The sequence below is a fragment of the Treponema sp. TIM-1 genome, assembly GCF_046533115.1.
In the GTDB taxonomy this organism is placed as follows: Bacteria; Spirochaetota; Spirochaetia; order Treponematales; family Breznakiellaceae; genus JAIRMO01.
Genome location: NZ_JAJQRC010000025.1, coordinates 1 through 41,436, shown reverse-complemented (window position 1 = coordinate 41,436; position 41,436 = coordinate 1). Strand labels below are relative to the sequence as shown.

Below are 41,436 nucleotides of genomic sequence, written 5' to 3'. Positions count from 1 at the left end.
AGAATAAAATGCAGGGCATTTTATTCTAATTGCTTACGCAATAAAGAAACAATATGACCATTCGGTCATGTTGTTTCTGCGCGGGTCCTTACGGGGTCTGCGGGATGCCCGCAAACCCCGATGAAGGGGGAACCCCCTTCATGCGATGCGCTGTTACCGCAGCTTTGCCGCTTCGGCGTCGGTGTAGAATCCCGCGTCCAGGGGCACCTGCCAGTTGTTCCGGGTGATGATCACCGGATCGAGCAGGTAGGCTTTTACCACCTTCCGGCCGGTATCGCCGATCTTGGCAAGATCCCCGGAGGCAAGGACCGCGCCCGGAATATTGGGGGTCTGTCCCCGGACGACGGCGTCCGCCAGGATAACCGCCGCTTCGGCCAGTTTATTGGTGTCCTTGAAGACCGTCATGTACTGCTCGCCGTTCTTGATGGACACCACCGAATCGGCTTCGGCGTCCTGTCCGCTGATCACAGGGAGTTTGGTCCGGTATTTGGCATCGGCCTTGCAGGCTTCGATGATGGCCCGGCCCAGGGTATCATTGGGGGCCAGGACCGCGTCGAGTACCACATCCCGGGCGTCGCCGGAGAGGAGGTTTTCCATCCGGGTCTTGGCGATGGGGCCCTGCCAGTTTTCCGTGGCGATCCGCTGGAAATTGGCGGTGTCCGCCGAAGTCTTGGGATAGGGTCCTACTACCTTCAACACCCCTTTCTCGATATAGGGGTTGAGGATGCTCATGGCGCCGTCATAGAAGAAGAAGGCGTTCCCGTCGGTGGGGGAACCGGCGAAGAGGGTGATGTACTTGGGAGCCTGGGCCGTGGCGGCCTTCAAATTGAGCCCCTCTTCAATACCCTGACCCTGAAGCTGGCCGACCTTGAAGTTGTTAAAGGTGATGTAATAATCGTAATCCGCGGAATTGGGGATGATCCGGTCATAGGCGATGACCGCGACCTTGTCCCGGGCGGCTTCCGCGACCACCGAAGCGACCCCGTCATTCACGCAGCTGATGATGAGGACCTTGGCTCCCTGGGTGAGGAAGCTCTGGAGCTGCTGGTTCTGCTGGGTCTGATCGGCATTCCCGAACTGGACCTCCGCCCGCATCCCCCTGGCCTCCGCAAACCGCTTTAAGGAAGCGCCGTCTTTTACCCAGCGCTCCACATGGGTCTCGGGCATGGCAATACCAACCAAGGAAGCGGCAGTGGAACCACTGGCTCCACCATCGGCTCTGGCGCCGGCAAAGGATGCCGCCGCGGCCGTTAAAAGGACCAATAAAACGATAAGTAATTTTTTCATGTTCTTTCCTCCTGGAAATTGAAATAAAATCTACATCCTATATTACCATCAATCCGTCTTTTTCGGAACCGTAATAATATGACAAAAAGGGAGAATATCTTGGAGTATCCTCCCTATTACCGGCGGAAGCAAGGAATATTTTGATGTCAAAATATTCCTGTCTGGGGTTTATCCCGGGTCTCAGGGCCCGCTGATGTCCAGCACCGTACGGTATATGTCCTCGTAGGTATGAAACCCGTCTCTGATCACCACCTCCATATTCTCTTTGTATACCGCAATGGGTTTTTCGATATAGGAGGGAATGGAAACGCCGCTGCGGTTATCCGACAACAGATCCGGGGACAGGGTTCTTTTCTCCGCGATGGCCATGGCGAGCCTGGCCGCCCGGACCGCCAGGCGGCCGATGGGCTTGTAAACCGTCATAAGCTGCAACCCCTCTATAATATGCTGACAGCTGATCAGTTCCGCGTCCTGGCCCACCACCGCCACTTTTCCCGCCAGCCGCCGTTCCGCGAGGAGCTGTACCGCGGCGCTGGCGATCTGGTCGTTTCCGCAGGAGATGGCATCGATCCGGAAAGCGGCATCCGCATCAAGGGTTTCCTCAAAGACAACGCCGATCTTATCCAGGGCCTCGTCGAAACTCCACTCCTCAAGCCATATCTCCCGGACCAGGCTGATCTCCCCCCGGCTGATGGCGGGATCGATCATTTCGTGGAGCCCCGTGTTTATCTCATAGCTGTTGGAGTCATTGACCGAGCCGTTTACCACGAGGTAGTTTCCCCGGGGCACCGCTTTGAGCAGGGCCGAACCAAATATACGGCCCACTTCCCGGCTGTCAAAGGAGATGTAGGCGTCCAGGGGAGTCCCCATGATCAGCCGGTCGTAGGCGATCACCGGGATCCCCGCATCCCGCACCTGCTTAACCGCCCCGGCCAGGACCTCCGTGTCGTGGGCTATCACCACGAGGATATCAATATGCTGGTTCACCAGGTAATTTATCTGGGCTATCTGTTCCCGGCTGCCGCCGGCGGAAAGCTGTACGATGACCGCCGCCCCCAATTCCTGGGCCGCGGCGGAAAAAACCTTCATATCCTTGTTCCACCGCTCGATGATGAAGGTGTCGGTGGCGATGGAAAAGCCGATGGTAACGCCCTTTTCCCCACCGCCCCGGTCCGCTCCACCCGTTGCCGGAAACTCCCCGGCCTGCTCCTCCCCGGTTCCCGGAACCCTGCCGGGAACTTCCCGGGACGCTTTTCCGGAACAGGATACAACCAGGACCAGGACCAGGACCAGGGCCGCGAGTATGGTTCCCCGTTGGTTTTTCATGCTTCCCATAACTCCTCCTCCGGGGGATACTCCTGGCCGCGCCGAAACTCCGCGGCGTATTGGGTAGGGGGCATTCCCAGCACCTTCTTGAAGATCTTGCTGAAATAATTGGGGTCCTGATAACCCACGGCAAAGGCTATTTCCTTCATATTCATCCCGGATTCCCGGATGAGTTTTTCCGCCCTTTCGATCCGCCGCTCCGTTATATAGTCGATAAAATTGATCTTGAAGTGTTCCGAAAAAAGACGGCTCAAATAGGCCGGCGAAACCCGGGCGGCGGAGGCGGCGTCGATAAGCTGAATCCCCTCGGTACTGTGTTCGTCGATATACTTCACCGCCTTATCCAGGGGCAGGGGCACGGGAACGGGGTTTGACCGACCCTGGGCGGCCCGGCGGATCAGCCGGTCAAAGGCTTCGGCGGACCAGATCTCCCAGGCCCGGAGGTCTTCCAGGGCCATGATTTCCTCCGCCGCGGCAAAGGGGGGAGGCTCCCCGGAGTTGCTGCGGTAGGAACCGCAGCAATCGTCAATGAGCAGCGTAAAGAGGGAAACCAGCTTCGCCTTGGCCAGGGTAAAATCCTGGAGGGCGCATATATCCTCCCAGAGGGTGGTAAAGGCCTTTTTCAGCGCTTCGGGATCAACGGTACCCATCCCGCGGCGGAGGGCGATGATCCGCTGCTGTTCCCGCTCCCGCAGTTCCCGGGGGCTCCGCTGGTTCCGCAGTTCCTCCAGGGCCTCGCCGGAGGAACGGTACAAATCCGGCCCCCGGTAGCACCCCCCGATACCGTACCAGGAGCGGCCTAAACCCAGGGCCCCGGCAAGGAGGGTTTCCGCTTCCTCCCGGCACAGATCCCCGGAAATAAAGAAAAGCCCCCGGCCCAGGTGCATCCTGAAAAGGCAGCGGTACCGGTGGGAAAGCTGTTCCCCAATCCTTTGGTAGGCTGTCCCGTCTTCTAGTTCCAGGAGGCATACCACCCCCGTATCCGAGGGCAGGGAAAGGCGCTGCCGGTATTGGGCCCAGGCCCCTTCCCCCAGGGCCTTCCAGATCGCCGTCCCCAGAAACCGGCCCTCCGTATCCCCATCGGTCTCCCCCTCCAGGGTTCGGGCCTCCAGGTGTTCCCGTACCCGGTCCAGGGAAGAGAGGAAGGTTTTCTTGGAAATGGGCTTGACGAGGTAGGCGAAGACCCCCAGGGGTATGGCCCGTTGGGCCAGATCAAAGCGTTCATAGGCCGTGGAAAGGATGAAGATCATGCCGGGAAACTTCCGGTGAACCTCGGCGATGACCTCAAGCCCGTCCAGGCCGGGGATGTTGATGTCCATAAAGACCAGATCCGGCCGCTGTTCGTGGATCAGGGCCAGGGCTTCGTAGCCCGAACGGGCCTTGCCCATCAAGGTAAAGTCCGCGGCGCCCTGCAGCATAAAGGCGTAGCTGTCCAAGACCGGCTCCTCGTCGTCCACGATCAGAACTCGATACATGGCTTCCTCCCGGTATCGATACCGATAAAAATGGCTGTGCCCTTTCCCGGTTCCGTCTCGATCCTCACCACCTCCGGATCATCGGGGTAGAAGAAGTAGAGCCGCTGGATCACGTTTTCCAGGCCCATCACCCGGGAGAGGGAGGATTCGTCGAGGCTCTGGGGGTGGAGCAGCCGGTCCACGGTTTCCTGCGGCATTCCGCAGCCGTTGTCCCGGACCGAGAGGACCAGCCGTGGGCCGGTTTTCTCCACCCGGACCATGATCCGGGACTTTTCCGCGTCCCCCGACCCCTCGTCCCCAGAAACAAGGGCGTTCTGAGCGGGGCCGTTCTTAAAGGCATGGACCACGCAGTTTTCCACCAGGGGCTGGAGCAGGGAGACCGGCACCATCACCTGGTCCTGGAGGGCCCCGTCGTACTCCAGAACCAGGTCGAGGCTCTTGGGAAACCGGATCTGCAATATATTGAAATAGTAGTTGAGCCCCTCCAGCTCGTGGCGCAGGGGTACGATGATCTCCCGGTTGCGGATATTATGCCGGAATAATTGGGCCATGAACTCGATATATTCGCCGGTCCGGTCCGCTCCCTCCACGATGGCAAGCTGCATCCCCGTATTCAGGGTATTAAAGAGAAAGTGGGGATTCATCTGGGCCTGGAGGGTGTAAATTTCCATGCGCCGCACCAAGCCCTCCATCTTCAGGTTCCGCAGCCGTTCCCGCATATATTCCTGCTTAATATTTTCCTGCCAGCGGATTTCTTCTATAAAATTACGGATCTCATGCTTCATCCGGTTGAAGGCCTCCACCACCTGATCCATCTCCCGGACCGAGGCGATTTTAAGGTCGTCGATATCGAAATGTCCCGTGGAAAGCTCGGCGGCCATGCCGGACAGACGGACCAGGGGAGTGGTAATCCGCTCCACCGAGAGGAGCAGGAGGAGGATGGCAAAGATCGCAACAAAGATGATGAAGAGGAGGTTCCAAAATTGAATGGTCCCGAAATCGGCCATGAAGATCCCGTAGGCATCCAGTTGACCGCGAAAATACTCGGTGCTGATGGCCTCGATCTCCCGGTTGATATAGGCCAGGAGGCCCTCCATTTCATCGTAGATGGCGGTATAGGCGGCGATGTACCGGCCCCGCTTTTCTTCCATGGCCTGATCCGCCAGGTTAAGGTAGGCATAGATGAGGCGGTAGAGTTCCCGTTCCCGGAGTTCCGCCTTGTTGGCGCTGATGGGGAAATAGACCGGGAGTTTACCCCGCAGAACCTGGGAATTGATGAGGATCCGGGAGAGGGCATTGGAAGAACGGGTGGAGAGGTACTCCAACAGGGGCTCCTGGTAGGCCGCCAGATCCTCCCGGATGGTCGTCATAAACCGTTCCCGCTCAAAACTGCGGTCGGAAATGTCCTGCAGCTTCCGGGCGGAAAAAAGGATATAGGCGGTGGAAAGGACCAGGATGATAAACACCCCGAAGATGCTGACGAGCATCTGAACCCGGAAGGAGCGGAAGAAGGCCGGGGCAAAATTCCTGAGCCGGGGGACACTGCCCAGCGGCAAGGGTAACCACGGCGGCTTTATCGAAGGATTTTTCATTGCAGATCATCCTTGCCGATGATCTCTATCCCCGTATCGATGGAGGTAGGGGTATAGCCGGTTCGCCGCAGGGCTGCCAGGGATTGGACCGCCTCATAGCCGATCCGGTCCGCATTGAACACGATGCTGCAGGCAATGACCTCCTTGCGGATCCCGTCCTGAATCCCCGGATCCGCCCCGAAGCCGATGATCCGTACCCGGCCCACCAGGTTCATATCGATCAGGGTTTGGGCCGCGGCGATGGTGTCGTTGGGATCGGTAAAGACCACGATATTAATATCCGGGTGGGTACGGAAGAGACGGTAGAGGAGATCCTCCGCATCCAGGGGGTTGAGCTTTGTCTTGAATCCCCGGATCGGCACGGCCAGACGGTCCCCCAGAGCGGTGGTGATCCCCATTTCCATCAGCTCCCGCTCCCCGTAGATCCCCGGGGCCTTATCACTGTACACCAGGGCCAGGCTGAGGGGCTCCGGGGTAAGGCTCCCCGCGATTATCCCAATCCGGCGGCCCACGTCGAAGTTATTGGTCCCGATAAAGGGCCAGGGCTGGTCATTGGGCACATTGTGGTTGATGATCACCACGGGGATCTTCTGCGTCCCCAGCCGGTCCAACTGCCGCCGGGCCAGGGCATCATCCAGATAGGGGCATACGATGGCCCCGTCGACCCCGGTATAGGGGGCCATTTCCAGCTCGTTTTTTACGGGATCAATGGAATGGATGGAAATAGCCGCATTCAGCTCCGCCGCGGCCCGTTCCGCCCCCCGGATAATCCCGGTGAAAAAGGAATTCCGGTTATCCGGCAGGTACAGGGAAAAATGATAGTTCAGGGGTGCGGCGGCATTACCGGAGGACCCGATATACAGGCGCCGTACCAGATTAAAGGAAACCAGAAAAGCCCCCAGGGAGAGGAGGCCAAAACAGAGGATCCCCATCCGCAGCAACAATTTCACCCGATCAGTATATCCGCGGCAGGCCAAGTCGGCAAGGGCACGGCTTTAAACGCCCTCCGTCGGATCCATTTGGCGCTTGACTAGGTTACCCCGGATATGTTTAATTCAGGGAGGGTCGCTTACTGGTGTCTACCTAATGGTGTAAAGTCCACATATATGGAGGACAATTCAGATGAAATCGCCGATGGTTCCCTCAGACAAGACCATGACTGCTTTCCGGATGCCCGTGCCGCTCGGTGCGGTATTTCTGTTGGCTGCGGCGCTGTCCCTGACTGTTTGCAGCCGTTTGGACCGGGGCGGGACGGAAACGGGGGCTGCCGCCCAGGAAGGCGGGCAAGCCCAACAAAGCGCCGCGCCAGGAGCGGCCGATACCGTCCAGCAGAAATACGCCCTGGTAATCGGCAATGGGGCCTACACGAATGTGACCAAGCTCAACAACCCGGTGAACGACGCCCGGGACATGAAGACGGCCCTGGAAAGCCTGGGCTTTACCGTAGACCTGGTGGTCAACGGCGCCCTGGATCAGATGGAAAGCGCGGCCACGCGCCTGCGAAGCCGTCTCTCCGCCGCGCAAAACTCCTACGGCTTTTTCTTTTACGCGGGCCACGCGGTGCAGTCCGGGGGCGAAAACTATTTAATCCCCGTGGACGCGAATATCCAGAGCGAGAATTTTCTGCGCCAGAGGGCGGTCTCCATGCAGGCCGTGCTGGGTGAACTGAACGACGCGGGAAACGTCCTCAACATCGTGGTGCTGGATGCCTGCCGGGACAACCCCTTTAGCTGGAACCGGAGCGGCAGCCGGGGCCTGCAGGTGGTCAGTGACCAGCCCGCGGACAGCATCATCGTGTACGCCACCGGCGCCGGAAACACCGCAGACGACAACCCTTCGGGCAGGAACGGCCTCTTTACAAGCCATCTCCTTGCCAACCTGAAAACCCCCGGCCTCTCGGTCCGGGACCTCTTTGACAAAACCGGCGCCGATGTGCGCCGGGTCAGCGGCGGCAAACAGGTACCGGCGATTTATTCACAGTTTTTTGAAACCGCCTACCTGGGCAACAGTCCCGCCGTCGTGGTACAGCCAACTCCCGCGCCTTCCCCAACACCGGTCCCAACTCCCGCCCCGGTGCAGCCCGCGCCTGCCCCGACACCGGTCCCAACTCCCGATCCCGCGCCAAAGCCGACCCCCGCGCCAGTACAGCCCGTGGCCCCGCCGGTGCAGCCTGCGCCTGCCCCAACTCCCGCCCCGGTACAGCCCGCGCCAAAGCCGACCCCCGCCCCGGCGCAAAACGCCAAAAGCTACTTTGACAGCGGTGAAACATTTCGTTCCCGGGGCGACTATGTAACGGCCATAGAGGAGTACACCCAGGCTATCAGGCTCGACCCCAATTATAAGAGTGCGTATCACAGCCGCGGCTTGGCGTATTACTCAAAAAAAGACTATGACCGGGCCATCGCGGACTACACCCAGGCTATCAGACTCGACCCGAATATGGCGGTGGCGTATCACAACCGCGGCTTGACGTATTCTAACGGGAAAAGAGACTATGAGCGGGCCATCGCAGACTACACCCAGGCTATCAGGCTCGACCCCAATTATAAGAGTGCATATTACGGCCGCGGCATTGCGTATCGCAATAAAGACGACTATGACCGGGCCATCGCGGACTACACCCAGGCTATCAGGCTCGACCCTAATTATAAGAGTGCATATTACGGCCGCGGCATTGCGTATCGCAATAAAAACGACTATGACCGGGCCATCGCGGACTACACCCAGGCTATCAGACTCGACCCTAATTATGCGGCGGCGTATCACAGCCGCGGCATTGCGTATCGCAATAAAGACGACTATGACCGGGCTATCGCAGACTACACCCAGGCTATCAGGCTCAACCCGAATGATGCGTCGGCGTATTACGGCCGCGGCAGTACCTATTACGGCAAAAAAGACTATAACCGGGCCATCGCGGACTATGAAGCGGCGCTGCGGATAGAGCCAAACCATACCAACGCCAGAACCTGGCTTGCAAATGCCCGGAAGGCGCGGGGGTATTAGCCGCAAACAAGCCGCCCCCTATGGGGAGTGGAATTCATGAAACTTGAGCGTGGAGACTTCATGGTATGCTGAAAAAAATACTGCTGCCCCTGCTTATCTGCCTGCTTGCCCTGCCCGCCGTTGCCCAACAGTACGGCCGGGGCGCGGATCTCGACCCGGAAATATACAACCGCCTGCCCCAAAAGGCGGTCCAGCTCAGCCGAGGGTATACCGGCCTGCCCGCCTCGTTTTCGCTCAAAAACTATGCGCCCTTCCCCGGCAACCAGGGCAGGTACAGCAGCTGCACCGCCTGGGCCGCGGCCTTTACCGCCAGAACCATGTCGGAATCCCTGGCCATTAACCGCTATGACCGGACCCAGACCAGCGGCAGCGTGTTCTCCCCGGCCTTTGTGTATAAGTCCATTTCCGACGACCCCCTGTGTATGCGGGGAACCGTAATCTCCCACGCCCTTGACCTGATGCAAAACGAGGGAGTCCCCCGGATGGCGGACTTTGAACGGAACGCGGATTTTATCCGGGTATCCCCTGCCATGTACCGGGACAGCAGGAAATACACCATCGGCGGCTATAGTACCCTGTTCAGGTTCTATCGGACCGAAAGCTCCGGCCCCGACGGGGTAACGGCGGTAAAGAAAAGCCTTTCCGAGGGAAAGCCGGTGATCATCGGCATGAACACGCCGGATTCCTTTATGAAACTCAGGGGGAAAAACCTCTGGAAGCCCCTTGAAAACCCGGCGGTGAACTGGGGCGGACACGCCATGTGCGTGGTGGGCTATGACGACCACTTTGCGGGCGGGGCCTTTGAACTGCAAAACAGTTGGGGGACCGATTGGGGGGACCGGGGCTACGGCTGGGTTAGTTACGCTGATTTCGGCCGCTTTGTAAACGAAGCCTACGAGCTGATTGAAAATTTTGACGAATTTACAGACCGGGTTGAATACTCCGGTTATGTGGACATAGAACTCCGCAATTCAGGGGAAGGTATGCCCGTGCGGTTTGACACGGCGGGATTTTACCGCACCACCCGGGCATACCCCTCCGGGACCCGGTTCCGGTACATCATGGGCAACAACAGTCCCGCATATGTATACGCCTTTGCCTCCGACTCGGCTGCCGGCGCAACTACCCGGATTTTCCCCCGGGAGGGCATATCGCCGGTGCTCGATTACCGTGAAAATGCCGTGGCTTTTCCGGGGGAATATTCCTGGATAGAACTGGACAACGTAAGCGGCGTCGATTACCTGGTGGTGTTATTCGCCAAGCGGGAACTTGACATCGACGCCCTGCGGGTTCGGTTTGAGCGGGAACGGGGCAGCTTTCCCGAGCGGGTGGCGCGGGCAATAGGACCCGACTATATACCGCCGGCCACCGCCCGCTACGATAGTAACCGGCTCGCTTTCAGCGCGGTTATGCCCAACAACCGGGCAGTGCTGGGCTTGCTCCTGGCCATTGAACACTCTGCGCGATAACGCGCGGGTCCTAACCAATTCGTCCGGCCTGAACCATTACTACCGTGGAACTTGAACTATGGGATCAGGAAGCCGCCGCCGCTCCGGTCCCGAAGGGGAAGGGTCATCCCGGGGGGGCTCCCGGTATCGCTTCTTTTATGCCGTGTTCTATTTTAAACAAAAGCCCTGACCGCCATAGGGTAGTGCAATTTCGCCCCTGTCCTTTGGAATGATAGAGGGCTTCGTCCGCCCGGTTGATGATGTCTTCGACGCTTACATTGGAGTCTTTGTTAAACACGTAGATTCCGGTACTTATGGTCACCGGGGGCAGGGGCGGGTCCCAGGTTACCTTGATATTCGCCACCGAAGTCCGCAGCCGTTCCGCCACCCGCCAGGCGATATTTTTATCCGCATCGGGCAGGAGGATGGTAAATTCCTCCCCCCCAAACCGGGAAGGGATATCTTCGGCCCTGACGTTTTGTCTAATCACCAGGGCGATGTTTTCCAGAACCCGGTCGCCGGCGAGATGCCCGTACTGATCGTTAAAATCCTTAAATTTATCCACGTCAATGACAATGATGGAGGAGGTGTAATTGATCCGTTTTGACCGGGATATTTCCTCATTCAAACGGGTAATAAAAAAACCATGGTTAAAAAGACCGGTTTTAAAATCCCGTACCGAACGTTCATAGTGAAGGTGGTTTTGTATGGCATTGGAAACAAAGGACATAAGGTGCTGCAAAAAGTCCTGTTCATCCGAGGTATAATTATCGGTCAGTATCTTACGGCCCACCAGGATAAGCCCGTATAAGCCGGAAGGTCCCTGGATGGGAGCAATCAACTCAGGCTGAACCTCGTCCAGGGCCTGGGATACGCAGCTATTTCCCAACTGTTCCGAGAAAAGTTTATAGGCTATAGGTTGGGGATGCTGCTGAAAAAATTCCTCAAAGGGGGTAATCGTATTGATCTTGATGGGCAGATTCACTTCTTTATAATTCCGGTACCCCTTGATAGTGACATCCTCTTTGTTCTGAAGGGGCCTCCAGAGGAAAGCAATAAAAGAAGGCATAAAATGGTCCGAAATCTGCCAAACCGCGGCATCGATAATATCGCCGATAGAAGTCCGGTTAAAAATATCCACCGCCCCGGAAAGCAGGCCCTTATAGGCCTGGATCTCCTTGCCGAGCTGATCGATATATTGAAATACGCCGATATCCTCAAGTAAGGCGTAATTTTCTATAACCTGGGGGTTTGATAAAAAAGCATGGGGAGAATCTAGTTTATTCATCATGTTATGGAATAATGATCCGCAATGGTTTTCCGCCATTCGGCTCTATTTTCTTTATCCTCCCATTCAAGGATCTTTTTGATAGTAAAATTTTGGGAATTGGGGGAATGATTAAAACAGACCACCCCAAAACGGCCGCCCCCGATATAGGCGATGGTCTCCCCCTTTTCCAGGGATTCATGTTCCCCTATTTTGGCGATAACGCAGTCAAAGTGGATCGGTACGCCGGAAGTTTTATCCGTCAAGGCGGTGGACATATCTTTAATAGGTTTCCCGCAATAGGGACAATCCGGGGTCAGAATTGGTTCGGTGGACATCTTGGGAGGCGTCCACTTAAGGCGTTCATAGATGACGCCCCGGTTTGCATCATAACGGGGGGCATCCGCCTTTTTTTTGCCGTCTTTGGACCAGTCGTTATCCCGATCCCGGTTTCTAAAGGGCTTTTTCCGGTTATTTCCGCCCCTTCCGTTGCCGCTCATACCATACTCCTCTCTCTGGGACATCTAACAGTTCATTACTCAAAACTTGGGCTATCCGTTGTATCCCTTCGGACAGATAGTCCTTATTATCTATTTTTTTTCGCAAGATATCAATTCTTGAGGACCTTTGTTGACTTTCTTGCTGAAGGGTTATCATTCCTGCTCCATAAAAGCTGAGATAAGATGCGTTACGGTTTCCGGACCAATAAACACAACATCAAATCGAACGGCCATACAATTATATTCTCGATGGGCGGCGAGGAAAAACTTAGCGGTTTCTATGATCCGGCGCTGCTTTTTTTTGTCAATCCCGAACCGCAGCTCCTCAAACCCATAAGCGGTCCATGATTTTACCTCAACAAATACCATTTTATCTCCATCCAGGGCCACCAGATCGATTTCGCCGGTTTTAAACCGGACATTCCGGGCAATGATCGACATGCCGGATTTTTCGAGGGCAGCGGCGGCTTTTTCCTCCCCCTCCCGGCCCGCACCGGACCTATTCACGGGCTTTCGTCAAATCCTTGGGATCCAGAGCCCGGGTAATAAAGAGCGTTTTTTCGGTCAGCAAATCAATGGTTTCCCCCTCGTTTGGCGGATAAACCTTGCCGGATTTATTGATCAACAGGTTAATCTTGGGCCGCAGGGGTGTCTCGTTCCGGACCTCGGTGACCCTGGCAATGGCGCCGTTGTTAAGAAGCACGATGGAGCCGATGGGATAGATCCCCATGGTTTTGATGAATGCCTTAAGCACATTAGGATCAAAGCGGCGGGAATTATCGGCAAGCAGATTTTTCATGGCCTGATAACCTATCATGGAGTTGCGGTACGGTTTTTGACTGACCATGGCCTCAAAGGCATCCGCCACGGATATGATCCGGGCCCCCGAATCAATCTGGGTACCTGCCAGCTGCCGGGGGTAGCCCGTACCATCCCAGTATTCATGGTGCTGCGACACCATCAGCCCCACCGCTTCGGGGTACAGCAGCTCCTTGCAGGCGATTCGATAGGACATAAGGGGATGGGTTTGTACGCACTGACGTTCAGGCCCGGAAAGCCCCCCCCTTTTATCCAGGATTTCCCGAGGAAGACGGAGCATCCCCACATCGTGGAGCAGCGCCGCCGTGACAATCTGAAGCAGCTTATGGTTGGGCACTTTGAATTCCATGGTGATAAGGCACGAGAGAATCGCGGTATTTATGGACGATTTGGCGAGATCGTGGTGTTTTACCTCTCCTGCCAGGATATAACCAATGATAAGTTCCCGTTTTTCCCGGATTACCTGGAGCAGGCGGCTGATTATCACGTCGATGGCATGGACCTCCACCGAACTTCCAATGGCAATATCCTTGAAAATTCCCTTGAGCTTTTCAATAAGATCCGTATAGGTGCGGTAGGTTCCCTGGTTTCCCGGCGCTTCCGCCAGGGAAGGCAGGACGGGGAGTTTCGCGGCATTCCCTACCCCGCCGCCCGGCCCGACCTGATCCGGCTTCGTGCCGGGAGGGAGCATTTCCCCTTCGGTCCGTACCGTGTCTATTCCCCAGGAGACGAGACGCTCCACATCTTTTTTTCGTATGGCTATCCCCGCGGGTACCAGGAGGTTGTTGTCTTCAACGTACACCGGTTTGGTATACATGGAGCCTACCTGTAACAATTGAACCGGAATCTGCTTCATCCACCTTCCTTTACCCGTACAAACGCCAATATTTTTGCCACGGCTTCCCAACACCAGGGGGGTATATACTCCCCGATGCCGGTCCCGGCATCCAAAAGCGCCGCCAAGGCAGGATCCTCCACAATCTCGATCCCCGCCTCCCGGGCAATGGCCAAGATCCTCAATGCCTCCTCGTTTTTACCGGACGCGATAACCCTCGGCGCAGGGTCTTCCGGGGTATACGAAAGAGCAGTAGCGGTCTTTTCTTTTATTTTATACCTCCTCATTTACAGAAAGCAAGGTCTCATCCCGACTATCTGCAAAAAAAGGCATTTTTTCCGATATTTTGACGGATATATTCCCCCAAATGTCGCCCAGGATCTCCGTAAGTTCCCTTTCCAAGACCAAGGGGCTTTTCCCTTCCGGAAGCGGGGTAACATAGACATCAAGGCGGGGGGCCGTTTCCTGCGATCTATCCAGCACGAAAAGCCAGCGCCGGGGGTCGAGGCTTATATCCAGGGCAAAACGCTCCGCCTCGTATCCGTAGCTCCCGCGGCTTTTCAGTAATATTCTCAGGGAAACCTTGCATGCAACCCCGCCGGATAAAAAGTTGAAGGGAAGCACCACCCATCGTTCCCGGTTTTTGCCGGGCAGACGGTTTACTATCCTGAGCAGGGGGGAAGCGGCCTCCGATTCTTCGGCGGCCTTTTTTATGTCCTCCGGTTCCGGGGGATTATCCTGCCGGCGCTCCCCGCTGTTTTGGCCGCCGCCGGGATCCCCCTCAGGCGGCTCCCGATAGCCGGGGTCCAGGGCGGCGGCATAGGCCTCCAGGGCTTCACCGGTAAGGCTCAGGCCCTTGGCGGCAGCGGCGGCGGCGGCCAAGGCCAGGGCTTCCCCGCCGGCTTTGGGGGAGGGGTGCAGGGCCTCCCGCCGCAGGCGGTGGAACAGGCCCGGTTCCAGGGGCAGGGAAAAATACCGGACAAACCCCAGCAGGGCCGTGGAAAGATCCTCCCGGGGCAGCCCTAAACTCAGGGCCAGACGGGCCAGGACCTCCTCCGGGGGGAGGGGCGGCCCCTCCGTCCCCGTACCGGGCATACCGACATTGGCGCCGGCCGTATGACCGAGGGTACCGGGGATGTGTCCGGGCATACCGCTATTGGGTCCGACCGTACCGGAGGGATTCCCCGGCAGGGGAACGCCGGGAGTCCGGCTTACCTGGTCCGGAGATTTAGCCGGATTTACTATGCCGGTTTTGGGCGGAGAAAGGGGACGGGGAGAATTTTCCTGTGGAGGCGTCAGCCTCACGGGGGCCTAGGATGAAGCTTCCGGGGCCGCGGCTGCTACTTCGGCCTTGGGCCGGGGGCTTTTTTTCACGATAAGTTCCTTAATTTTGGCGGCCTTACCGATCTTATCCCGAATATAGTAGAGCTTGGCCCGGCGGACTTTACCGGGCCGCATCAACTCAACCCGGGCAATCCGGGGAGAATGGAGGGGAAATACCCGTTCCACCCCGACCCCATAGGAATTTTTCCGTACCGTAAAGGTTTTACCAATCCGGGAATTTTTAATCGCAATAACCAGGCCCTCATAGACCTGGATCCGTTCATTTTTACCTTCCACGATCTTAAAATGGACCTTTACCGTATCGCCGATATGGAATACATCCAATTCGGTTTTCATTTGGGAGGCTTCAATCGCCCGTATCTCGTTCATTTTTCCCCCTGCGCTTCCTGTATAAGTTTACGGGTTTCCGCGTCAAACAAACCCAATGCTTCCCCCCGGCGGATCAGATCCGGCCGCAGGGCAAGGGTTTTTTCCACCCGTTTTTTAAGACGCCAACGCCGTATATTTTCATGGTGTCCCGAAAGCAAAACCTCCGGAACCCGTAGTATACCATATATTTCGGGGCGTGTATACTGGGGATACTCCAGCAGGCCCCCGGAAAAACTCTCCTCCGCCAGGGACTCGGGGGTAATCACCTGATCCAGCAGCCGGTAGGTGGCGTCGATCACCACCAGGGCGGCGGCTTCCCCGGAGGAAAGCACATAATCCCCCACGGAAATTTCATCGTCCACATAGGCGTCGATGATCCGCTGATCTATCCCCTCATAACGGCCGCAGAGGAGGATCAGTTCCTTTTCCGCCGCCAGCTCCCCGGCATAGGCCTGGGTAAAGGGCCGGCCCGATGGGGAAAGGTAAATAATCCGGGGGCCTTTCTCCCGGGGGAGCTCCCCGGATTCGGTCAGCCGGTTCCGGACGCCCACGGCCTCCAGGGCCCTGCCCAGGGGTTCGGGAAGCATCAGCATCCCCGCCCCGCCGCCGTAGGGGGCGTCATCACAGGTTTTGTGTTTATCCAACGCAAAATCCCGGATATTTACGGAACAATATTCCACCATGCCCCGTTCCACCGCCCGGGCTATGATGGAAGCGGCGAAAAAAGCATCCGTAATCTCCGGAAAAAGGGAGAGTACCGTATACTTCATTCCAGGATCCACCTTGCCAAAAGCAGGACCCGCTGTTTTTCGGGATCCACCTCCCCAAAAAATTCGTTTCTAAAGGGGATAAGCCGCAGTTCCCCCGCGGGAAGCCGTACTTCCACGAGGAATCCGCCCCCCCCTTCCAGCACATCGGTAATTTCCCCCACGGTCTCCCCGGTTTGCAGGGTCACCGGTATTCCCCGGAGGTCCTCAATATAAAATTCCCCCTCCTTAAGGGGGGCCGCGTGAACCCGATCTGTCACCAACTCGGCGCCGGTCAGGGCCTTAGCGGCCTCGGGGGTATCAATACCCCGGAATTTCATCATCAAAACGGCGCCGGACCCGGCGGTTTCCTCCACCTCATAGGTCTGTTCGCTCAAGCCCTTCCGTAAGAGGACCGAACCCAAGCGCCGGATGTGGGCGCTTTCACCTGAAAGGGGACGTACTTTGACGAATCCCTTTAATCCAAAGGGAATTCCCACCAGGCCCACCACAAATTGTCCGGTCACATCCCTACCCTTAATCTACATCCCTTGCCGCGCCGCCGCGTAAACCTAGTACCATATAACCACTAGTCCAGGATCTCCAGGGTGATCCGTTTCCCACTTTTCGCGGTAGCGGCCTGCAGAACCGTCCGTATGGCCTTGGCGATACGGCCGTGTTTACCGATAACCTTACCGATATCCTCGGAGGCTACCCGAAGTTCTAAAATAGTTGACTTTTCACCTTCCACCACATTGATGATAACCGACGAAGGGTCGTCCACCAGTGATTTTGCTATATATTCCACCAGGTCTTTTTCCATGTTATAACTCCTTAATTTAAAAATATCCTGCCCATCCGATGCCCATATCCTGAAAAAAACCAAATATATCGGCTTCACCACCCGCGTTTTTTGAAACCGGCTCCCCGGAAACGGCCCCAAGGCCCGCTTTTGCGTTGAAATCCAGGGCCGTAACGTCAAAACGCCGGTTTTGGAAAGCCGCTATAGGGAAAAACTTTTCTTGTTCAGGATCCGGCGGACCGTATCGCTCACCGTGGCGCCGTTTTGCAGCCAGGTTTTGACCTTATCCGCATTAAAAACGATCTGCTTGTCTTCGGTTTCTATGGGATGATACAATCCTACTTCGTCAAGGGTTTTTCCGTCCCGGGGGGCATGTTTATCCATAACCACAATACGATAATAGGGACGTTTTTTTGTTCCGAATTTCTTGAGCCTGATTCTGGCGCTCATAATGATCCTCCTCTGCTTTTTCCGGAAAAATCCTCCGGGACTGTATCCGGAGTCCGGGACGTATTATTATCACCGGTAAAGGCCCGGACAAACCCTTTACCCTGCCGCGATTAACCAATAGCGCGTGAAAAATTAGTATACCGAAACCGTTTATTTTCGTCTACCCCAAAATAATCCTGGATCAGGGCCGGCGCATAGAAATATACTTTTTGAAGAAAATTAACCACGAACCACACCAACGAACACGAACAAAAGGGAAATTCGGGTATAGTTCCGGTTATCAAATGAAAAGTTCCTATGTGTTTATCCTGCGCCTTCCTTTCAACAACACGAATCATGGTGTAGTTACTTTTACCGGAATCCACCCTGCATCCGGGACATCATTGCCTGGGCTGCCTGGGGATTTCTGTTGAATTTGGACATTTTTTTCATCATGGTTTTCATTTTTTCGAATTTTTTGAGGAGCCGGGCCACCTCGGCCACGGAGGTACCGGAACCCCGGGCAATGCGGGTACGCCGGGAAGGGCCGATGATGAGATGATTGGCCCGTTCTTTCCGGGTCATGGAGGATAGGATGGCCTCCTGGCCTTTGAGTTCCTCCCGGTTGATATCATCTTCGCTCACCTGGCCCGCCATGCCCGGGACCATTTCCAGGAGAGCCTGGAGGGAGCCCATTTTTTTTACCGCCCGGATCTGTTCAAGCCAGTCCTCCAGGGTAAAGGTTTCCTTTTCCATCTTTTTTTGCAGGGCCAGGGCTTCCTTTTGGTCGATCACCTCCTGGGCTTTTTCCACCAAGCTGACCACATCCCCCATGCCCAGGATGCGGCCGGCAATACGGTCGGGGTAGAAGGGCTCCAGGTCTTCGGGTTTTTCCCCCATCCCCACAAATTTGAGGGGTTTGCCCGTAATGGTTTTCAGGGACAAGGCGGCCCCGCCCCGGGTATCGGAGTCGAATTTGGTAAGGATTACCCCGGTAAGGCCGATTTTTTCGTCAAAGGTCTTGGCGATGTCCACCGCGGACTGGCCGGTCATGGAATCCGCCACCAGGAGGAGTTCATCCGGGGCGGCGGCTTTTTTGAGCCGGGAGAGTTCCTCCATCATGGGCTCGTCTATCTGGAGCCGGCCGGTGGTATCGATGATCAGGGTGTCGATCAGGTTTTTTTGCGCCCAGTTGACCCCTCCCCGGTACACCGCCACCGGATCCCGGGCCCCCTCCTCCTTATAGACGGGAACCCCAATCTGGCCGCCCAAGATGGCAAGCTGCTCCACCGCCGCGGGGCGGATAAGGTCGCAGGCCACCAGGAGCGGCTTGCGGCCCTCCTTTTTCAGCCGCAGGGCCAGTTTGGCGGAACTGGTGGTTTTCCCCGAACCCTGGAGCCCCAGCATGAGGATACAGGAGAGGGCATCGGGCCCCTTAAGCCGGAGATCCTGCCGGGTATCCCCCAAAAAAGAGACCAATTTATCGTGGACAATCTTGACAAACTGCTGGCCCGGGTCCACGGACCGGAGTACCTTCTCACCCTGGGCCTCTTCCATGGTGGCATTGACAAAACGGCGGACCACCCGGAGGTTTACGTCCGCCTCCAGGAGGGCCATTTTGATGGCGTCCACCGCGTCGCCTATGTTTTTTTCGCTAATCGCCGACTTGCCGGAGATAAAACGGAGGGCATCGGATACTTTTTGGGTAAGCTTATCTAACATTTAGTACACCCCTTGGAGAGAGATTTTTAAGTCCCGGCGGCCCGGATGCTTCCGGAACTAAGGACCCGCGCAAGAATAAAATGCAGGGCATTTTATTCTAATTGCTTACGCAATAAAGAAACGATATGACCATTCGGTCATGTTGTTTCTGCGCGGGTCCTAAGCCAAATCATGTAAAAATTCCTTTAAAAATTCATCGGGTTCGGTTTCCCGGTTTAATATGTGATAAAGTCCCAGGGAGATGGGCATCTTGAGCTTATGTTTTTCCGAAAGAATTTTAACGTACTTTGCCGCGGCCACCCCTTCGGGCAAATACCCGATTTCGCCGATCCGTGCCAGAAGCTCGTCCAGGCAGGAGAAGGGTTTCAGGATATTTTTTTCGATGATTTCCCTGCCGAACCGGCGGTTCCGGCCGAACACGGAACGGCAGGTAACGTCCAGATCCCCGACCCCGGAGATGGAAGTGAAGGTTTCCGGGTGGGTGGCCCCCATGGCCCGGCCCAGGGTCTGGATCTCATTGAGCCCCGCGGCGAGGAGCAGGGACTCGGTTCCGTCCCCGAACATAGTCCCCAGGGGATGGGCGCTCTCCGGGGGGGCGGTTTTCAGGGCGTCCAGCATGCCGAAGGCTATGGCAATGACGTTTTTTGCCGCCGCCGCCACCTGCACCCCCCGGACATCAAAGGAGGAGAACACCAAAAGCCGGCCGGACCTGAGGAGGTCCCGGAACCGGATGGAATTCTTGGGGTTCTCGCTGGCCGCAATCAGTCCCGTGATCTTACCCCGGGCAACCTCCTCGGCATGGCTCGGGCCGGCGATATATACCAGGGACTGGCGGTAAAAACCGGGCAGGTAATCCTCCAGGGTCTCCAGGATGAGCCGGGGTCCCTTGGGGCTGGGGAGGAATCCCTTGGTAATAACCGCGATGGCGGTTTCTCCCTCCCGGATGGAATGAACCGGCAGGATCTTCTTTACCGTGTCCAGGAGGTAGAGGGAGGGGGAAGCCAGAATGAGGAATTCCGCCCCCTCCGCGGCTTTGACCACATCCGTTACCCCCCGCAGATGGGGGGGGAGTTCCACCCCGGGTAAAAACCGGGTGTTCCGGTGTTGGGTGTTGATCTCGGCCGCGGCGGCTTCTTCCAGGCACCAGAGGACAACCTCTTTTTCCTTTTCCGCCAGGACCTTGGCCATGGCCGTTCCCCAGGCCCCGGAACCGATGATCGTAATTTTACCGCCCATGGTTTCCCTCTCCGTTTTTTTCAAAATTTGCTAGTTCCGGGGACATCGGGCAGACAGCCCCTGCCAAAAGCCGGATGGTCAGGGGAAAAGCACTGAGAAGTCCCCTTTTTCCACTAAAACCAGGGGGCATTTTCATCCTTCCAGGTAACGATATCCTGGGGCGTAAAAAAAAGGGCAATTTCCCGCTCCGCATTGGCCGGGGAATCAGAGGCGTGGACGATATTGAGCCTGGTCCGGTAGGCATAATCCCCCCGGATGGTTCCCGGCGGGGCTTCCCGAACATCGGTGGGCCCCACCAGCCGCCGTACCATAAAAACAGCGTCTTCCCCCTCCAGAATCAGGAGGATCACCGGACCGGAAAGGGTATATTCCAGGAGTTTTTCGTAAAACTCCTTCCCCGCATGTTCCCGGTAGTGGGCTTCTACCACGGCCCGATCCAACACCAGGAGGCGGAGGGCAGCGATTTTAAGCCCCTTCCGTTCAAAACGGCTCAATACCTCCCCGACGATACGGCGCTGGAGGACCCCGGGCTTTAACATAACCAAGGTTCTTTCCATACCATTAAGCCGCCGGGGGGGGGTTCCCGGCTTCCTCTTCTTTCTTTGCCTCCGCCCGGTCTTTGATATCCGCTATACCGATAAAAATTGAAACTAAGCCTATAAATATGGCCAAGACCGGCAATGCCCCCCGTAAAAACGACAGAACATCCTCCCGCCAATCCAGACCCACAGGTAAAATCGCCAGTACCGCGGCGGCTAGGATCAGGATGCCAAAAACAAGCGCCTTCATATACTCCTCCAAAATAATACCATCCGGGGCCGCTTCAAAAAACGTAAATTTTGCGGCAGCCCTATCGCCGGCTCAACTTCCGGACGACCATGACCATAAACGCAATAATAAAAAAAATAATCGACAGATTGGGGAGGATCAACAACACCAGGGGCATGGAACCTATGGTTATTCCCGATTCCTCGGCGATGCCAAAGAGGTTCAGGATTGAATATACGATTTCCACATAGAGGGCAATGGTTCCAATAACCATGAGCATCCAGGCCGCATCCCTGGTTTTTGACCAGAGTACAATCGCAAAAAAGGCGGCCAACGCTCCAAAAAAAAGCCGGCTAGAAGCATAGATAACTTCCCCGATATCCATAAGCCTAAGTATGACTTTTTAGGGGGATAATATCAAGGGGAAGGGGTAAAGGACAGGCGCTGGAGGAGGCCGCCGGATTCTATATCGAAGACAATGGAACCATTGGGTTGGGTCTGCTTCTTACAGCTCACCTCTTTGCCGGATAGAAATTCCTTGACCACGGCATCCACATCGGTGGTTTCAAGCTCCTGGATATCCACGTCCCGCATCCGGCTGTTATCGCAGGAATTAAAGATCTCCCGGATCATCTCGTATTTCATGGAGGGGCCTCACGGGTTGTCCCGTCTTTGGGACAGATAACGATGGTGTTTTTCACCAGATCCACGCTCTGCAGGGTACCGGTCACCTGAAGCCGCTTCCCCATAAGGTCGGTCATGGTGATAGTATCCCCGGCAACCGTGACATTACTGGTGTATTCGCACAGGAGCCGCTTGGCCCCGGCCGTACCCAGTTCGTATACCGTGGAAAGGCACATCAGGGCTCCTCCCCTTCGATAAGACCCAGGGCTGCTACGAGTTTTTCATTGCCCCGGTTAAAGTCCTTAACCCCGGCATCAAGGATATCCGCAGCCCCGTCCCGGCCGGCGTGCCGGAGCTCATGGGCCAGGGAACCCAGCTCCCCGGCGTGTTCCCGGTTGTGCTCCAGCATATAGGCCAACAAGGTCTTTATGCGGGCCATATCCAGCGGCCCCTCGTGGGAATGAGGATGGGAATGGGAATGGTGGGGGTGAGCATGGCTATGGTGTTCATGCTCGTGGGAACCCTGATCCGCTTCGTGTTCATGACAATGATCTTCATGCATAACCTTTGCTCCTTGGGGTCTATGTTATCAAAAAGCGCCATTAGGGGCTTTTCCGAAACCAGCCGGTTTTGGAAAAATCCCATTATCCCTGAATTTTACACCCTCTTGGCGGAAAGATCAACAATTTTTTTGATCGTTCCGCCTAATACCGGAACAACAAGCCCAGGTCCATCGCATAGGTACTCAGCCCGCCGGGCTCATTACTCAACTCTTTGCCGTAAAAGGCTGCATCCAGCTTAAAGATCACCAGATCAAAGCCCACACCCACCGAGGGAAGCATGTCATTCATCCCCGCCCGCAGGGCAAGGCGCTTAAACAGGGTTAATTCGGTACCCAAACTCAAGTTAAGCCACCCGTTTCTGACCGTATAGTCTTGCTGCCAGAAAAGACCGGCAAAATCCCGGTAATCCGCCATCACCGCCCAAGAGAGCAGGGGGTTGTCAAAAATTTTGTAGGAAACCCCCAGGTTGACCGTCGGTTCTACATAGCCAAAATAGCCGGCAGGCGGGGAATCTGAGTGGGAGTAGAGGTTCAGATCCTGAAACGTAACATAAGCCAGGGAAAAGAGGTCGTTAACGGTCAAGCCCACGGTAAAATTATCTATCAGCCGGTATTGGAGCCCCATATCCATCCCGGTCCCAACGGTAAAGGGGGCAAAATTGAACCCGGCCATAAGGGCGTTATCGTTGAAAAGAAGCTCGGTGAGCGGAATTTGCCCCGAATTTATTTCCAGCCGGTTGAATAGCTTCGCCACTATCCCTACATCTATGGTATGGACCCCTACGTCCATCACCCGCATAGAATATCCCAGATTAAACATGAAATCCGCTTTACTCCAGGCTCGTATGCTTTTACCGGTTACCTGGGTCCCGCCGTAAAAACGATCAAAAACACCCCATCCCCATCCGTTTTTTATACTGCCAATGGCAATGGGACCCCGCAGATCAAAGCCCAGGGGGATATTTCCGTTGGATCTCGTTATAAAGTGGGAAAAGGTGTCGGCCAGTTTATTGGCATCGTTGATATTTTTCATAATATCCATGAGCCCCAGGGAATCTCCGTATATGCCCAGGCTGAGCTCCGCCGCACTTAACTGTTTGACGGTTCCAAATACCGCGGGATTGATGAACAAGCTGTTTATATCCTCCGTATAGGCCACATGGGGACCTCCCAGGGCAAGGTTCCTGGTGGAAGGTATAAAAAACGGAGAGATTTCGCGGGTTTCGTTAACCCCCGACGCAAACAGGGGGGTTCCGCTAAGATATACGGCCAAGAGGGCGGCGATGTAAGAGAGCTGTTTCACGATGATTCCTTAGAGCAAATGGAGGCGTTCCAGCATATCGGTAAAGGGACCGGGGTTTTTCGCCGCGGCTTCCGCAAGAATAAGGGCTTTTTTTTGCTTATCCGTCAAATTCTGGGAGTCCTGTTTCTTTTGACCAAAATCCTTTAAATAATCTTCCTGATCAGCGGGATTTGTTTTCCCCATGGACTGGGCATCGGCAAGGAGGAGGGTAACCGCCGACAAAACCAACTCATCCTGAGCGGATCCCGCCAAATCAGCGGGCTTTTTTACCTTCCCGGCATCAAGCAGGCCGGAAATAAGGCCGGCGTTCGTCTGAACATCCCCGGCGGTCTGGATTTTATCGAGGATCCTATCCACGGTCACCTGGGGATCTTTAAAAACATTGATATTACCCATCATGACCATGACAAGATCCGAAGCATTATTGGCGGCGATTAAGCCCGCCTCCAGCAACACCTTCTGGTCCGCGGGATTATCCGTCTTTGCCAGGGCATCCTGAATTTTTTCCGCCACCAGTTTGGCCTTTTTTTTATCCCCGGCGCTCTCATTGGCAAGCTCCAGGGCATTCCCGGCGTTGATTTTGGGGAGGAGTTTCTCCGGATCCCGTTTAAGCCCCGAACCCCAGGATGAGGAAAAGAACCCGCTCACCGAATCGCAAGAAACCAGGATCGCCATCAAAAAGACTATCTCGAACAAAACACCACCTTTTCCACTCAAACTCAAGCAGTGGTTCCACCACCCGAATGGGAACAAGGGCTTTTTAGTAATCCTCATTGTAATATCCTTCCTACAAGTACCGAGCCAAATTTACCATTTGGCCACTTGAACTCTCCTTATTTTGAGTATACTAAGAACCATGGCAAGAAAACAAATAATTTGAGGAGGCGAAAATGAAAACCGTATTTTATGGAGTTTTACTGGGCGTCACCGCCGTATCGGGATTTGCCGCGGATGAGGGGATCTTCTCCTACCGGGTGGGCCGGTTTGAGATTTTTATGCTGGTGGAGAATCAGGGCCAGGGGCGAAGTTCCCTGCTCATCGGGGCCGATGCCCGGGATATTGAACGGTATGTGCCGGGGGGAACCTATCAATCCGCCACCAATACCTTCCTCATCCGCACCGGGGAGAAAAATATCCTGGTGGATACCGGCTTTGGGGGGGCCGTGTTTAACCACCTCAAGACCCTGGGGGTGGAAGCGGCCCAGATTGACGCGGTCCTCCTCACCCACCTGCACGGGGACCACATCGGCGGGCTTCAAAAAGGGGGGAAACCCCTCTTTCCCCGGGCCACGGTCTATCTTGCCCAGGAGGAACGGGAGTTTTGGGCCGGTTCCGCCAATGCTGCTGCCGCCCTGGCCCCCTACGGCGACAAGGTGGTGACCTTCCGGCCCGGAGCATTGGGCGCCGATATACCGGAACTTCTTCCGGGGATTACGGCCATTGCCGCCTTTGGGCATACCCCAGGGCATACCCTGTATTTGGTTCAATCCGGGGGAGAGGGGCTCCTCATTTGGGGGGACCTGATCCATGTCCAGGGTATCCAGTTCCCCCTTCCCGGGGTATCCGTTACCTATGACACGGACCCGGCTGCCGCGGCAGCGATCCGTACCAAGGTCCTGGAATACGCCGCCGGAAACCATATTCCCATTGGAGGGATGCACCTGGTCTACCCGGCCATCGGGACCGTCAGCCCCCAGGGGAACGGTTACCGGCTTACCCCCGCGGGCCGGTAGCTCAGGACTGGTTTCCGGGCCGCGGCGGTTTCATCCAGCCGTCCGACGGGGGTATCGTGGGGCGCCCCGGAGAGGAGTTCCGGCTGGGTCTCCGCCTCTTCGGCAATGGCCCCCAGGGCTTTGATAAAGGCGTCCAGGGTTTCCTTGGATTCGGTTTCCGTGGGTTCCACCATCAGGGCATCCTTGACAATCAGGGGAAAATAGATGGTGGGGGGATGGAAACCGTAATCGATGAGCCGTTTGGCGATATCCAGGGTGGAAAGGTGGTTCTCCAGCCTGGGGGAGGCCACAAATTCGTGCATACAGGGCCGTTCCGCCCCAAAGGGAAGGGGATAGCGGTCCTGGATCTGGACCTTTATATAATTCGCGTTGAGTACCGCCTGCTCCCCTACCCGGCGGATCCCTTCCCGGCCCAGGAGCCGGATATAGGCATAGGCCCGGACCAGGACGCCGAAGTTGCCGTAAAAGGCCTTGAGCCTGCCGATGGAGCGGGGGGGCGTTACCGGACCGTAGGTCTCCCCGGTTTTGGCTGCCAGGGGGCCGGGGAGGTAATCCGCGAGGAGGGGACCCGCCCCCACTGCCCCGGCTCCGGGACCGCCCCCACCGTGGGGGGTGGAAAAGGTCTTGTGCAGATTGAGGTGCATCACGTCAAAACCCAGATCCGCGGGTTTGAGGACCCCTAAAAGGGCGTTCATGTTGGCCCCGTCGCCATAGACCAGGCCCCCGGCATCGTGGATCAGGGCGATGATCTCCCGGATCCGGGGTTCAAAAAGGCCCAGGGTATTGGGGTTGGTGATCATGAGCCCCGCCAGGGTAGGGGCATTTTCCCCGGTACAGGCGTTTTTCAGGGCCCCCAGATCCAGTCCCCCCGAGGGGGTCGAGGGAATGGTTTCGGCGGTAAAGCCCGCCATGGTACAGGTGGCGGGGTTGGTACCGTGGGCGGAGTCGGGGATCAGGATCCGCCGCCGCCCCCGGTCCCCCCGGCTTTGGTGATAGGCCCGGATCATGAGGACCCCCGCCAATTCACCCTGGGCCCCCGCGGCGGGCTGGAGGGAAAAGGCGCTAAACCCCGTGATTTTTTTAAGGCTTTCCTGGAGTTTCCAGATAAGGGCCAGGGCCCCCTGGTTTTCCGTTGCCCCCAGCAGGGGATGGGCCCGCCGGAACCCCCGGAGCCCCGCGGCATCCTCGTTCATCCGGGGATTGTACTTCATGGTACAGGACCCCAGGGGATAATACTGGCCGTCAATGGAAAAATTCTGCCGGGAGAGCCGGGTAAAATGGCGGACTACCGTCAGTTCGTCTGTTTCGGGGAGGGCCAAGTCGTCCCGGAGCAGTTCCGCCGGCAGGGGGCTTAGGGGGACGTCGGGTTTGGGCAGGGTAACCCCCCGGCGGCCGGCGACGCTTTCTTCATAGATCAGGGGAACCGGGGGTTCTTTCATAGGTAGAGTTCCTTTAACGCATGGACCAGGGTTTCAATGTCTTCCCGGGAATTTTTTTCCGTTACGCAGACCAGCAGGTCCTTTTCCCGCTCCGGGAAATACCGGGAAAGGGGGAGACCGGCCACGATCTTTTTTTCCCGGAGTTTTTCCGCCGCGGTTTCGGCGTTTCCCGGCAAGGTAACGAGGAATTCCTTAAAGAACGGGCCGGGGCCCAGGGAAAATCCCGGGAGGGCGGCAAAAAGCCCCGCGGCGTAATGGCTTTTATGCCAGCAGAGCTCGGCGACGCCCCGGAGCCCCTGCTTTCCCAGCAGGGCGAGGTATATACAGGCGCGGAGGGCACAGAGGCCCTGGTTGGAACAGATATTGGACAGGGCCTTTTCCCGGCGGATGTGCTGTTCCCGGGCCGCCAGGGTAAGGACAAAACCCCGCCGCCCCTGGGAATCCCGGGCCTCCCCCACGATGCGGCCGGGGATACGCCGCATCAGGGCCGCCGAGACCGCCATGATTCCCAGGAAGGGCCCCCCGTAGTTGAGGTCGTTCCCCAGGCTTTGGCCCTCGGCGGTAACGATATCCGCGCCGTATGCGCCGGGGCTCTTGAGGAGTCCCAGCATGATGGGGTCGGCGTGGACGATAAACAGCCCGCCCCGGTCATGAACGGCTCCGGCGGCCCCCTCCAGGGAGGGGATGCGGCCGAAAAAGTCGGGGTAGGCGGCCACGAGGCAGGCGGGGTCCTCCCCCTGGGCGGCATTGGCGGGATCCCCCGAATAGGTTTCGATCCGGGCATCAAAGGGGCTGAGGTAGGTGTCCAGCACCCCCCGGTATTCCGGGTGCAGCCCCGTGGGGAGCAGTACCCGGCGGCGGCCCTCGGGATTCCGCAGGGCCAGCAGGACCCCCTCGGCCAGGGCGGTGGCGCCGTCGTAGTGGCCGGCGTTCACCACCTCCATGCCCGTAAGGGCGGCGATCATGCTCTGGTATTCAAAGATCGCCTGGAGGGTCCCCTGGCTCACCTCGCTCTGGTAGGGGGTATAGGCGGTAAGGAATTCCCCCCGAGAGGCCAGGGCCCCCACCGCGGCGGGGATAAAGTGATCGTAGGCCCCGGCCCCTAAAAACCAGCGGTAATCATCGGCGGCGGCGTTGGTATGCGCCAGGGCGCTCAGTTCCGCCATCACCTCCAGTTCACTTAACCCCCCTTCAAGATCCAGGGAGGGGAACCGCAGATCCTCAGGGATTTCGGAAAATAGGGCCTCCAGGGAGGGAACACCGATCCGCTCCAGCATCTCCTTCCGCTGGGCCTCGGTAACCGGGATATAGGGCACGGTTATGCTTCCTCCTCCGCCTGGACGGTTTTTTCATACTCCTCCGGGGAGAGGAGGGTATCCCATTCCCCGGGATTGTCCGGCAGGACCCGGACCAGCCATCCTTCCCCGTAACAGTCCCGGTTGATAAGGTCGGGCTCCTCCGCGAGCCGGTCGTTCACGCCGGTGATCCTGCCCGATACGGGGAGGTAGACGTCACTGGCGGCCTTGACCGATTCCACCACCCCAAAGGGGGCATGGGCGGCAAAGGCTGTTCCCGCTTTGGGGAGATCCACGTAGACAATATCCCCCAGGCTATACTGGGCGTGATCGGAAATTCCCACGATGATTTCATCCCCCGCTTTCCGGGCCCATTCATGGGTCGGGGCAAACCGGGCTTGGGCATCGGTTTTCATGTTGCTCTCCTATAAACCGGTATATAGAGGGGCCGTTTTACCACCACCCCTTCCTTGGGTTTTTCCCGAATCAAAACCGTTAAGCGCCCGCCTATTCCCGCATATTCCGGCGGGACCAGGGCATTGGCCGAATAGGTTCCCGTGGAGGGGCAGAACATACCCGATACACAGCGGCCTATCTCCCTCCCCTCCCCGCTTACTATGGGATAACCTTCCCGGGGAACCCCCCCGGTAATGTTAATGGTCACGAGTCTGCGGTTAAGCCCCGCCGCCTTTTGGGCGAGGAGGGCTGTTTTCCCCACAAAATCCTTTTCAAAATCGCAGGCCCAGGATAGTCCCCCTTCCAGGGGGCTTATGGTGGGGGAAATTTCATGGCCGTGGAGGGGCATCCCCGCCTCAAACCGGAGGGAGTCCCGGGCGGCAAGCCCCACGGGCCCCGCCTCGATCCCCGCCTCAGCTGCCTGGGCCAGAAGATATTCCCAGAACTCCCGGGCCCGGGCCGCATCGTAAAAAAGTTCCACCCCGTCTTCGCCGGTGTACCCGGTTCTGCCTATGCGCAGGGGGATCCCCCGGATCTCCCCCCGGCTCATGCTGAACCGGGGCATGGCCGATACCCGGCCCCCGCTGAGGCGATCCATCAATTCCACCGCCCGTTTCCCCTGGAGGGAGATCATATAGGTCTCTTCCGAAATATCCCGGAGCCCTACCCCGGGGGGCAGCCGGGCCCGGAGGTGTTCGATATCGGTTTCCCGGTTACCCGCGTTGACCACCACAAACCAGGTGTCTCCATCTTCCTCGCGGTAGATAAAGAGGTCGTCGATGACCCCCCCGGCTTCGTTGAGGAGCAGGGCGTACCGGGCCTCCTGGGGCTTCATATCCAAAATACGGCTTGAAACCAGGCCGGAGAGGGCCTCCCCTGCCCCGTTCCCGGAGATAATAAGCTGCCCCATGTGGTCGATGTCGAAAAAACCCAGGGAACGGCGGGTCAGCCGGTGTTCTTCCACCGCCCCCAGGGGGTACTGGATGGGCATATCAAATCCCGCAAAGGCCGCAAACCGGGCCCCCGCCGCCTCATGCCAGGGATGTAGTAAGGTTGTCTTCACCGCAGCTCCTCAAGATCACCGGATATTCATAAACAGGGAGATTTTTGCATAAATATACAATAATGTCCACCCAGGTACCCGGTAACATGTAAAAATTTACCGGTTAAAATAAAACTAATGGAATTTAACCACGAAGGCGAAGAAGGGGAGAGAAGATTTAAGAGAGGAGGGAGGAGAGGAATGAGGAAGAATGCCCACTCTTCACTTTTCATTCTTAATGTTCCAACGATGACTGACACCCGTAAGAAACAGGAAAAATAGGATTAACCACGAACGACACGAACATCACGAACTTTTGCTTCGATATTTTGGAATTTATACCTGAATTTTTTTCTTTGTTTGTGGGAAAGCAGGAAAGAACTATCGGTAAAAACGCCAATTTGTCTTTGTTTCTGTTCGTGTGGTTCGTGCGGTTCGTGGTTAAAATCTCTCCTTGCGCCTTTGTGGTGAATTTCAATTCTGTATATGTATATTTAGGCTTTACCAGGTACTAGTTAAACCGAATGTTTACCGGTATGCTGGAAAGAATTATGGGGTTGTTTCAAAAAATCTGAAACCGGCGCTTACCACCGGGAGGTTTTACGTACCGGGGAGTGAGGGTGGTTCAGGTTATCCGGATAGGTTTGTTCCGGAATCTTTTATCAATAGGAATAGCGGATGCTAAAAAAGACCTTTTTTGCCATACTTATGGTGACCTTTGCATTTTTTTCCTGCGGCGCCGGGGGGAATGCCTCCGGCGAGAATAGTGAACCGGACACAACCGTAGAGGAGTCTACGGCGGAGGCGGCGGATACCGATACCAGTTATGCCTTTGGGCTCGTATTGGGTTCGGACCTTAAACAATTCGGCATGCAGTTTGATTACGAGGCCATGGTTCAGGGGATTCAGGAGGCGGTTGAGGGGAAAGAATCCCGGCTCTCCATGGATGATGCCATCGGATTGGTACAAACCGCCTATATGGCCACTGTTACCCGGCAGGCGGAGGAGTCCCGCAAAAAAAATGACCGGTTCCTGGCGGAAAACAGTAAAAAGGAAGGGGTGGTTATCACCGCCAGCGGGCTGCAATTCGAGGTCATTACCGAGGGCCAGGGGAGGAAACCTTCCGCCACCGATGTGGTAACCGTCAACTATGAGGGGACCTTAATCGACGGCACGGTATTTGACAGTTCCTATAGCCGGGGGGAGCCCGCGGAATTTCCCCTGGATCAGGTTATCCCCGGCTGGGCCGAGGGGATACAACTGATGAATGTGGGGAGTGTCTACCGCTTGTATATTCCCTCGTCCCTGGCCTATGGGGAACAGGGCGCCGGTAACATGATCCCCCCCAACTCGGCCCTGATTTTTCAGGTGGAGTTACTTTCTATCGAATAGGGCAGGGTCAGCGCCGGAGGGAGAGATAGGATTTGATGATCCCCTCCAGGGAATTTTCATTTATCCGCACTATCTTCATTTCCCGCTCCACGCTTTCCCGGGAATCCGAGGCGTGGGCGGTGTTGACCATGACATTGCTGCCGAATTCCCGGCGTATGGTGCCGCCCGGCGCTTTAAGGGGATCCGTGGGGCCCAGGACTTCCCGGATTTTTTTGACCGCGTTTTCCCCTTCATAGATGATGATCATACATTTGACGCTGCCCGGGTTGTTTACGTCCTCCGGGGGGCACTTTTCCGGCCTGGTTCCGGACATAAATTCGATGATCTGGGCAAATTGATCCCGGGCGCAGGCTATACCAAAACTATCGGTGAGGCTTTTTTCCGTTTCCCCGCTAAGGGTTACTTCGAATTCTTTTTCCAGAAGTTCCCGGGCCTTTTTGCCGAAGCGGGGGGAGAGTTTTTCTTTTAAAGCCTTCTCCACGGGGCCGTAAAACTCCAGGGCCTCCGCCAGGGAAAAACGGTGGACCTTGATCCCCACGATCCGCAGTCCGGTTCGGGAAAACATATCGATGATGGTTCCCGGCTTTGAGGAGGCGTATTGCCAGTTGTCGGGTTTGATAATCACCAGGGTCTGTTCTATTTTGGAAGGGTCCGGATATTGGATGTTTTTTATGATGTTTTCTTTATCCGGTAAAAAACGGGCAAACAAGGCCAGATCCTTATCGGCCCACTCCTGGGTCCGGGGGGTCATCACCGCCGGTTCAAAATAGGTAACCGTCTGGGGATGCTCCGGGGATACGATAAGATCCGCATAGGTATCCCGAATGGTTTCCCCGCTCAGGGAATCGTCATTTTGATGTTCCGGATAGATATGCCCGCAGATGGCGGTGAGTTTGCTGCAGGGATTCTCCCCCCGAAAGAGGAGGAGCAAGGTGCGGTGTCTTCTTCCCCCCGAGGGGGCCAGATGCTGCTCCACATAATCCGCCAGGAGGCTGACCGTATTGGTGGTGTTCTCTTTCCGTAGGGAGGCGGCATAATCTTTTATAAAGGTCTCGTCGGGGGCGATCATTTGGGCGCCCACCAGTTCCAGATCCAGCTGGGATAATAACCGGGCGAGTACCCCCCCGGTTCTGCTTTTGGCAACGGTATAGGGGGTTACCATAACATAAGAAAGGGCTTGTTCCATAGGGTCTCCATATTGAACCGGCTTTAGAAAAACCTGCGTTTGAAGCCGGTTCAATAATTTTACCCCATGGTACAAAAAAAAGAAAGCAAAATCTATGCGGTGTCAGCAATGCTCAGTTTCAACAAAAGACAGAAAAAACCACGAACCACACAAACCTCACGAACGAAGAAGAGAATTCAGGTATAAATTCCGGGACATCGAAGCAAAAGTTTGTGGTGTTCGAGTGGTTCGTGGTTTTTTATTCTTCCTGGTCGAGTGGTTTGCGGTTAATCTTACGAACCTCACAAACAAATCCGATAAAAAAGTATGGATGGAAATAACAAAATAAATAAAATTCTTTATAAAGATGAGTGTTTTCGTATTCAATCCTGTGTCTTTGAGGTAAATAGAAAATTAGGCAGCGGATTTTTAGAAGCGGTATATCAGGAAGCATTGGAAATTGAGCTGGAGAACGCAAAAATTCCCTATGAAGCACAAAAAATACTCCCCATACAATACGATGGCAGGCTATTAAAGCAGCATTACCAGGCTGATTTTGTTTGTTTCGGGAAAATAATCGTGGAAATCAAGGCGGTAACCAGACTTAGTAATGAGCATAAAGCGCAGATACTCAATTATTTGGCAGTCACGGGGCTGAAATTGGGGTTGTTAATTAATTTTTGTTCCCATCCTAAAGCGGAAATCATAAGAATCATTCGGTGAATCTGTTCGTGGTTAGTTTAAACTGAGGATGTAACCAAGAATTTAACCACGAACCACACCAACCTCACGAACAAAGAGAGAATTCTGGTATAAATTCCGGGGCATCGAAGCAAAAGGTTGTGGTTGATTTAAACCAAGAATTTAACCACGAACCACACCAACCTCACGAACAAAGAGAGAATTCTGGTATAAATTCCGGGACATCGAAGTAGAAGTTCGTGGTGTTCGTGTGGTTCGTGGTTATTTATATTCCTCCTGCTCGAGTGGTTCGTGGTTATTTTAAACTGAGCATTACTGATGCGGCGGAACCACCGGATAAGGCTTGTTTTTAGGGATTTTCGCATTGACAAATCCCTATACTTCTCTACAATAAAGTAATGAAAGAAACAATAATTCGTCCCCTCAAGGGGAAATCTTCTCTTTCGGTACTTTGGTTGATTTCCACCTTTAGTTTGTGTGTGATTTTTGTCCTCGCTTCGGTGCCCGCCGCGGAAGCCCAAGGCCGGGATCAGGAAGCCCGCCGTTATACTTCGGTCATACAGAATGTTTTTGATTTTATCCAGCAACATTACGTGGAAACCGTGGACCCCCAGGTGCTTTTTGAAGGGGCCATGTCCGGCATGTTTAACGCCCTGGGGGACCCTTATTCCGCCTTCCTCCCGGAGAAGGAAATGGCCAGTCTGAACGAGACCACCCAGGGAAGTTTCGGCGGGGTGGGGCTCTATATATCCAAACCCATTGGGGACCAAGCCGGGGGCCCGCCTCCCTATGTGGAGGTGGCTTCTCCCATTGAGGATACCCCGGGATGGCGGGCCGGGATAAGTCCCGGGGATCTCATCATCAAGATCAACGATGAATCTACGGACGTATTGACCATGGACGAAGTGCTGGCCCGGCTCCGGGGTACGCCGGGGGTAGCGGTCAACCTCATCATCCGCCGAGGGGCAAAGCTCGAATTCCCCGTAACCCTTATCCGGGCGGTTATTGAGGTGCCCACGGTGAAATACGCCATGATTGGGGATATCGGCTATGTACGGATCATCACCTTTACCCCCATGACCGTGGAACGGACCCGGGAAGCGCTGGAGCATTTTAAGACCGAAAACGCCCGGAGTTTGGTGGTGGACCTCAGGAACAACTACGGAGGCCTCCTCCAGTCCGCGGTAGGGGTCTGCGACCTCTTTTTGGACGGCGGGGTAGTGGTATCTACCCGGTCCCGGATCCCCGGGGAAAACGCCGTGTTTAATGCCCGGAAGGCCACGGCAATACCCACCGCCATGCCCATCGTGACCCTGATCAACCGGGGATCTGCTTCGGCCTCGGAAATCGTGGCGGGGGCCCTGAAAGACCGGGGCCGGGCCTACCTGGTGGGGGAAAAATCCTTTGGGAAGGGGTCGGTTCAGCAGGTATATCCCCTGGAAAAGGCGGGATTCAAGATAACCACCGCCCGGTATTATACCCCCAGTGAGGTGAATATCGATCAAATCGGTATACCCCCGGACCGGGAGATACTGTTTCCGGAATTTTCCGACGCCGAGGCGGAAAAACTCAACGCCCTGATCACGGAAAACCGGATCCCCGCCTTTGTGGAGGCCAATCCCCAGGCGGCCTCCGCGGCGGTGGAGGCCTTTGTCCGCCAACTAAACCAAGAATATCAGCTGGACCTGGCCCTGCTGCGCCGGCTGGTGAGGAATGAGCAAAACCGGACCCTCATAGCGCCGGTCTATGATCTGGAATACGACGTGCAGCTTCAGGAAGCGGTAAACATCCTGCGGAACGGAGACTATGGCCGGCTCATGCAGACCACTAAAACCTTAAAGGACCTGCAGAACGAGGCGATTACGGAGGATGCCCGGGCTTCGTAATGCCGGCGTTTTTTCGGCATGAAGCAATTTATATTGCCTGCCCCCCCGGATAAGCAGGGGAAGGTTTGTTTGTCCGGGGAAGATTACCATTATTTGGTGAACGTCAGGCGCCTGGCCCCGGGGGATGCCTTTGATGTCCGGCTCCCCTCGGGGGAAGCGGCCCTGGTCCGGGTATGTTCCGTGGAAAAGGGCCGCCTTATGGGGGTGTGTATGCCCCGGCCGGGGGCCCCGGAAGCAGGGGACGCCCCGGAAGGGCCTTCCCTGCCGGTCATCGTCCTTTTTCAAGCCCTGCCTAAGGGTTCCAAAATGGATCTCATCGTCCGGCAGGCCGCCGAAGGGGGGCTGCATGAGGTGGTTCCCTTTTCTTCGGATTTTACCGTTCCCCGCATAGGGGAACGGGGGGAAGAAAGGCGGGAACGCTGGCAGCGGATCGTTAAAGCGGCCCTGCAGCAGAGCAATTCCCCGGTTGCTACGGTGGTCAGGCCCCCCTGTACCGCCGATGCCCTGGGCCGGTATTGGCAAAACCTGCGGGACCACTATCCCCGGGCCCTGGGACTGCTGCTTCATCAGGACCCCCTTGCCAAGGAGACCCTCCATGACTATCTTAGTAGGGACCCCGAATTGGTTGCATTGGCGGTGGGTCCCGAAGGGGGGTTTTCCCCTGATGAGGCGGCCCGGTTCCTTGCCCTTGGATTTAAACCCATCGTTATCGGAAACACCATTTTCAGGGTTGAAACCGCAGCCCTATATGCCTCGGCGGCGGTACGTACTATTCTTTTGGAGAGAGCCTCGTGGACACTAAAAGTTCCCAACCCGCTATAGAACGGATCAACCTGTTGAAAGTCCCCCTGGACATAGTCCCCGAGGACCAGATAGCGGATGTAATTTATCATCATATAAAATCCGGCAGGGGGGGAAATATCGTCTTACTCTCCCTGGTGGATTTGCTCCGGGCCCGGAGGAGCGGGGAATACCGTTCCTTTGTATTGGGGGCGGCCCTGGTTATTCCTATCTCAAAAAGCCTTATCCGGGGCGCCCACTTTTTAACCGGCAGGACCCCGGTACGGTATATGCCCTTTGATTTTGTTATCAGCCTGCTCACGGCCCTGGAGGCCCGGGAATACTCCCTGTACCTTTTGGGCGGAAAACCGCGGATCCTCAAAACAACGGAGAAGAATATCCGTCAGACCTTCCCCAAACTCCGGGTGGTCGGCCGCTACCGGGGTTCATTTAAGCGGAACGAGGAGGGGGTTCTGCTGCAGGCCATACGAAAGGCGTCCCCTTCCCTGCTCCTGGTGGGCAAGGGGGTGCACGGCGGGGAACGCTGGATCGCCCGGAACAATGCCATGCTCAATCCCGGCCTGCGTTTATGGTGCAGTGACCTTTTTGAGGTCTTCGCCGAACGGAAAAAACGCCCCTCCCGGGCGGTCTTTGACCGGGGTCTTGAGGGGATAGGCTATTGTTTTCAAAATCCCCTGCGTTTTTTCAGAATTTTCCCCTATTTTTATTACAAGCTGCTCCTCTTGGTATACCGCTTGTTTAAGCGGTAAACGGCAGCACAGAGCGTACTATGTTTAGTTTAATACCCGGATTTAATTCGAGAATGGTACCAATTGAATTTGGCTGATATACGAAAAATGGGTGTCAAAGGTCGCTACCGATAGGCCATAAAAGTGGGCGGTGGCGGCTATCCAAAGGTCATTTTCCGGTATCTTTTTTCCTTTCTTTTCCAATTCGGACTTAATATGAGCATAAGAGAGGGTTATGTTGTCGTCATCCAATGAGAGCATTTCGAATTTTGAAAGTGTATTTCTGAATAATTCCATATTGGCTTCACACCTTAGTGACTTGTAAGCCCCAAAATACAATTCCCCTCGTATAATTGGGGAGACATACGCTTTCTTAACTTTTTGTAGTAAGCTGATGGCCTCGGGATCGTTATGGAGCATTTTTATGATTACATTGGTGTCAATAATGCTACCATTCATTTTCATCGATCGTTTCGGTTGAATTGAGTATGGCGGTAATTTCCCGGTAATCTTCATCGGAAAGAGAGCCGGCAAATTGGAGGTAGTCCCGGTTTCCGGTTTCTTCAACGGTTTCGTCCAGGACGGTTACTATGGCCGCCTGATTTCTGGCGGCATGTACCGGGGATATGGGGACAAAGGCTTTTCCATCATAATAGGCTTTTACGGCTGTCATGGGGCGGCCTCCTGATAGTAACGTTAACAGATGGGGCGGGAAAAATCCAGTGCAATTTGGTGCCTGGCACCGAAAAATCCGGTTTTATCGTTTTTTTACCTTTTTTTTTAAAAAAATTTTTCGAAAAACGAGACGTTTTACCCTTACGGGTGATATATTCTTAAGTAAGCCCCCTTTGAATATGAAAGGGATGTCCGGCAGCCTGGCTTCCGGAGCTTTTTTGGAGGGTCGCTATAAAGAGGGACCCCAGGGCAGTGCTTTCTTCGACAATTACGCTGCCGCCGGGGTCTGCATTATGCAAAGATAATTTTAGTCCATGCCGACCGAAATTACAATGCATAGTTCCTCTTTATAAAACCCGGCGCCTGACAGCGCTGGGGGCCGCTTGGGATCTGATCCCGAGTGCATATTTATTGAGGAGGACTCTATGTATAAAAAGAGTCTGATTTTTGAAATTTCGGCCTTGGTATTACTGGCCCTGTTCGCGTTGGTTGGGTGTCCGAATCCTTCTTCCGGGACCCACGGTCCAACGCCCCCAGCAGCGGGTAGTGTCGTCTATCCCCCGTCGACGGTCTTTATGGATGATTTTAGCAGGTTTCAGAATTTGCTGAATGCCCCTTCTAAAGAAACCAACGACGTGACATATATTGCCTACCGGGGGACTATTGATGACACGGTCACCGTCCCCGGGGGGAAGACCGTTTATTTGAACGGTAGTCCTATTAAGCTCAACGGTAATCACCACATTATCGTATCGCCGGGGGCTAAACTCGTGCTGGAGAGCGATGTAACTACCGCCGATGACGGCAGGCTCCTGGTAAATGGCACGGTGGAGGTCTACGGGAAGCTTACGGTTACCAGTACCACTGCAAACGACCCCGCCCTGCAGGTGGCCCATTACTTCTATGCGGATGGAACCATTAACGGGCGGGGTACGGTTATTGGAACCCCGCAGGTATCGGTAATGCCCTCCGGGACCCTGAGCCTTACGGCGCGGGATATAGCGAATCAATCTACCACCGACCGGTTCACCCCGGCCCAGGCCTGGGCCGCCGCGGGACAGGGCAACCTGGAAATAACCGGTACCCTTACTCCTGCCTATACGGTGAATTTGCTGCTTGCAGGGGTTGGGCTGCCCTCGGCAGACCGTACCTATACCGTCAGCACCCAGGGCGGCGGAGTATTACCTTCGCTCATCCCCAAGGGGGCAATTATTACCGCCGATGGGGTGATAGAGGACGCCGATAACCATATCCTCACCGTAAACGGCAGCCTTACGGCAACCAATGCGGCCTCGACCTTTAAGGATATTGAGACCTTGACCGTAAACGGCAAGCTTATCGCAAACGCCGCAAGCTTTGAAAATGTCACCACCCTGGTCGTGTCCAGTGTGGACAGCGACGGCCTTGCCAACCGGGCGTCCACCGCACCGAGTACCGTCTGGAACGGAAGCTATCTTGGCGCGGACAGCGCCACCTTAGAAAGGGCAACGAAAATCACCATCGGAGACTACGGTGAGTTTCAATCGGATAGTACGGCTATTCACCTTCCCGAGGGGGCGAAGATCACCCTGGGACGGAGCGCGATCTTTACCTCCGGGGGTACCACCAACAACAGCTTTGATAATCTTACCAGCCTTTTCATCGGTCCGGTATCCAAGGTCAACATCGCTTCCCCTGCCCTTACCTTTAAATCGCTGAAAACCCTCACCCTGCAAAACAGCGCGAGCCTGGTGGCGGCCGAGGGCAATATGGTAACCTTCCTGGTTGAAGCCACCCCCTCTACTCCCCCTAAAAAGACCGAGGTACGCCTGGGCTTAAACGTGTTCTATAAGGTGGGGGTATCCCCCACGGCGAAGGTGGACGTGGCGGTAGCCAATGATGCCAGCATCATCAAAGGGAGTACCATTGTCCTCAATGAGGGGAGTACCCTTACCGTGGCGGCGGGCAAGACCCTGACCGTAGAAGGGGGGGCGTCCATTGACTTTAGAAACCTGGGTACAAGCGCTCCGGCCAGCGCTGAAGCGGCGCCTATTCAGATAAACGGCGCCATCGAACTTACGGGAAACGGCAGCCTGGTCGGTCCACACCCTTCGCTCTTTCAGGCCAACTCTCCGGATATTTACAAGTTTATCGCCTTTGGCGCCAAGGGTAAAGTCCGGTTGAATCATGGTACCAGCTACACCTTTCTCGTGGTTCCCCCGGCCATTCCCAATCCCAATCCCAATCCCGCCCACGCTCCTTTCCCCTACATAGGAAGCGACCCTATTAGTGCCTACCGATGGAGCAGCGCCAATGACGGCGCCCAAATTATCTTAGACGCGGCAGGTTTAACCATCCGGGATGATAACAGCGGCAACCTGGCGGTAATTACGATTTCGGGTCCCGGCGCTTCTATAGAAAAAGAGCACACCCTGACCCTGGATCCGAATGTAGAACTCCGTCTTACCAATGATAAAGGGCTCCTATTTGCCGGGGACACCGGCGGCGGCGCACGGCTTAAAGGTCCGGGCGCCGTGGTCGCGGGTACCACCAGGATTACCGGCGGTTCCAGCGGCTGGCGGGTATTTGGCTCGGAGCCCATTGGTATCCTCCAGGCTACCCCGACTACCTCGTCTATTGAGAACCGCGGCAGTGGAAGCTCCACGGTCTTTAGGGCCATGGGCCAGAGCGCGATCATCCGGCAGGGGGTAGGCAGCGGTAACGCATTGACGATTGCGGCGAATACCGTGGTTGACCTGGGCGGAACCTCCACCAGCCCCGGGGGCAGCATCGTGCTGAAATCCGGTTCCAATCCCGGTAAGCTTGCCTTTGCCGGGGCGGTTACCGCCAAAGTACTGCTTGGCGTGGGGACCGGCGGTACGGCTGCCTCCGGAAATCTTACGACGATAACTATTGGCGGCGAAACGGTAATCAATAACGGCCTTACCACCGGGGACTTTGTCCTGCTGGACAGAAAGCTTGTGGAATTAGGCGGCGCAAACCGGGGCGCGGGCAATGGTATAAACGCCAGTAACACCGTGGGTAATGATGTTACGATTGTCAGTAACGCGGCATTTACCAACCAATAGCCTTTTCTACCGATGTTTTTAAATCTGGGCCGGGGACTGTACACCCCGGCCCAGGTTTTATCCCCCCCCGGTCCTGCCCAGGCAGCGCCTATACTTAGATTTCATTAAACGTTCTGGCTGCAACCGAAGGGAGGGCCGAGGGGCCGTAGGCCCCGTAGCGGTTACAGACCTGTTATGTGCAGTTGCACTTTTTTTCAATATATTCTTTTATTTCATCTATCTTTTCAATTTCATTTAATAATTCTTGTATCGATGTTTTTGTTATATTCCATATCCTCTCTGCCAATATTTCTCCATAATCATGTGCCAATTTATTTCTTAATCCAATAATCTTTCCCCACGGTATATTTACCAATGCATCTTGCGTTTCTTTACTTATTTTATTTGCGGCTTGCCCAATAATTTCCAACTGCCTTTCTACAGCCAATTTACGCATTTTGTCTTTTTCAAAATCAATGAGAAATATTGAACCCGTGAATTCATTTATATCCAGAATACAATCAACAATGTCAATTATATAGGATAAATCTCTTTCATTAAGCGGCATAAATTATTTCCCTGGTCGATAATATTTTATTTTTCCGTATGGGATTTTTTAATGCCTCTTTCTCTACAATATCCACTTCCCTATTTAAAATTTTAGAAAATTCATTTTCCAAATCAATAATATCAAATAAAGTTATATTTGATTTTTCATAAAATGAGACCAGAATATCTATATCACTGTTTTGGTTAAAATCATCACGGAGTGATGAGCCAAATATTGATAATTCGTTTATATAATACTTTTTACAGATGGCAACAATTTCATCATAATTGAGAGAAATGCCATTTTTCTGCAATTTTTCCATGGTATTCATATACTAATTCCTATTTCATATTATACATATCAATAATTTTATTACAACTCCTTTTTACCTATCCATGTATGATTTTTTATACATTATGTCTTAGCGCAATTGCACATAACATATACTATTAGACGGTAACATCTAAAAGCGGCAAATAAGAACTAATGGAATTTAACCACGAAGGCGAATAAGGCGAAGAAGTAAGAGAAAGGAAATAATTAAGAGGGAAAATGAAGAGTAAAAAACTGTCATTCTTAATTCTCCTTTCCTCCTTCTTCGCCTTCTGCGCCTTTGTGGTTATTTTCTTTAGTATAGTTTTAGCTGTTACAGGGTACTATATTAAAAAAACGCATGGTATATCAAAATATAGTATAAAATAGCATAATAACACATAATATAGTACTATACCGCATAAAACGACAGAGAAAAAACAGCATCCCGGCCGCGCCGAACCGATATTGACGAATTTTTGCATTTTTTTTAAATTTTTTTCAAAAAAACGAGATTTTTGGAACAAAACGTGATATAATAGTGTGTAGATAATAATGGAAACGGGCCTTGGCCCAGGTCAGGAAAAAATAAAAGGAGGAAGCCATGACATACGATACCATTCTCTCTTTACGCCCAATTCCTCCCTCCTCTTTATTTTCCATTATTCATTCTCAATTTTCAATTTCTTACCCCCCCCCCCCCCCCCCCCCCCAACCCCCCCCCCCAAGGGGGGGGAAAAAAGTTTTTTTTTT

Annotated in this window: 45 protein-coding genes; 9 read left to right on the top strand and 36 right to left on the bottom strand. The window is 55.0% G+C overall.

The window, feature by feature from the left end; genetic code table 11:
- Positions 1-153: 153 nt before the first annotated feature.
- From LQZ21_RS10090 to LQZ21_RS10070, 5 genes are all read right to left on the bottom strand, one after another.
- The gene (locus LQZ21_RS10090; RefSeq protein WP_411044208.1) at positions 154-1,287 is read right to left on the bottom strand and encodes a substrate-binding domain-containing protein; all 1,134 of its coding nucleotides are present in this window, start codon (positions 1,285-1,287) and stop codon (positions 154-156) included.
- 180 nt (positions 1,288-1,467) lie between these two features.
- Positions 1,468-2,622: a substrate-binding domain-containing protein gene (locus tag LQZ21_RS10085; RefSeq protein ID WP_411044207.1), complete on the bottom strand. Its 1,155-nt coding sequence runs from the start codon at positions 2,620-2,622 to the stop codon at positions 1,468-1,470.
- A complete protein-coding gene (locus LQZ21_RS10080; RefSeq protein WP_411044206.1) occupies positions 2,610-4,088 on the bottom strand; it encodes a response regulator transcription factor in 1,479 nt (492 codons plus the stop codon). Before LQZ21_RS10080 ends, LQZ21_RS10085 begins: the two co-directional genes overlap by 13 nt.
- A complete protein-coding gene (locus tag LQZ21_RS10075; RefSeq protein ID WP_411044205.1) occupies positions 4,073-5,680 on the bottom strand; it encodes a sensor histidine kinase in 1,608 nt (535 codons plus the stop codon). The genes LQZ21_RS10080 and LQZ21_RS10075 overlap by 16 nt, the downstream gene beginning before the upstream one ends.
- A complete protein-coding gene (locus LQZ21_RS10070; RefSeq protein ID WP_411044204.1) occupies positions 5,677-6,630 on the bottom strand; it encodes a sugar ABC transporter substrate-binding protein in 954 nt (317 codons plus the stop codon). The genes LQZ21_RS10075 and LQZ21_RS10070 overlap by 4 nt, the downstream gene beginning before the upstream one ends.
- Before the next feature lie 172 nt (positions 6,631-6,802).
- Here LQZ21_RS10070 and LQZ21_RS10065 point away from each other — a divergent pair, with 172 nt between their 5' ends.
- Together LQZ21_RS10065 and LQZ21_RS10060 are read left to right on the top strand one after the other, a co-directional pair.
- Positions 6,803-8,686, top strand: coding sequence for a tetratricopeptide repeat protein (locus LQZ21_RS10065; protein WP_411044203.1), 1,884 nt, complete (start codon positions 6,803-6,805; stop codon positions 8,684-8,686).
- 65 nt (positions 8,687-8,751) lie between these two features.
- Positions 8,752-10,155: a C1 family peptidase gene (locus LQZ21_RS10060; RefSeq protein ID WP_411044202.1), complete on the top strand. Its 1,404-nt coding sequence runs from the start codon at positions 8,752-8,754 to the stop codon at positions 10,153-10,155.
- Between the two features lie 103 nt (positions 10,156-10,258).
- Here LQZ21_RS10060 and LQZ21_RS10055 read toward each other — a convergent pair whose 3' ends face one another.
- The 22 genes from LQZ21_RS10055 to LQZ21_RS09950 form a co-directional block, all read right to left on the bottom strand.
- Positions 10,259-11,425: a sensor domain-containing diguanylate cyclase gene (locus LQZ21_RS10055; RefSeq protein WP_411044201.1), complete on the bottom strand. Its 1,167-nt coding sequence runs from the start codon at positions 11,423-11,425 to the stop codon at positions 10,259-10,261.
- Entirely contained in the window at positions 11,422-11,901 is a 480-nt protein-coding gene (locus LQZ21_RS10050; protein ID WP_411044200.1) for a hypothetical protein, read from the bottom strand. The genes LQZ21_RS10055 and LQZ21_RS10050 overlap by 4 nt, the downstream gene beginning before the upstream one ends.
- Positions 11,902-12,054: 153 nt before the next feature.
- Positions 12,055-12,408 (bottom strand): YraN family protein, encoded by a 354-nt coding sequence (locus LQZ21_RS10045; protein WP_411044199.1) that lies wholly within the window; start codon positions 12,406-12,408, stop codon positions 12,055-12,057.
- Positions 12,401-13,576 carry an HD-GYP domain-containing protein gene (locus LQZ21_RS10040; protein WP_411044198.1) on the bottom strand — a complete coding sequence of 392 codons (1,176 nt, stop codon included), beginning with the start codon at positions 13,574-13,576 and terminating at the stop codon, positions 12,401-12,403. Before LQZ21_RS10040 ends, LQZ21_RS10045 begins: the two co-directional genes overlap by 8 nt.
- Positions 13,573-13,842, bottom strand: coding sequence for an EscU/YscU/HrcU family type III secretion system export apparatus switch protein (locus tag LQZ21_RS10035; protein ID WP_411044197.1), 270 nt, complete (start codon positions 13,840-13,842; stop codon positions 13,573-13,575). Before LQZ21_RS10035 ends, LQZ21_RS10040 begins: the two co-directional genes overlap by 4 nt.
- Positions 13,829-14,704, bottom strand: coding sequence for a hypothetical protein (locus tag LQZ21_RS10030; protein ID WP_411044196.1), 876 nt, complete (start codon positions 14,702-14,704; stop codon positions 13,829-13,831). Before LQZ21_RS10030 ends, LQZ21_RS10035 begins: the two co-directional genes overlap by 14 nt.
- Positions 14,705-14,866: 162 nt before the next feature.
- On the bottom strand, positions 14,867-15,268 hold the full coding sequence (rplS, locus tag LQZ21_RS10025; protein ID WP_411044195.1) for a 50S ribosomal protein L19: 402 nt from the start codon (positions 15,266-15,268) through the stop codon (positions 14,867-14,869).
- Positions 15,265-16,038, bottom strand: a complete 774-nt coding sequence (gene trmD / locus LQZ21_RS10020) for a tRNA (guanosine(37)-N1)-methyltransferase TrmD (RefSeq protein ID WP_411044194.1) — start codon at positions 16,036-16,038, stop codon at positions 15,265-15,267. Before trmD ends, rplS begins: the two co-directional genes overlap by 4 nt.
- Positions 16,035-16,541 carry a ribosome maturation factor RimM gene (rimM, locus tag LQZ21_RS10015; RefSeq protein ID WP_411044193.1) on the bottom strand — a complete coding sequence of 169 codons (507 nt, stop codon included), beginning with the start codon at positions 16,539-16,541 and terminating at the stop codon, positions 16,035-16,037. Before rimM ends, trmD begins: the two co-directional genes overlap by 4 nt.
- Before the next feature lie 62 nt (positions 16,542-16,603).
- Positions 16,604-16,837: a KH domain-containing protein gene (locus tag LQZ21_RS10010; protein WP_411044192.1), complete on the bottom strand. Its 234-nt coding sequence runs from the start codon at positions 16,835-16,837 to the stop codon at positions 16,604-16,606.
- Between the two features lie 180 nt (positions 16,838-17,017).
- Positions 17,018-17,266 carry a 30S ribosomal protein S16 gene (gene rpsP, locus LQZ21_RS10005; protein ID WP_411044191.1) on the bottom strand — a complete coding sequence of 83 codons (249 nt, stop codon included), beginning with the start codon at positions 17,264-17,266 and terminating at the stop codon, positions 17,018-17,020.
- A 351-nt stretch (positions 17,267-17,617) separates the two neighbouring features.
- Complete coding sequence (gene ffh / locus LQZ21_RS10000; protein ID WP_411044190.1) at positions 17,618-18,967, bottom strand: signal recognition particle protein; 1,350 nt, start codon at positions 18,965-18,967, stop codon at positions 17,618-17,620.
- A 159-nt stretch (positions 18,968-19,126) separates the two neighbouring features.
- A complete protein-coding gene (locus tag LQZ21_RS09995; RefSeq protein ID WP_411044189.1) occupies positions 19,127-20,203 on the bottom strand; it encodes an NAD(P)H-dependent glycerol-3-phosphate dehydrogenase in 1,077 nt (358 codons plus the stop codon).
- 113 nt (positions 20,204-20,316) lie between these two features.
- On the bottom strand, positions 20,317-20,760 hold the full coding sequence (ndk, locus tag LQZ21_RS09990; RefSeq protein ID WP_411044188.1) for a nucleoside-diphosphate kinase: 444 nt from the start codon (positions 20,758-20,760) through the stop codon (positions 20,317-20,319).
- Between the two features lie 4 nt (positions 20,761-20,764).
- Positions 20,765-20,992 (bottom strand): hypothetical protein, encoded by a 228-nt coding sequence (locus tag LQZ21_RS09985; RefSeq protein WP_411044187.1) that lies wholly within the window; start codon positions 20,990-20,992, stop codon positions 20,765-20,767.
- A 61-nt stretch (positions 20,993-21,053) separates the two neighbouring features.
- Entirely contained in the window at positions 21,054-21,356 is a 303-nt protein-coding gene (locus LQZ21_RS09980) for a hypothetical protein (RefSeq protein WP_411044186.1), read from the bottom strand.
- A 32-nt stretch (positions 21,357-21,388) separates the two neighbouring features.
- Positions 21,389-21,616, bottom strand: coding sequence for a hypothetical protein (locus LQZ21_RS09975; RefSeq protein WP_411044185.1), 228 nt, complete (start codon positions 21,614-21,616; stop codon positions 21,389-21,391).
- Entirely contained in the window at positions 21,613-21,831 is a 219-nt protein-coding gene (locus LQZ21_RS09970) for a CooT family nickel-binding protein (RefSeq protein ID WP_411044184.1), read from the bottom strand. The genes LQZ21_RS09975 and LQZ21_RS09970 overlap by 4 nt, the downstream gene beginning before the upstream one ends.
- On the bottom strand, positions 21,831-22,034 hold the full coding sequence (locus tag LQZ21_RS09965) for a DUF8180 domain-containing protein (protein ID WP_411044183.1): 204 nt from the start codon (positions 22,032-22,034) through the stop codon (positions 21,831-21,833). The genes LQZ21_RS09970 and LQZ21_RS09965 overlap by 1 nt, the downstream gene beginning before the upstream one ends.
- Positions 22,022-22,153, bottom strand: a complete 132-nt coding sequence (locus LQZ21_RS09960; protein WP_411044182.1) for a hypothetical protein — start codon at positions 22,151-22,153, stop codon at positions 22,022-22,024. Before LQZ21_RS09960 ends, LQZ21_RS09965 begins: the two co-directional genes overlap by 13 nt.
- 146 nt (positions 22,154-22,299) lie before the next feature.
- Complete coding sequence (locus tag LQZ21_RS09955) at positions 22,300-23,460, bottom strand: hypothetical protein (protein WP_411044181.1); 1,161 nt, start codon at positions 23,458-23,460, stop codon at positions 22,300-22,302.
- Positions 23,461-23,469: 9 nt separating this feature from the next.
- Complete coding sequence (locus LQZ21_RS09950; protein ID WP_411044180.1) at positions 23,470-24,135, bottom strand: hypothetical protein; 666 nt, start codon at positions 24,133-24,135, stop codon at positions 23,470-23,472.
- Between the two features lie 215 nt (positions 24,136-24,350).
- Here LQZ21_RS09950 and LQZ21_RS09945 point away from each other — a divergent pair, with 215 nt between their 5' ends.
- Positions 24,351-25,193, top strand: coding sequence for an MBL fold metallo-hydrolase (locus LQZ21_RS09945; RefSeq protein ID WP_411044179.1), 843 nt, complete (start codon positions 24,351-24,353; stop codon positions 25,191-25,193).
- Here the strand turns inward: LQZ21_RS09945 and gcvPB are convergent.
- Genes gcvPB through gcvT form a run of 4 tightly spaced genes read right to left on the bottom strand, consistent with a single transcriptional unit; the run spans position 25,166 to position 29,446 of the window.
- Positions 25,166-26,632 carry an aminomethyl-transferring glycine dehydrogenase subunit GcvPB gene (gene gcvPB, locus LQZ21_RS09940; protein ID WP_411044178.1) on the bottom strand — a complete coding sequence of 489 codons (1,467 nt, stop codon included), beginning with the start codon at positions 26,630-26,632 and terminating at the stop codon, positions 25,166-25,168. The two genes, LQZ21_RS09945 and gcvPB, sit on opposite strands and share 28 nt — an antisense overlap.
- On the bottom strand, positions 26,629-27,948 hold the full coding sequence (gcvPA, locus tag LQZ21_RS09935; RefSeq protein WP_411044177.1) for an aminomethyl-transferring glycine dehydrogenase subunit GcvPA: 1,320 nt from the start codon (positions 27,946-27,948) through the stop codon (positions 26,629-26,631). Before gcvPA ends, gcvPB begins: the two co-directional genes overlap by 4 nt.
- Positions 27,949-27,950: 2 nt before the next feature.
- Positions 27,951-28,343, bottom strand: a complete 393-nt coding sequence (gene gcvH, locus LQZ21_RS09930) for a glycine cleavage system protein GcvH (RefSeq protein WP_411044176.1) — start codon at positions 28,341-28,343, stop codon at positions 27,951-27,953.
- A complete protein-coding gene (gene gcvT, locus LQZ21_RS09925) occupies positions 28,340-29,446 on the bottom strand; it encodes a glycine cleavage system aminomethyltransferase GcvT (RefSeq protein ID WP_411044175.1) in 1,107 nt (368 codons plus the stop codon). The genes gcvH and gcvT overlap by 4 nt, the downstream gene beginning before the upstream one ends.
- Positions 29,447-30,103: 657 nt before the next feature.
- Here gcvT and bamJ point away from each other — a divergent pair.
- Positions 30,104-30,817 (top strand): BamJ family beta-barrel-assembly machinery protein, encoded by a 714-nt coding sequence (bamJ, locus tag LQZ21_RS09920; RefSeq protein ID WP_411044174.1) that lies wholly within the window; start codon positions 30,104-30,106, stop codon positions 30,815-30,817.
- A 7-nt stretch (positions 30,818-30,824) separates the two neighbouring features.
- On the opposite strand, the gene LQZ21_RS09915 is transcribed toward bamJ, so the two are convergent.
- Positions 30,825-32,003, bottom strand: coding sequence for a nucleoside-diphosphate kinase (locus LQZ21_RS09915; RefSeq protein ID WP_411044173.1), 1,179 nt, complete (start codon positions 32,001-32,003; stop codon positions 30,825-30,827).
- 306 nt (positions 32,004-32,309) lie between these two features.
- Here LQZ21_RS09915 and LQZ21_RS09910 point away from each other — a divergent pair, with 306 nt between their 5' ends.
- The 4 genes from LQZ21_RS09910 to LQZ21_RS09895 all read left to right on the top strand — a co-directional run bounded on the left by LQZ21_RS09910 (position 32,310) and on the right by LQZ21_RS09895 (position 36,120).
- Positions 32,310-32,705 (top strand): GxxExxY protein, encoded by a 396-nt coding sequence (locus LQZ21_RS09910; protein WP_411044172.1) that lies wholly within the window; start codon positions 32,310-32,312, stop codon positions 32,703-32,705.
- Positions 32,706-33,082: 377 nt separating this feature from the next.
- Positions 33,083-34,570 carry a S41 family peptidase gene (locus LQZ21_RS09905; RefSeq protein WP_411044171.1) on the top strand — a complete coding sequence of 496 codons (1,488 nt, stop codon included), beginning with the start codon at positions 33,083-33,085 and terminating at the stop codon, positions 34,568-34,570.
- An 18-nt stretch (positions 34,571-34,588) separates the two neighbouring features.
- Entirely contained in the window at positions 34,589-35,392 is an 804-nt protein-coding gene (locus LQZ21_RS09900) for an RsmE family RNA methyltransferase (protein WP_411044170.1), read from the top strand.
- Positions 35,362-36,120, top strand: a complete 759-nt coding sequence (locus tag LQZ21_RS09895) for a WecB/TagA/CpsF family glycosyltransferase (protein WP_411044169.1) — start codon at positions 35,362-35,364, stop codon at positions 36,118-36,120. The genes LQZ21_RS09900 and LQZ21_RS09895 overlap by 31 nt, the downstream gene beginning before the upstream one ends.
- Before the next feature lie 42 nt (positions 36,121-36,162).
- Here the strand turns inward: LQZ21_RS09895 and LQZ21_RS09890 are convergent, their stop codons facing one another.
- Both LQZ21_RS09890 and LQZ21_RS09885 read right to left on the bottom strand, forming a co-directional pair.
- Complete coding sequence (locus tag LQZ21_RS09890; protein ID WP_411044168.1) at positions 36,163-36,558, bottom strand: PIN domain-containing protein; 396 nt, start codon at positions 36,556-36,558, stop codon at positions 36,163-36,165.
- A complete protein-coding gene (locus tag LQZ21_RS09885; protein ID WP_411044167.1) occupies positions 36,548-36,772 on the bottom strand; it encodes a hypothetical protein in 225 nt (74 codons plus the stop codon). Before LQZ21_RS09885 ends, LQZ21_RS09890 begins: the two co-directional genes overlap by 11 nt.
- Positions 36,773-37,199: 427 nt before the next feature.
- On the opposite strand from LQZ21_RS09885, the gene LQZ21_RS09880 reads away from it, so the two are divergent.
- Complete coding sequence (locus LQZ21_RS09880; RefSeq protein ID WP_411044166.1) at positions 37,200-39,842, top strand: hypothetical protein; 2,643 nt, start codon at positions 37,200-37,202, stop codon at positions 39,840-39,842.
- Between the two features lie 172 nt (positions 39,843-40,014).
- Here LQZ21_RS09880 and LQZ21_RS09875 read toward each other — a convergent pair whose 3' ends face one another.
- Both LQZ21_RS09875 and LQZ21_RS09870 read right to left on the bottom strand, forming a co-directional pair.
- A complete protein-coding gene (locus LQZ21_RS09875) occupies positions 40,015-40,389 on the bottom strand; it encodes a HepT-like ribonuclease domain-containing protein (RefSeq protein WP_411044165.1) in 375 nt (124 codons plus the stop codon).
- Complete coding sequence (locus LQZ21_RS09870; protein ID WP_411044164.1) at positions 40,379-40,702, bottom strand: nucleotidyltransferase family protein; 324 nt, start codon at positions 40,700-40,702, stop codon at positions 40,379-40,381. The genes LQZ21_RS09875 and LQZ21_RS09870 overlap by 11 nt, the downstream gene beginning before the upstream one ends.
- Positions 40,703-41,436 lie beyond the last annotated feature (734 nt).

Coding starts and splice junctions, on each gene's coding strand:
- LQZ21_RS10090 (WP_411044208.1), bottom strand. CDS start 1,287: ATGAAAAAATTACTTATCGTTTTATTGGTCCTTTTAACGGCCGCGGCG.
- LQZ21_RS10085 (WP_411044207.1), bottom strand. CDS start 2,622: ATGGGAAGCATGAAAAACCAACGGGGAACCATACTCGCGGCCCTGGTC.
- LQZ21_RS10080 (WP_411044206.1), bottom strand. CDS start 4,088: ATGTATCGAGTTCTGATCGTGGACGACGAGGAGCCGGTCTTGGACAGC.
- LQZ21_RS10075 (WP_411044205.1), bottom strand. CDS start 5,680: ATGAAAAATCCTTCGATAAAGCCGCCGTGGTTACCCTTGCCGCTGGGC.
- LQZ21_RS10065 (WP_411044203.1), top strand. CDS start 6,803: ATGAAATCGCCGATGGTTCCCTCAGACAAGACCATGACTGCTTTCCGG.
- LQZ21_RS10060 (WP_411044202.1), top strand. CDS start 8,752: ATGCTGAAAAAAATACTGCTGCCCCTGCTTATCTGCCTGCTTGCCCTG.
- LQZ21_RS10055 (WP_411044201.1), bottom strand. CDS start 11,425: ATGATGAATAAACTAGATTCTCCCCATGCTTTTTTATCAAACCCCCAG.
- LQZ21_RS10050 (WP_411044200.1), bottom strand. CDS start 11,901: ATGAGCGGCAACGGAAGGGGCGGAAATAACCGGAAAAAGCCCTTTAGA.
- LQZ21_RS10040 (WP_411044198.1), bottom strand. CDS start 13,576: ATGAAGCAGATTCCGGTTCAATTGTTACAGGTAGGCTCCATGTATACC.
- LQZ21_RS10035 (WP_411044197.1), bottom strand. CDS start 13,842: ATGAGGAGGTATAAAATAAAAGAAAAGACCGCTACTGCTCTTTCGTAT.
- LQZ21_RS10030 (WP_411044196.1), bottom strand. CDS start 14,704: ATGCCCGGACACATCCCCGGTACCCTCGGTCATACGGCCGGCGCCAAT.
- rplS (WP_411044195.1), bottom strand. CDS start 15,268: ATGAACGAGATACGGGCGATTGAAGCCTCCCAAATGAAAACCGAATTG.
- trmD (WP_411044194.1), bottom strand. CDS start 16,038: ATGAAGTATACGGTACTCTCCCTTTTTCCGGAGATTACGGATGCTTTT.
- LQZ21_RS10010 (WP_411044192.1), bottom strand. CDS start 16,837: ATGGAAAAAGACCTGGTGGAATATATAGCAAAATCACTGGTGGACGAC.
- rpsP (WP_411044191.1), bottom strand. CDS start 17,266: ATGAGCGCCAGAATCAGGCTCAAGAAATTCGGAACAAAAAAACGTCCC.
- ffh (WP_411044190.1), bottom strand. CDS start 18,967: ATGTTAGATAAGCTTACCCAAAAAGTATCCGATGCCCTCCGTTTTATC.
- LQZ21_RS09995 (WP_411044189.1), bottom strand. CDS start 20,203: ATGGGCGGTAAAATTACGATCATCGGTTCCGGGGCCTGGGGAACGGCC.
- ndk (WP_411044188.1), bottom strand. CDS start 20,760: ATGGAAAGAACCTTGGTTATGTTAAAGCCCGGGGTCCTCCAGCGCCGT.
- LQZ21_RS09985 (WP_411044187.1), bottom strand. CDS start 20,992: ATGAAGGCGCTTGTTTTTGGCATCCTGATCCTAGCCGCCGCGGTACTG.
- LQZ21_RS09980 (WP_411044186.1), bottom strand. CDS start 21,356: ATGGATATCGGGGAAGTTATCTATGCTTCTAGCCGGCTTTTTTTTGGA.
- LQZ21_RS09975 (WP_411044185.1), bottom strand. CDS start 21,616: ATGAAATACGAGATGATCCGGGAGATCTTTAATTCCTGCGATAACAGC.
- LQZ21_RS09970 (WP_411044184.1), bottom strand. CDS start 21,831: ATGTGCCTTTCCACGGTATACGAACTGGGTACGGCCGGGGCCAAGCGG.
- LQZ21_RS09965 (WP_411044183.1), bottom strand. CDS start 22,034: ATGGCCCGCATAAAGACCTTGTTGGCCTATATGCTGGAGCACAACCGG.
- LQZ21_RS09960 (WP_411044182.1), bottom strand. CDS start 22,153: ATGAAGATCATTGTCATGAACACGAAGCGGATCAGGGTTCCCACGAGC.
- LQZ21_RS09950 (WP_411044180.1), bottom strand. CDS start 24,135: ATGGCGATCCTGGTTTCTTGCGATTCGGTGAGCGGGTTCTTTTCCTCA.
- LQZ21_RS09945 (WP_411044179.1), top strand. CDS start 24,351: ATGAAAACCGTATTTTATGGAGTTTTACTGGGCGTCACCGCCGTATCG.
- gcvPB (WP_411044178.1), bottom strand. CDS start 26,632: ATGAAAGAACCCCCGGTTCCCCTGATCTATGAAGAAAGCGTCGCCGGC.
- gcvH (WP_411044176.1), bottom strand. CDS start 28,343: ATGAAAACCGATGCCCAAGCCCGGTTTGCCCCGACCCATGAATGGGCC.
- bamJ (WP_411044174.1), top strand. CDS start 30,104: ATGCTAAAAAAGACCTTTTTTGCCATACTTATGGTGACCTTTGCATTT.
- LQZ21_RS09915 (WP_411044173.1), bottom strand. CDS start 32,003: ATGGAACAAGCCCTTTCTTATGTTATGGTAACCCCCTATACCGTTGCC.
- LQZ21_RS09910 (WP_411044172.1), top strand. CDS start 32,310: ATGGATGGAAATAACAAAATAAATAAAATTCTTTATAAAGATGAGTGT.
- LQZ21_RS09905 (WP_411044171.1), top strand. CDS start 33,083: ATGAAAGAAACAATAATTCGTCCCCTCAAGGGGAAATCTTCTCTTTCG.
- LQZ21_RS09900 (WP_411044170.1), top strand. CDS start 34,589: ATGAAGCAATTTATATTGCCTGCCCCCCCGGATAAGCAGGGGAAGGTT.
- LQZ21_RS09890 (WP_411044168.1), bottom strand. CDS start 36,558: ATGAATGGTAGCATTATTGACACCAATGTAATCATAAAAATGCTCCAT.
- LQZ21_RS09885 (WP_411044167.1), bottom strand. CDS start 36,772: ATGACAGCCGTAAAAGCCTATTATGATGGAAAAGCCTTTGTCCCCATA.
- LQZ21_RS09880 (WP_411044166.1), top strand. CDS start 37,200: ATGTATAAAAAGAGTCTGATTTTTGAAATTTCGGCCTTGGTATTACTG.
- LQZ21_RS09875 (WP_411044165.1), bottom strand. CDS start 40,389: ATGCCGCTTAATGAAAGAGATTTATCCTATATAATTGACATTGTTGAT.
- LQZ21_RS09870 (WP_411044164.1), bottom strand. CDS start 40,702: ATGAATACCATGGAAAAATTGCAGAAAAATGGCATTTCTCTCAATTAT.